The following is a 57,432-nucleotide window of genomic DNA, read 5'->3' as shown; positions in this document are numbered from 1 at the left end:
AACACCGCAACGCATTGAATTACGTGGTGGGCCCACCATCAATCGAAAAGCGAACCTATCCAACTGAATCTAAACAATATTAGACCAGGCCAACGTAAATGTTACTCACCACGTTACTCACACCAGAAAAACCAAACCAACTTCGAATCCAGTGCGCGGCGAAGGCTCTTTCTGCGCGGGAAGCAATGTTCCGTGCGGGCGCCCTTACCATCAAGACCCTCGCAACCCTAGCGCAGCCTATCATCCCCTAAGAGCTACCGGCAGCAGATCTTTCAACGGAATGCCGGTATCCGTTTCCACAAAAAATCTGCATACGCCCGGCTGGGCGACGCGCCCCACGCAGCACACCGACTTGGTGCTGCAAGCGCTGCTCGCTGCGGTGTGGAGGCGCAAACCCGTTTACACAGAAATCTGCACACGCTCGGTTGAGAAGGCGCTCGATGCAGAGATGACCGAGCACTTGGGGCATGAGAAGCACGAGCCGGTGGCCAACGGTGCTGGCAACACCCGCAACGGCCGCGGTCGAAAGACGCTCAAGGGTGAGTTTGGCGAGTTGCCTATGGTCAGGCACAGCTTGAAGTATGTGTCGTGGAAGCGGCGACTAGGAGTGGCGGCCGACCTCAAGCGCATCTACACCTGCGCCACCGCCGAGGAAGCTGAGCAACGGCTCACCGAGTTCGAGGCACACTGGGACATCTACAGCACCACCGCCCAGCCGACAATGGCAGCTAGCAGTACCACCAAAAATGGCGGTGCATGCGCAACGACCAGTAGCCCGAACGCAATCAGCGCCGTCGCGACATCCCATCGGTCATGGATCGCACTCGTCCACACAGGGTCGTACAACGCAGCCAGCAGGATTCCGACCACCCCGGCATTGATTCCTGAAACTGCCGCTTGCAGATCTTTCCGTTGACGCAAGGACTCCCAGAACGGCAGCGCACCCACAAGGACTAGAGCGGCAGGCAAGAAAATGACCACCAGCATCAACATACCACCTGCCCAGCCCCCCAACGGACCGTCGGCTATCGCCCCCAGATAAGCCGCAAAGGTGAAAAGAGGGCCTGGCACCGCCTGCGCCGCAGCGTACCCGGCTAACAGATCCGCGGTGCTCACGGTGCCGCTTTGGACAACAGCAGTCTGCAGCAACGGCAGGACGACGTGGCCGCCGCCAAAGACCAAGGCGCCAGCGCGGTACACACCCTCCAAAAGCACGGCCAGGGGGGAGCCGCTAGCCACTGCCCACACGGGCAGCAGAACAAGCGGCAGCACCAACAGCATCAGTGCCACCGCGCCGGTTCTTCGCGAGACGGGATAGCTGCAGGCTGACTGGCCGAGCGCCGGATCGATCTTCAGCGCCCAGCGACCGAGCAGCCCGCTGACGATGATCACCACTATCTGGCCCACGACCGAGGGCATTGCCAGCGTCAACACGGCGGCGGAAAGGGCCATCCCTGCCCGCAAACGGTCCGTGCACAGGGATCGGGCCATTCCCCATACTGCCTGCGCCACCACGGCAACTGCCACGATCTTGAGGCCATGTAGCCAGCCTGATTCAACGATGCCTTCGTATCCGGCAACGCCCAGGGCGAACAGGATCATCAGCACGGCCGATGGCAAGGTAAAGCCTGCCCAGGCGGCCAGCAGGCCAGGCCAGCCGGCGCGATGCAGGCCCAGCGCCATGCCTACCTGGCTGCTGGCCGGCCCTGGCAGTAATTGGCACAGGGCCACCAGATCGGAGTAGCTACGGTCCGTCAGCCAACGGCGACGTTCGACGAACTCGAGGCGGAAGTAGCTCAGGTGGGCGATCGGGCCGCCGAACGACGTCAGGCCCAGTCGCAGGAACACCAGGAAGACGCGCCAAGCGCTTTCGCTTGTTGTGGGTTCGAGCGGCGACACCAGGCATGGCCTCCTGTGGTTCCCAACGGCGGCCAGTTCAACCCGGCAAGGGCATCAGGGCATCGAAGTCCGGACGTGTCCGGTCACCAACTCCCCGTCTTCCTTACGGAATGGTCCGGGCAGCGACGGCAGAATCTCCAGCACCACTTCCGAAGGCCGGCACAGACGCGTACCTCCATCGGTTTGTACGAAAGGACGATTGATGAGTATCGGATGCGCCAGCATCGCATCAAGCAGCGCGTCGTCGCTCAGTGCCGCATCGCCCAGTTCCAGCTCGTCATAGGGCGTGCCCTTCTGCCGGATGGCATCGCGCACGCTTAAACCTGCGGCCTCGATGAGTTCGACCAGCCGCGCACGGCTAGGCGGGTGGGCCAGGTAGTCGATCACTTCTGGTTCGATCCCGGCGAAGCGCATCAGCGCCAGGGTGTTGCGGGAGGTACCGCACTTGGTGTTGTGGTAGATGACAGCGTTCACGCACTTTCCTCTTGGTTCAAGACGGTCTCCACCACGCCTGCAGCAACCGCCAGCGCCGCCGTTTCAACGGCGCCCTTGCGCTCGCTGTAGCGGTCCACCAGATAGTCGCTGCGCCCGCGCACCAGCAGGGTGAACTTGACCAGTTCCTCCATTACATCCACCACGCGATCGTAATACGCCGAAGGCCTCATTCGACCATCGTCGTCAAACTCCTGCCAGGCTTTGGCGACCGACGACTGGTTGGGGATCGTCACCATCCGCATCCAGCGGCCGAGCACGCGCAGCGCGTTGACCACGTTGAAGGACTGCGAGCCGCCGCAGACCTGCATCACTGCCAGCGTGCGGCCTTGGGTGGGTCGAACGCTGCCTTCTTCCAGCGGTAGCCAGTCGATCTGGTTCTTGAATACAGCGGTAAGGGTGCCGTGGCGTTCGGGGCTGACCCACACGTGGCCTTCCGACCACAGCGAGGCCTGGCGCAGCTCCTGCACCTTTGGGTGGGTAGCTGGCACCGAGTCAAGGATCGGTAGCTCATGTGGATCGAACAGGCGGGTTTCCGCCCCGAGCTGTTCCAGCAACCGCTGCGCCTCAAGCGCCAGCTTGCGGCTGAACGACTGAGGCCGCAGTGACCCATATAGGATCAGGATGCGTGGCCGGTGCGGTTGCGCAGTCGGGTCGTTGAGTTTGGCGGCCGTCGGAATGTCCAGGGCGCTTGGGACCACGTTGGGAATCTTATGCAACACGGAGGGTTGTCCTGCGGTATATATTCCATTATTCTAGAATCATGGAACATAAGAACGCAACCCACGCCCTCGCCGCCCTGGGCCACGCCACGCGCCTGTCCATCTTCCGGTTGCTGGTGCAGGCCGGCAGTGGTGGCAAGCTCGCCGGCGACATTGCTCAGGCGCTCTCGTTGCCCGGCGCAACCCTCTCCTTCCACCTGAAGGAACTGTTGGCAGCGGGCTTGATCAACGCAGAGCAGCGTGGCCGGACCATCTGCTACCGGGCCGAGTTTGTGGCGATGAACGAGCTGCTGGCCTACCTCACCGAAAACTGCTGTGCCGACGAACAGTCCTGCGAACGCCCCGCTGGCTGCTAACCAAGCCTACCTTAGAGATCGCTCAAATGACCCGTCGCGTCTTGTTCTTGTGTACCGGTAATTCCGCTCGGAGCGTGTTGGCCGAATCGACCCTGAAAAAATGGGGCGAAGGCCGCTACGAGTCCTTCAGCGCAGGCAGTCAGCCGGCCGGCCGCGTCAACCCGTTTGCCATTGCTCAGTTGCAGCGCGAGGGTTTCCCGGTGGACGGCCTGCGCAGCAAGTCTTGGGACGAGTTCGCCGAAGCTGATGCCGCTGCAATGGATCTGATCGTCACCGTGTGCGACAGCGCGGCGGTGGAGGCTTGCCCGGTGGTGTTCGGCGACTTTGTGCGGGTGCACTGGGGCCTGTTCGACCCAGCCGGCGTTGAAGGTTCGGACGAACAGAAGGCCGAAGCCTTCTATCGCGCGCATCAGATCATCAAGGCGCGCCTGAAGGCTTTCCTCGACGTCCCCGACAACGCATGGGACGACCGCGAGGCGCTCAAGGCTCAGCTCGAGCCGATCGCGCAGATCAACTGACCGTCTTTCCGGAAAATGCCATGACCACTGATACCTCCCGCCTGTCCTTCTTGGACCGGTACCTCACGCTCTGGATCTTCGCCGCCATGGCGCTCGGCGTCGGCCTGGGGGCGTTGTTCGAGGGAGTGCCCAGCGCGTTGAACAGCCTCTCCATAGGGTCGACCAACATCCCGATCGCGATCGGCCTGATTCTGATGATGTATCCGCCGCTGGCCAAGGTGAAGTACGAAGAACTGCCGCGGGTTTTCGCCGACAAGCGCGTGTTGATGCTCTCGCTGCTGCAGAACTGGATCGTCGGTCCGTTCCTGATGTTCGGCCTGGCCGTGCTGTTCCTGCGCGACTACCCCGAGTACATGACCGGTCTGATCCTGATCGGGCTGGCCCGCTGCATCGCGATGGTGCTGGTGTGGAACCAGCTCGCCCGCGGCGACGCCCAGTATGTTGCTGGACTGGTGGCATTCAACTCGATCTTCCAGATCGCGCTGTTCAGCGTCTACGCGTGGTTCTTCCTTTCCTGGTTGCCCCCGGTGTTCGGTCTGCAGAGCAGCATCATCGATGTTAGTTTCTGGACCATCGCCGAGGCTGTTCTGATCTACCTTGGCATCCCGTTCCTGGCGGGCTTCCTCACCAGTCGATGGCTGAAGGCGCGTAAGGGTGTGCGCTGGTATGAAGAGAAATTCCTGCCTGCAATCAGTCCGATAACCCTTGCCGCACTGCTGTTTACCATCGTGGCGATGTTCAGCCTGAAGGGCGGCGACGTGCTGCGGATTCCGATGGACGCGGTACGCATCGCGATCCCGCTGACGCTGTACTTCATCATCCAGTTCGTCATCAGTTTCTTCATGGGTAAGCTGATCGCCAAAGACTACCCCCGCACCACCGCGATCGCGTTCACTGCAGCAGGCAACAACTTCGAACTGGCGATCGCCGTGGCCATTGCCGCCTTCGGCCTGGCCTCGCCGGTCGCATTCGCCGCAGTCATAGGCCCGCTGGTGGAAGTGCCGGTGCTGATCCTGCTGGTCCATGTCGCCTTACGGCTGGGCAAACGCTACTTTCCTGCCGATGCACGGAGCCACTGAGCCATGAGCACCACCCGACACATTCCATTGCTGATCCTTGGTTCCGGCCCGGCCGGCTGGACCGCCGCCGTCTACGCCGCCCGCGCCAACCTCAAGCCGGTGGTCATCACCGGCCTGCAACAGGGCGGCCAGCTGATGACCACCACCGAAGTGGACAACTGGCCGGGTGATGCCCACGGGCTGATGGGCCCGGACCTGATGACGCGCATGCAGGCGCATGCCGAGCGCTTCAAGACCGAGGTCATCTTCGACCACATCCACACTGCCGACCTGTCCCAGCGCCCGTTCAGGCTGATCGGCGACAGCGCCGAGTACACCTGCGACGCGCTGATCATCGCCACTGGCGCCACCGCCAAGTACCTGGGCATTCCGACCGAAGGGGAATTCAAGGGCCGCGGCGTTTCCGCCTGCGCCACTTGTGACGGCTTCTTCTACCGTGACCAGGACGTGGTAGTGGTGGGCGGCGGCAACACCGCCGTGGAAGAAGCGCTGTACCTGTCCAACATCGCCCGCAAGGTCTACCTGATCCATCGCCGCGACACCCTGAAGGCGGAAAAGATCATGCAGGACAAGCTATTCGCCAAGGTTGAAGCCGGCAAGATCGAAACCGTCTGGCACCACCAGGTGGAGGAAGTGCTGGGCAACGAGGCCGGCGTGACCGGCGTGCGCGTGAAGTCGACCCTAGACGGCAGTACCCGCGACATCGATGCACACGGGTTCTTCGTGGCCATCGGCCACCACCCGAACACCCAGCTGTTCGACGGCCAGTTGGCGATGAACAACGGCTACCTGGACATCCGCTCGGGCCTTGGCGGCAATGCGACCCAGACCTCGGTGGAAGGCGTGTTCGCCGCCGGCGATGTGGCCGACCAGCACTACCGCCAAGCGATCACCTCGGCGGGGTTTGGCTGCATGGCAGCGCTGGACGCCGAGCGTTACTTGGATGCACTCAATGTCTCCGACCAGCAGCACAAGAACGCCGCCTGAGTGCTGCAGCGCGAGGAAGTCCAGATGGACAGCATCGATGTGGTGGTAATTGGAGGCGGTCAGGCCGGGCTGGCGGCCGGTTACTTCCTGCGTCGCAGCGGGCTGTCCTATGTGATTCTTGATGCCGAAACGTCTCCTGGCGGGGCGTGGCAGCATGCGTGGGAATCCTTGCATCTGTTCTCGCCGGCGGGCTGGAGCTCGATTCCCGGTTGGCCGATGCCTGCCACCCGGGAACCGTACCCTTCGCAGGCGGAAGTGCTCAACTACCTCGCGTGCTACGAGCACAAATATGCGCTGCCCGTCATCCGTCCCGTGCAGGTGGAACGCATCAGCCGCTCGGGGAACCGGCTGCTGGTGGAAGCAGATGACGGCCGGCAGTGGCACACACGTGCAGTGATCAGCGCTACAGGTACTTGGCGGCATCCCTACACGCCCGGATATGAAGGTTTGGACGCATTCGGCGGCGTGCAGTTGCACTCGGCCCACTGCCGAGCACCATCCTCAGCAAACGCCACGAAAGTACGGCTGCTCCCGCTGGCGTCACGTCATTCACGAGTCGGGACAATTCGAGTTGCGTCGATTCACGCACAACGGACAGTTCGGAGCGTGGTATCGGGAACGGCGCACCCCGACCGACCGCTAAACGAACGCTTCACGGCATTCGCTCAAGACTTGCCTGCGCGCTACGGGCGTCGGCTAAGGGTCGGGTGACGCCCAGAGTCCAATAAAGAGCGCGTACTCAGCGCCTGCACCCACGTGGCGGAGGTGATGCTGGCCTTGCCGGTCTGTGACAGGTGCCAACCCAACAGTTGCTGGGTATGGCAATCGATCACCAGCGCCATGCTGAGCGACCCGCCTTTCCCTCCCCATACACAGTACAGGTCTGTCACTCATCGCCAGCAGCTTATCCTGCGCCGCAAATTCCCAAAAGTCGCTGGTATCGTCAAAGGGATTGCAAGCATTTTCTCGTGCCAGAGCAGAATGGCATGAGATACCATCTCCCCTGGTAGAACTTCTCTCTCTCCATCGTACTCGTAAAAAAGCGGGTGCTCGGAAAATCTGGATCGTAAACGGCACCTAGGTTTTCCAAGGAGATTTTTTCTCGGACGTTTTCGCATTTTTCGTTCATTTTTCTGGAGTGGGTACATTGAGGAGAATATGACGCGAAGTCTCCCTAAGAGAGTAGAAGGCGCCTATCACCGCACTGATCTGCTGGAGCAGCGACGCCCAATGATGCAAGCATGGGCTGATTTCGCCCTTCCACTAGTAGTATGAGATAAGCAATGCTCTTCGCTCTCCATATCGAGGTTGCTCACAAGCTTGTGGGCATGGCCCCCGCTGCGTTCTTCGAGTACGCCACGGGTCTGAACCACATGAACTATCGACGTGGCCGTGGCTTCGCTGCCTTCATGGCCAAGCGCGAGCAAGTCGAAGCGTATTCGGACTCTCTACTGCTACGCATGCTTCAGAAACGCGGCGTCCCTGACGCCGAATTCCGTGGATTCAAGGAAAACATCCCCCAGGGGCACTCGGCGATCATGGTTTACGGGCTGGGTTTGCTCGACGATCACACAGCACCAGCGACCCGAGAGCTGGTCGCCATGTTCGATGCGTCAGACAAACGGCTTTGCCAGTTGTCGGACACAGACGTGTCTGGCTTTTTCGACGAGATAGGCCCGCAGTCCGAGCTTGGGCCTGCGTACTGCGCACCGTTGGCGGTGGCAGGTATCCGAGGTCCGACGCTGGAGCTGACCGCACCTGAGCGAGCCGCCTTCAATCTGGCCCTGAACCGACGCGCCCACATGGCGCTGTCATTCCTGGCAGCAGTCGACCACGAAATCGGGCATTGGATTGGACGGACCGGGGTGCCAGATGCCTTGGTTGGTCTCCCCAGATTTGCAGTGCTGTTGGCACCACCTGGACCAACCCATCGGCGTCGCCACACCCCGGCTGACCCTGCCGCGCGCCTCGTAGATTTCATCGGCGCCGTCGGCCACTATTTGCGCAAAGGCAGCTGGCCTGAGCGCCCGCTCTCTATCGCGGACATGGCCGCCCAAGCAGATCTATCAGGGACACGGCTTGGCGAGGGCGATCGGTTCGTTCGCGGCTTGAGAAGTGGCAAGGCCCCGCTGACTCGAAAGTCATTCAGGGCACTGGTCCACACCCAACTCTGGACCCTCAAAGCGAAAGCATCTGATCTCGATGACCAAGCGGACCTGCTTGAAACCTACCTGATGGCCGCACTCTTGTTGAGCCTGCTCCTGCCAGACCACCCAACCACCGCGGGCCACATGGACCGCACGGGCTGGCGGGAGGCCTATCTGGGATGGTGGGAGCGGCATAGACACCGCTACCCACCCCCGGCCCCGTCGACAGGCCCACTGCCCCCAGCTTGGCTGATCGATCCGTAATCAGCGCTTCGCAGGGGCGTTGGTGCGGTTGCCGCCAGACGGCATCCCAGGCTTGGTCGACGGCCACCCAGCGGGGCCTCGAGCGCCGCCAGCAGTCGAGCCGCCCTTCGAGCCACCACCGGCCTTCCCAGCCGATCCACCATTACCCTTTGCCATGTTCGTCTCCTTGTTAGCCCCACACGGGGCAAGGAAAGCTTGAACGTTGGCGCGCTCCGATTAAGCCCTGAAAGTTCACAGGTGGAAGTTGCGCTGGTGAGGCTGGCCAGCTTCACCAGGCTCAGAGCTCGGCATGGGTGAAGCTGTGATCAGTGGTCGCCAAGTACTCGGACAGCGGCGCGAGTCCCCGCCACAAGTGTCCACGCACCACCTGTACCAACCGGTTGTACCGTAAACATGCTCCTCACCGGAGGCGTATCGCAACCAACTGCACGTGGCACACAGGAAGTGACAATTGCTCCGCCCCGTTTGAATCGCCCAGGATTTCAAGTCCCAATCTGCTGGAAACACCAAGCCCATTTGTCCAGAATACAAGGGAGTAGAACCACAGAAGGAATTGTTAAGTTGAGTCGCTCAAAAGCCTCCTCCAGGCTTCCATCCTCGCCACTACGCTCATCAGAGCGCGCCCTGGTTACAACGGTCGTTGCGCCGCGCCGGCGCCCCAGCAGCAGATACAACAGCAGCCAAGACCTGCCCGATCTCAACTGCATGTTCGACCGATTGCTCAACCAGATCCATAGCAAGCACATCAATCGACAGAATGATCCACGCCCCTTCGAAGTCTTATGGAAGAAGACATGCGCAGAGCTTAGAGAACGAAAGAATGCAACTGCGTATGCACAGTGGAAGCAGCAGTCAATCATCAAGAATGCAAGCGACTACGAAGCACTTAGCAATGAACTCGCCCAGACGTGGGCGGACACTACGATCACACAGGACGAAGACGGTCATCAGACATGCATCTTCTCGTTTCCTGAACGTTTCGAAGAACTGAAACGTCAACACGAAGAACTGAAGCCACGCGCGAAGATCAAGATTGACGACATTCTTGAGGTCGCAATCGCCTATTGGATCGAGGCACGGAACGCGTTCAATCAACAAGACTCTCTCCGAGCTCTCCACGCGCTGCTGGAATGCAATTTCTACCTAGGAATGACCTACTCCCCGAAGACCGAGTCCGAGTCAAAGCGCGAAAGCGCCTCAAAGGCGCCTCTTTCCTGCAGGGATGCCCTTGAAGAAATCGCGTTTGAGGTGATGCGAAACTTCATCGTTCCCAACAAGTTAGAGAGCATGCATTTGGTCATCGAAGCGATCGTGAAGCAGATCCGAGTCCATCCCGGTGGCGCTGAGGCACTGCAGGCCTACGACGAGCACGTGCAAAAGCGAAAGCCAACTGATGAGCACATTGATAATCGCGTCGCCGATGCGTTAACAAAGTGGGGGAAGTCCGGGAAGCCCTATAAGCGAATGAAGCCTGTCTATGACCGGGTACGGGAAGAGTTCGAAGAGAAACAAGGAGCCGCCAAGCACAAAAATGTGAATATGTAAAGCCGTTAGCTAGCTATTGCTTAGACCGGCATACTACGCCTCAACGATCATCTCCTCCGCAGCAAGGCCGCCGGCCCTGCGCAGACAAGGAGATACTCGTGTCCCACAACGCATCATCAGCCTATTCCCGCCACACAACCCGTCGCCGCGCCTTGACCAACTCGGCAGGCGCTGCAAGCTCTCTCAGCGCCACTCCGCACGAGATCGACTCGAGCACCCTTGAGCGCCTGGAGGCCATCCTTCATTCGCTGCAGCGCGCCCCAGTCCAGGACCAAGCAATCCGCCTGCCTGAGGTGCTGTCCATTGTGGGCATCAGCAAGAGCACTTGGTATGCCCGCCTTAATCCGAGGCTGCCGTCCCATGACCCCCGAGTCCCCAAGCCTTTCAAGCTGGGCACGTCCGGCCGCTCCCCTTCAGTGTGGTGGCGGTCGGAAGTGATGGCCTATGTCCGCGCCTGCGCCAACGCGCACGCGGCGTACTAAGGAGGGCGACCATGAATATCTGCACTCCCCCGTCCAATGAACCTGATCGCAGCTTGCAGGACCAGGCAAACCGCTGCACCGATGCGCTGAAGGCATTGCAGCCCAAGCAACAGCATCGGAACACCCAACTGTTCGCCATGCTGTACCCAACCATCTTGGAGCTGTTGGATAGGCAAGTGACCCAGAAGGCCATCTTGGAAGTCCTTCAGGCACAAGGCCTGAAGTTGCATCCGGCGCGCTTCAAGGAACTGATGGATCTCCAGGCCAAAGCCATGGGGAAGACCGCTACCAGCAAGGACAGCAAATGAACAAGCACATCCCTACCTTCCCATTCCCGGCGAATCAGTTCTACGAAACCGTCGAGCGGGCCTTCGACGAGGTAATGGATGCCGTTCAATCACCGGATGCCATGATTGCCAGCTCGTTCCTGACTGCCATGTCCGTTGCCTGCCAGGCTGACATCGACATGATGTTGCCCATCGGCCAAACGACCCCATGCGCACTCTTCCTGGCCACCATTGGGGACTCGGGTGAGCGCAAAACGTCAACCGACAACCTTGTTTTGAAGCCGATCTATGAGTACGAACTTGCACAGACTGAAGCCTACAAAACTGCTTCGGAGAAGTACAAGGCGGAGCGTCGGTACTGGAACGCTACTCAGAAAGCACTAGATCGAATGATTGCCAAATCTGTTCTCGATGAGCCGCGTGAGTTGCGCGAACGCTACGATGCGTGCATGGCAGCGGAACCCTCCAAGCCCGCACTCAAGCGCATCGTGCTGAAGAACACTACGGAGCGCGCTTTGATCAATGCGATGCGAGGGCAGAGCAAGTCCATAGCACTTCTTTCAGATGAAGGCGAAACCTTCGTGAAAAGCGGTGCGGCCCGCGGTCTTGGCACGCTCAACAAGGTATGGGACGGCCCCGCTATCGCGACGCTTGATCTTGCGAAAGAGATCATCGAGGTCTACGCCCCTCGACTGACGCTCAGCTTCATGATCCAGGAAGGGCCTTTCAACGCATTTTTGGACAAGCCGAACAACATGGCACGAGCTTCCGGCTTTCTGGCCCGCTTCTTGCTGTGTCATCCCGAGTCAACGCAGGGTCACCGGGTGACCAAGAACCGTCGCGAAGACGGCAGCTCGCGCCACCCTGCGCTCGACGTTTTTCACAGCAGGATCACCGAGCTCCTCCACGAACGCGATACTCGCCATGCTACCGGTGATCGCAGCAAGAAGATTCTTCGCTTCTCCCCCGATGCAAGGGCAAGGTGGGTCGAGGCTCAGAACCTGATTGAGCTGCAGATCGGGAAGGGCGGTGCCTATGAGGAAATGCGCGACTTTGCCTCCAAGTCCGTAGAGATTGCCAGCAGGGTGGCTGGCATCCTCCATCACTTCGAGGGGCTTGAGGGCGATGTAGTCGAGCGAGCGACGCTGGAACGTGCGCTTTCCATCGTCGAGTTCTATTTCAGGGAGTTCAAGGAGAAGTTTGGTAGCCACAATGACCTTCCTGAAGACGAGAAGGACGCGTTGGCATTGAAGGATTACTTGTGCACGCGCTATTGGGAACGCAACTACAATCACGCACCTCGCAACGATGTCCGGAAGAATGGGCCAATCCGCCATCAGGGTCGGTTTTGCTCTGCCCTGGACTTGCTGGAGGCAGACGGGGTGATTCGAGTGGAGCGGGAGAACTACCTCCGACGCTCAGGCAGGCACTTGATCATACTTAACCCGGTCGTCTTCGGTGCCAGGGGTCATCTTTAAGCCTTCCAAGGTTTTCACTATGGCCGCCCTTCGGGGCGGCCTTTCTTTTTTGAAGCCAAGTACGACGTCCGAGCGCGCTCAACGTCTTTTGTGGGCCGACAACAGTGCACTCGATGCTACTTTGCCCCAATTGGGGCAAAGTAGCATCGAGTGCGAGATGCTTTGGGGGAATGGTCCAAGTCTTTCGGACCGCACCGGAGAGACAATCAAAGAAAGCCTTGGCCCTGAAATGCCCGCCTTCTATCGACGTACGCCAGCCTCTCCGTTACTGACATTGCCCTGATCCGCGCGGGCCCCAAGTGACGCTCAGGGCGACGTGCGACACCCTGCTGCTCCAAGGTCCTGTGGTCGAGCACCCCCTCATAGCCGTGCCGTTCCAGATGGCGATTTAGCACAGCAGCCACATTGCATCGCAATGCAATCAATCTGTCACGCAACTGCACACGGGTCATTCCGCCGCCATCTTTCCTACACCCACCTGCATCAGGCCGTACACCGTTGTATCGCCGGAACATCTGACGCTCATCCCGTTCGATATCGTCTGGCAACCGATCCGAAACCATCAGATGCATGTGCGTATTGACCCTGCCATCGAGTGAAGCCTGGGGCTCATGCACCGCGAACTGATATGGTTTGGATCCCGCCAGCAGTCTGACAAGGTCCTCCACCAAGTCGCGGAGACCCGCTGCACCGAGTTCATTTGGAAGCGCGACGATCATTTCTCGATACGCGCTTCCGTTCTCCCTCTCGTGCGCATCAGCAGCTTTCCATACCTTTACTGGATCGCCATCTGCCCAGAAAGGCAAGTTCCCGCTACCGGTCAGCACCAAATCGTCTCGTCCTCGAAACTTACCCTGTCTGGCTATGTAAAGGCTGTGCGGTGCCGCCCTGCCCTTCCCACCAGTCTTCACCTCGAAATGAAACGTCGCCATATGAAGCTTCTCTCTCTTAAAAAAAAGAAAAGGCCACCCACGCTAGCGGGTGACCTCTTTGGAGCGGCTCAAACATTGCCGCACCAGGTTGTTAGAGAGAAACGGTAAGTGCGCAGTCCCTTCTTTACCTCCCCTTCTATTGCACGTTAGGCATCTGAAGGAGGATTGATTGGCTTCTCACGTCTATCCGGCATCTCTCATACCTTATGCATGTTTGTGTAGAAATTCACAGAAAGCATCATGTTCTTCCATCAAAGAGCTTGAGCAGTGCCGTCATCCTCGGGATAGATCTCCAGCCACTTCCCATCTTTGAGCAGGTAGTCCACTTCGTACTCAGCCGTCGGGCAACACATGGCATCGCCTTCCCCCTGCCCTAGCTTCTTCATCTTCACCATTCCATCGCCGTAGGATATGCCCTGCACCTCCTCTCCGTAGCCCGACACCGGCGTGGAATAGATGAACTTCAACTTTCCGCTCTCACTGAGGAATGCAGCCAGGTGCGTGGAGTAGGCATTGCTTCCGCCTCCTCCCTCCAGTACGAAAAGCACAGCGCGGTCCTCGACACCATCACCGTTCAGATCACCCTTCACGATCTTGCGCGCACCAATATTCTCTTCGTCGTGCCCGTTCATCGCTGCCTGCGGAGCAAGCGCTTCATTGATTGCCGCTTCATTCTCTGCCTCTGACGCCACGGGAGCTTCTACGGGAGCGGTCGCAGAGACAGGTGTACAACGCACCGCCTGAACCTGTTCCGTTGTCAGTCCTGCAGGAACCTTGCATCCCGCCAGGTTGATATCGCCTTCGCGCGAAAGAGTCTCTGCCTTGGTGCAAGCCGACAGTGCTATGACTGAGAATGCTGCAGCAGCGAGCAATCCTTTGATTTTCATTGATGATCCTTCGAAGCCCGTGAGGGCATTGGTTGATATAACGTGAGATGCCTTTCAGCATCTGCACATCTGGTTGAAGCGACTCTGAAAGTTGATTAGCTCTCCAGGTAAGTACCGGGACCATGGACCCCCTGTACTTACCAGGAAGCTAAGCTCATCGACACTGACTGGCAGCAACCTGTACTTGCTCGGCAAAGCCCATTGGTGGATAGCCGCGCTCATCTATGGCGACCAATCCCTTTTCGCCGTAGTGCGCCTGCAACTTGTCTATCGCGCAGGAGCACTGGGCTTTCGGAGCACCACTACTCATGCAGCTATCGATAAACTCGCCACGGACTTTGTCCAGATCGCTCTTGCAACCACTGAGTGACACCACGAGTATTGACAGAAGCAACGTTCTTACCAGCATGCTTACCGCCTCCTTACGAGCGCCAGTACGGCGATGATCACAACGATCCAGATCACGCCACTGACCAGCTTCCCGATTGACGGAAACATGACAGCGGGCCAGACCAATGCTTGGCCTAGGTTGTAGAAGAACCCCTTGTACGCGTAGCGGCCCCAGATATCGAAGCAGATCGCAGCGATGAGTACGGTCACGCCGTACACGCCTATCAAGTACCTCATGTGTTTCCTCGTTGGTTGGAGTTAGTGGATTTGTTTCAGATGCTCACTGACGGCCTCGAACAGCAGTCGCAGGTCATCTGGGTTGGGGATGCTCAAGCTGATGAACGGCTCGCCATGGATCCGTACGTGGGCGCCGTGGGCCGTGATCTGGGCTAGGCAGCCCAGCAGGCGGATATCCACCGATTCGAACTTGGCCTTGCCCCGGATCTGGGCCTCGGTGATCAGCACGCCTTCCCTGGCACCACCGAATACCGTGTCGTCGATGAGCACGACTATGTCTTGGGCTCGCAGTCCTTCCCCGTAGCTGTCCAGAGCGCCCAGGAGCTTCTTCCTGGGGATGTGGGGAGCCACGAACACGCGCTCGAAGGGCTCGTTACTAAACTCGAGCCCTTCTAGTGCCTCTCGAAGTGAGCTAAGCGGCGGAGGCTCTGGGGCCCTGGCTCGCTCCGTTCGGGGACTCGGATCAGCTGGCCTCGCCGACGCTTGGGTACGGTCGAAGCGCTCGCGTTGGTCCGGGTCCTTTAGGACGGCGTAGGCCTTGTTGACGGCCTGCATCTTGGCCGTTGCCCATGCCACGGACGCCTCGTCCCCCGCAGCGTAGCGGTCAGGGTGGTACTGGCTTCGTCGGCCCTTGTATGCCAGTTCTATTTCCCAGAGCGGTGCCTCGGGGCGTACCCCAAGGACTTCGTAGTGGTTTTCCTCGCTCATTCCCCTGCTCCATGTCCGTAGGGCTTCTCGGCATTGATCCTCAATGGAGATAGACCTATAACTGTTAGTTAAAGTCTGCCACAGGAACGGAGCTTCCGTCATGCTCGATAACCGCCTCAGATCTGTTCCTCTCGGTGCCCAAGTCCAAAATCCACGCCTTTTTTGCTGCCAGGCTTATCCAAGCCCGTCAGATGCGTGGTTTCAGTCAACGCTCCTTGGGCGACAGGATGGGCATGGGGAAGGAACGAGGCGCGGTGCGTATTAATCGCTACGAGCATCAAGTAACTGCGATCGGCTTCGAAAGCCTTGAAACAATGGCCGAAGTGCTAGAGGTGCCTGCGTCTTACCTGCTCGCTGAAAGCGCGCGAATGGCTGACGCGATCCTGGCACTCTCGCAAGCTGACGAGAGTCAGCTCAATACCCTAGCGGACCTGATTCCTGCACTAGTGAGCAACCCTGAGCTTTTGGAAAAGCTTCAGGAGGTGATGAACCTCCCGAAGACAGAACAAGCCAAGTCGTTGAACGCCCTTAAAAGCAGCAGCGACTAAGGGGCATCTCACTCCCGAATGCAGGGTGGCGAAAAATAGGCGCTGTTAATTCGGCACGCCTATGTTTCATCGCCGAGCTCCATTCGTCGCGCTTTAACTAAATACTCCCCCGCTTTCATACGAAGCCTGCAAGCTACCTCTCTCACTTTGGCTCGCTGACGCCAGCCTGTCGAGTACGCCGTTCTTTCGATTTCCCGGGCCTGTCGGTCCAGGTCAGCTGCTTTGGCACGAGCTATTGCCGCCCTCGCCGATGACCAGGACGTCTCCGTTTCCTTCATGCTGTTCTCCTAGTATCCGGGCCTTATATCTGTCCGAGCTGAGCCATCGAGGTACCTTGGCTGGCCGACACCACAAGATGGTCGACGACCCTCACCTCCACCATCGCCAGTACTTCCTTCAATCGCCCGGTGATGGCTCGATCCGCTTCTGACGGCACGCAATGCCCACTTGGGTGGTTGTGAGCTAGCAGGACCGCCGCCGCATTCAGTGCCAAGGCACGTTGGACGACAATCCGCGGATGGATCTCAGCCCCGTCTATGGAACCTGAGAACAACCGTTCTACGGCGATCAGGCGGTTACGCGCATCGAGGAACGCCACCTCGAAGTGCTCGCGGATTTCATTGCCTAGACGCAGACGGAAGAACCTGCCGGCAACATCCGGATCTCCCAATAGAAGGCCACTGACCATTGCTCTGCTCTCTAGGATTTCCAATGCCTGAGAGAGGACGGAGCTGTCACGTTCGTTCAAGCCGCCAGGTAGCTCTTCCAGGCGTTGCTTCTGCAGCAAGACGTTCATGCGGCTTCCCCTAACAATTCCTTCCAAGCCTTCTGCTTTAGCAATGCCCCTTGGCCGAACCAGGCCGCATCCAAGCGGTTCTCCGTACTCTGCGCCCGCCGATGATGGTCCACGAACTCGGTGATGCTGTTGAGCAAGCCGAACGCGGTGCCCTTGCTGGTCTTCAAGCTAGCACCCCTACCCTGCCCGTCATACAGCGCCCGCACCTTGGCAACAGCCTGCTCATTCACGACTGCCTTCCCATTCTGAGCAGCCGGATACGTGAGCAAATTCCGCAGAACCCAATCGACCGAATCAGGGTTCACAGGTGTCTCACAGAGGATCCGCATCCGCTCCACGAAGCCATGCCAGCCCTCAACGGCGATACCCAACTGGCTTTTGACCCTGTCAGCATCGAAGGCACTGCGGTGCGGGACCTTGATGGCTCCGGTTCGATCCCCAACAGCGATCTGCAGGGTGTTGTTACACACCACGCGAACTGAGGTGAGCTGGGCGGTGGTAGCCAGCGTTCCGTCACAGGCCGTAGCCAGAAGAAGGTAGCCATTGACCTGATCCTGGCCCTTCAGGGCCACACCCTGTCCAGTACGGGCCAATGCCCAGAACTTCCGTCCGCCGCGAAGAACCCCAGCGGTTTCCAGCTCAAAGCCGCTGTGCCGTGTCAGGTCGCGGTAGAACTCCAGGATCTCCCGCGGCTGGACTACCTGATAGCGCTTGGACACCACGGCCAACGGTCGCTTGGTGTCAGAGCGATAAAGCACCTTCTGCCCGGGGAACGCCCGAACGAGATACTGATCTTCGGCCGCGGCGGCGAATCGCACTTCGGCTTCCTCCAAGGACCAGTTCATGCCGGCGCGCTCGCGCCATACTTCAATGGACTGCCCTGGAGCCAGCTGACTTCCGATGCCATGCCATGGGACTTGGCCTGCATAGGCCATGGTTTCAACGTGATGCATCTCGATCTCCTTTCTTAGACGGCATAGCGCACAAGGCCCGGACAATGCCGGGCCTTGCGGGTCTATCTAGATTGTTGATTTAGTCGTAGGAATCGCGACCGAACTGGTCGGGGCGGGTGAACGAACAACGGGCTACCGCCGACAAGATGGCCGCGGCCACAATGAAGACGCAGTAGAGGAACTCGGATTTATCTTTCATACCTAATACTCGGAGCGATACGCCAATGCGCGGCGCACACGCAAAGCAGGGGGATCCTGCTTCATCGTAGTACTAAGGGTCTGAAATAAGTTCCAATCAATGCGACACCTCGAAACAATCCCCAAGAGGAAAAAACACGCCTCGTAACCTCCTGAATCTTCCTGATCCCGACCCGAGCACAAGATCACTAACGCACGGCCAGCACCGGACTGCCTGACAATAATTGACGCGATTGAGCGGAGCATTAGAATCGATCTGTATCTCCGTAAAGCGATGAGCACAGTGTCCGCGGAGTTGAGAATCCTCGACTCCAAGAGCGAATTCTTCATAATGGAAGCGCAATGAAAGAAGGAAATACAGGTACAGCAAACGGTCCGACGCTGATCAAGATTGAGAGCGTGGCTACCTTCGTTAAACAGGTCCAGGCGCTAGTTCAGCGCGAAGATGGTCCCGTCTGGATGCGAGGCCAATCTCAGGCAGCCCACAGGCTATTGCCATCTGTCTTGCGGGATACAATCCCATTGATTGGAGCGCGGGGTGAGCCACTAGCTGGCAACGAGATCCTCCGAGCTAGGGGTGTCGTCGACACGGGGCCGAGCCCAGAACGAATGCTTGAAGATTTCAAGCGTAGAGCAATACCATTCCTTTCAACCACGCCTCGTAACGACTTCGAGTGGCTGTTCCTTATGCAGCACCATGGAGTCCCTACTCGCCTACTCGATTGGACCTCAAATGCTCTGGTTGCTTTGTACTTCGCAGTCGACGGCGTGCTTAGCGGAGCACCGAATCAACCGGTTCCAGACGGTCCCGACGACCCAATTCAAGAGTTTGCACCTAACTCTGCCGCTGTGTTCCTAATGAATCCCGAGAAGATCAATGCAGTATTACATGAGGGCGTAACTACACCCGTGGACGTCGCGCAGAACTACGAGACTTGGCGACCATACACCAGGCCCATGAATGCTTCAGACGAGATCAGCACATACGCCCCAATCTGTATTTTTTCACCTCAGATCTCACCAAGAATCCGCGCCCAAGCCGGTCTTTTCTCGCTACATGGGACAAACTTGGATCCGCTCGACTACTACCAATGCACCCGACCATTGATCACCAAGATAATTATCCCCAATGATGCGGCGATCAGAATCCGCCAAGAACTTCATGTCTTGGGCGTCACCCCGTCCTTTGTATTTCCTGACCTCGACGGCGTCGCACGCGAGGTGAAGGAGAACGAGCTTCGGGCCTTCGGCAGAGAGCGCAGAGTCTATCTGGCGGGCCAGACCAAGCTCGCCAAAGAAGCTCGGAACGTGCAGCGGAAGCGGAAGCGAAGCGGGCAATGAGATTATCCAAGGAGCGACTAACACCCGACAGGCTCCTTGCTGAAGATGCCTTGCGACGGTTCCGCATTATCTAGTACATCTCCATATCAATGCACGGGGACCAAACCTGCGTCGCCAACTCTAGCCAGGGTTGGCTGGGCTCAGCACAGAAGAGCGGAGTCCCTTACCGTCCAAAAGATTCGTCCTATGCGCCCAAAAGAAAGTAAATCCAACCAGAAGCCATCCACCTCTAAATGGGCGACTATCATGATGGGAAGCATAGGCGACGACCTTGCATCTCTGAACAAAGCAGACAGGCACACGAGCCGCTCTGAATTTTTCGCAGACTCGTAGCGACCCAATGCGGAAGGGCACTTGAGCGTGGAGAGAAAATCAGCAGAGTCCTAATCGTTCTGAATCCGCTGCTGATCGCAGCCAGCTATCAGCAGAGTGGAAAGCTTCCGAATCGACGAAAGCGGCTACGCAGGCGTTCCGGCTGTACGCGGTGGTGCCTGCGCTGCTCGAGCCAAGGCGCTCTCGACCGCCTGCTTACAAGTCTCCAGTGTGCGGTGAAAGGGGAGAGCCCAGCGGCACTCACCGACCTGGCCCGGACCGCGCGCACCTCGCGCCGGCAAAATTTGCCAGAAGCGCCGGGACTCCTCGCGCATTTCGCAGCCTCCAAGTGCCTACAAGCGCTCGCCACACCGAGCATCAGCAAGGATGCTGCCTTGGGCTACACTGAGGCGTCAGTTAACGTTTGCGAAGCCCCGCAGGGGAGCATGGGATCATTTTTTTCGAGAAGAACTTGGTTCTGCGCAACCTGGCCGTTTGACCTAAGTGGCGTTTCGACTATGCTCTGAGCAACCTTGCCGCTACTGGCCAATTGCGATCAATCAGAACCAGAGGCAGAAGACCTCCATCCGCCTTGTCATTACTTTTGACAACTTGCAGCGTGAGCCCCTCCTCAAGACTGGCCCCACAAGGATTGACTTTTCTCTGTGCCCGACAATCTGGTGGGAAGGGCGAAAAGAGGGTAGTTCCATCCCATCGCGGCGGAACTTCACGGCAAACAGCCACTTATTGGAGCCTCGGAGCATTTACCTGAGCTTAGAGATTTGAGAATATCGATCGCCCCATACCGATACCCAACACAAGAATCCGAAGATGGCTCTGTCAATACAAGACCTGAAGGAGATGACCAGCGGCTTCGCCTCCGAGGGATACAAGTGCATCATGCAACCTGGAGCACCGCAAAATCCGGTCAGATTCGAATGGAAAGATAACGATGGCACGGTCAGAAAATTTCGACTCTGGGTATACGAGGTAACCCACGGAGGCGGCTTCCGAGCTGACGAAGAATATCGAATCCAGATCACAAACGCCCCATCCAAAGCCGAAGGCATGGACTACGACGGAGCCACTGACCTCATCTTGGGTTACTCCCCTGGACGTCGGGTTCTCGTAGCTTATGACCGGCGCTGGCTCGAAAAGCGAATGGAGAAGGGCGAAGGCTCGCCCTCTGTGCAACTCAAGGAAAAGGATATCCAAGCAGCTCTCGTTGAGGGGATGCACCACCTCACAAAGAGCAGCGCGTTTGGGACCGCCGACATCGTTACTCTAAAACCAGAGCTATTCCCGGAGTACCTTAGATATCATCAAGCCCTGCTCAAAGGCTCGATGAAAACTGCCGCCATGACTACGACCGCCGAAAGCACCAATGATTCTCTTTGGCGGTTCTGCTTGAACCGAGGCTTCTATTTCGACCCCGACCTGCTTGCCAGGTATGTCGCATCGCTGGCAGCGAAACCCTTTGTCATCCTTGCTGGCGTAAGCGGCACCGGCAAATCAAAAATGGCTGAACTCGTAGCAGAGTTCTATTCGACAACCAGTGCTGAAGCGAAGGCCACTACATCGGCGACACAAGATGTTCCTTCAGGCCACGCCTTTGCCTTTGTCCCCAGCAAAGGCGCACCGGATCCTTCCCGATTCGCTTTGGTGCCCGTACGGCCTGATTGGATAGATAACCAGTCCATCATGGGCTTCGTGAACCCGATCACCGGCAAGTACGAATCGACTCAAGCTCTCGACCTCATGCTGCGTGCATCCAGAGTCCTGGAAGAAGCCACCAATAAGGTCGCAGCGGATCGCTTCTTCATGCTGCTCGATGAAATGAATCTTGCTCGTATCGAGCACTATTTCAGCGACTGGCTTGCCTGTGCTGAAAGCCGACGCTACCAGCCGGATGGGAGCATCAGTCAGCAGCCGATCTCGTTGCATCGGCAACCCGCCGCCACCGCAACCATCATCGGCCCAGGTGATACCGCTACGGAAGTGAGCGTTCCCAGTTCTTTAGAGATCCCCATAAATTTCATCGTTACCGGCACGGTCAATGTGGATGAAACAACCTTCGGGTTTAGCCCTAAGGTGCTCGATCGCTCAATGGTGATCGAGTTCAACGACGTAGACCTGGAAGGCGTCCGAAACGGTGTCGCTTCTGGAGCAACACCCGCCTACCGCTACCCCACCACACTTCCCGCATTCAGCCTTGCGACGACTGCCAACTTCAAAGCACTTCCTCAAGACACTCACGATCATCTGGTAGCTATCAACAGGATTCTCGAAAGGGCTCAACTCCACTTTGGCTACCGCTCCGCCGCCGAGATCAGCCTCTTCATGCAGATCTACAACAGCATTCTTCCGGAAGATGCCAATGACACGGCCATGCTGAGAGCTTTGGATGGCGCACTCCTGCAGAAGGTACTCCCGCGCATTCAGGGCAATCGTGCTCGTCTGGAAGGAACCCTTTGTTCGCTGCTGTGGTACTTCCGTGAACTTACACAACCAAGCCCCGGTCAAGATGTCCAAGCGATCAAGTCCAACGATGCTGCGAAATTGCCCATGTCATACAAGCGTGGTTTCGAGATGCTCGACAGGCTGCGGGGTTTCGGCTTCGTAAGTTTCTTCAAGTGACCAAGGTTGCTTTCCACTACCGCGCCAAGCGCGACATCGAGGCACGCGCGGCTTGCGTAGGCGACTTATTAAGTCTTGATGAGAACGTGGAATACGTCATTGAACTAGCGCATCCTCCATCGCCTGCTGAGATTGGCGATCTGGTAGAGGTCGGCTACGAACCCATTAGCGAAAGAATTGGCGTCTTGGCCTTTAAGAACTTCGTCGGAATGGCCCGCCTAGCCGGTGTACGACTGCAAGTAGCTTCGACTAAGTTGGGCGATGACGGAATTTCGGGACTCTTAGAACAGGTTTCGCAGCTTTCCTCCAGTTTGGTCTTCGGCTGGCGATCCCCTACATGGTTTGCGGCTAATGCCTCCGGGGAGCAACGCTCCCCAATCCCTTACCATCAGCTACAGTTTCTGCGCGAGGCCATCCTCCGACTGCCTCCCGGAGAGCGATTGCAAGACTACTTCGAAGCTGTGGAACGGAACCCGACGCGGCATTTTGTACTGGAACGCCCCGTCGTCCCCGTAGAGAGAGCACGCAACTTCGACGCGCGGTCGGTGACCAACATATTCAATCATCCTGAGAGGCTAGTCACGGTCCATAGCCATGATGCGATGAATGGAAATCCGCTGGCAGTGGCCCTTGGGATTGGGCATCCTCCGGTGGAGCACTTCCCGACCCAAGTTTCAGTGCCATCTCGGCGATTATCCTACGACACCCCCGAGAACCGCTTTATCAAGCACTTCTTGGCGGACTGCCTGACTGTCGTATACAGATTTTTGGATGAGAAAGCCCTTCATTGGCAGATGCGGGCTGACTGCAGGGAGATGGCAACGATCCTCGAGTCCGCCAGCAGAGCGCTGTTTCTTTCTGATGTGGGTATTCTTTCATCCTTTGCGGGACCTACCCAAGCGCTCGCTAAAGCGGAGGGATACAAGGACCTTCTCGGAGTTTGGATAGCATTGGGAGCCCATCAATCTTTACCAACGTCCGAAAGAGCAATACAGCGGCTGTTGCAAGGCAAGGATGTTGCCCTGCTGTATGAGTACTGGGTATTTCTCAAAGTGCTTCAGTCGGTCTCTGCAGCATCTGGGCTCATGAACGGCCCGGTCTCGATATCTCGCAATGACATGGGTGAAGGATTAGACCGCGGCTTACAGGTCCAACTATCACCAAGCATCGCTGTCGCATTCAACCCGTCGTATACACGAACAGCAGGTACTGCCTATTCGACCCCACTCAGACCTGACGTTGTCGTCACATTGGGTAGTCTTCGTCATGCGTTTGACGCGAAGTATCGACTGAATTGGCTAAGCTCGCTGGAAGACACCCAAGATGATGAAGCAACATTCGTCCGTGCGGATATATACAAAATGCACACCTATCGAGACGCGATATCGAATATGCAATCTTCATTTGTAGTTTACCCAGGCACCGAGTTCGTCTTCTTCGAACGCGATAAGGAGCGAAGAAACTCGCCTGACGAGATCGAGACGTTTGACGGAGTCGGCGCCATTCCGGCGAGGCCGGATGGCGCAGAGTCTTTGATTCTCACGGACCTAATGCGATCACTACTCGATAAGAGCAACCTTCTTTGAAGCGCGCTTTTTCTTCGATACATTTTCCAGCACATCTCGCACCTGTGAAAAATCCACAAATACACTCGCGGCAGTCGAAGCCAAACGACGCATAACTTCTGCGTGTATCCCTTGCACGCCACGGACAGCAAATCTTTTGTCAGCCGCAAGCTCTGAGACCATAGCTTGCAGATCGAAATCCTTAATAGCTTTTGAAGTGACGACCTTTGCTTTCTCCGGCTTGCGAAGGTTCATCACCACGTCAAAATGAGCAACATCCTCCTGCCCATTGCGCCCTTTATATCCCTTGTGACTCTGCTGCTTTCGATCTAATGAGGCGGCTTCATGGAACTCAAATCCAGCCTCCTTTGCTGCGCTCTGAAGAGCAGCCCAGACCCGGCCATCTGTGTTGTGGAATACCACAGTAGCCCATCCTCCTGGCTTTAAGACTCGCGCAATCTCTCGCATGGCGGCGGTCATCAATGACTCGTAACGATCAAGGGTTTTTCCGCCCGCAGATACCGTCAGCGATTTGTTTACCACTGCCTCGCTCGTCGGATCGGTAATGCGACCCAACCAAGATTCCCAAATGAGATTACAGTCCGCATAGAAGAGATTTGAGCCAAAAGGCGGATCAGTGAAAACGTAATCAATGCTGCTATTTTGTATCTTCGAAAGATCAGTCGCGCTTCCGTTCAGGACGAAGGGCATTTTTTCAGCCTTCGGCTGGTAGGCTGTGTAGTATTTCTTCAGCTGGGCAATCTTGTTTCGCATAACCTCTAGAACGTTGCACTCTGACGATAGCTGCGGAATGTACAACGTCCCGGTGAGTGGCCGCTGCCCACCACGTGCATTGTAGCGTCGCATGCGCGTGCCATGCCAGGCGGTATTCGTGAAAGCAAAAGCCATCGCCAAACGCTTGCGTTTATCGCCTATCTCGCTGATGGCCCTCCAAATTAACGACAGCGCCAGCAGATTTCTGTCAGTGTAGAAATCTGCCACTTCACCAATATTCTTGTTCTGGAGAGCGCAGCGGATATACATTTCACGGTCGGGACCGATATGGACGTCCGGAAACCAGTCGCAAATATCCGCTCGCGAGAACGCTAACGCCTTAGTGACGTCTTTTTTCTCAGCCCTACGTTCGAAGCGCTTGCCATCTGCCGTTTCATAAGCAAGCCACACAGGCACTGAATCAATAGTTGGGAGATTTCTCCTCGAGATCTCATCCCCACAGAGGGGGCAAGCAATGGACGCGCCCATTCGCCCCTCTGAATGATCGACTGCATCCCAAAGCGCAAACTTCTTGCCGCAGTGCGGACATTTGTGCCGGGTACTCCACATGGTCCAGTGCAATACAGCCGGATTTCTATTGACATCCTCCGTCCCGTAGATATCAAGCATTCGCCGACCGACCTTTTCCTCAATCTCGGCAAAGGCATTTTCCAAATCGACTGGCTTGCACGGATGCGTGTGATTCCATGCCATGTGCACAGCAGCAGGTGACAGATCATTTAGGATGGCCATTCGTCCTGACAGTGCAGCGGCAACTCCCGTCATGCCCGAGCCACAGAACGGATCAAGGATTAAATCCCCTGGCTTGGTGAAATGCTCGATGAACGGAATGATCGCCTCTGGAGGAACCTTAGTGTGGTAACTATGCGCCGTGTACAGCGCACTGTTGCGCCCTCCGGGCACTAACGGCGTAGTCGGCGGTCTCTTTGGTGCGACGCTCAACTTCGCCATCGGCAAACTGTTTTTGCCTGATAGATACTCTTTAACGGTATCCCGCTTGCCCCTAGCTTCCAAGGTTTCCAAACTCCACTTACCCTTTACTAATTTGGCGCCAAGCCGGGAGCACCGTTCGGCAATTTTTGGCATAGTCACGCCCGACAAGCTGTACTTCCTGGCCAAAAGCGTCTGAATGACCGAGGAATAAATATCATCGATACGCCTACCACCGCTACTCAATGCTGCCTTTACCGTGCCATCAATGAAGGCTGACGTCGCGATATCGCCTGCACCCAGCTTAGAGGGCCTCGCGGGGCTTCGCATTGTGATCAGTAGATCAAGCGTCGTGACGTTCTCTTTCCCAGTCAAGCCTTTGACGCCTTTTATTGACGGCTGCCCCTTGTCAAGGATGTGCACACTTTCAGTTTCTAGCTTAGATGCAGCCATCGCCTTCTGAACCTCAATCCAAACCTGATCATCTGAGTTCGAGAAAGCTAGCACAGCATATCCGCCTGGCTTCAAAACTCGGGCCACTTCTGCAAAAGCCCTCGACATCAACTGGCCATAATCGTCCAGCGTCTTTCCACCACCCACCCGGCCTCGACTACGGTTAATAACGATCTCTTCGGTGTTGTCTGTCAGATCACCGAGCCATGACTCCCACAGCAAGGAACTGTCGGCATAGAAAATGTTGGACCCAAATGGAGGATCCATGAAGACCATAGAAACCGAACCATCCTGTAAACAGGAGAGGTCTGTCGCAGATCTATTCATTACCTGCACGGTCGCACTGGCAGCCGGAAAGCGTTCGAAGTATCGCCGGACGTCGGCCGCTTTACGGCGGAACAAGCTCCACACATTCCACTCGTATCGCAATGAGGAGATGTAAAGCGTGCCCGACATTACGTTTGTCGGCCGCTTTGCGTTCCATTGATAGCGCCGCGATGCGCGATTCACACATGCAGTAAAGGCAAACATGAGGGCTTCCCTCAGGCGCCCTTCGGATGTGGAAACAATTGCGTGCCGTAGTGCTGCGAGTGCATGCAGATTGCGACGCGTGAAAAAGTTACTAACGTCATTGATTCCCATGGAGGCATGCGATGCACGCCACATCTCTCGGTCTGGCCCGAATGGAACCTGTGGTATCCAGTATGGGATCGGGGCCGCGTTGGCCTCCTCAATCAGTTCGAGTTCATCCTGTGTCGGTTCGTGCGTAGAAATGCGGGTTCCGCCCGTCGAGTAGTGGGTCCGCACCGGCTGTTCACTCAGCCAAAGCAGATCAGCCTTGCGCAAATAAGATTCGCAATGCGGGCACGTTAGGCCCTGCGCGTCAGTTCCACCTGCGATATGCACCACGTCCCAGTAAAGAATGTCCTTCTGACACTCACTGCACTGAAATACGTCACTCCAAGTCGTGTACTCAACGGTATTTTCAGGTTGTTTTATAGGGCGATAGAGCCAACGCATCGTCGGCTCAACTTGCCTGGCGACAGCCTCTAAGGCACGCTCAAACTCCTTGGGATCACACCGCTTTGTGTAGTTCCGGGAGATGTGGACAGCTGCGGGCGACAGATCGGAAAGAATCGCGTTCCGCCCTTCTGCGAGCGCCGCGACACCGGTCATTCCTGATCCAGAGAACGGGTCCAGAATCCAGTCACCTGGCTTCGTGAGGGCCCTGATAAAGGGCTTGATCGCCTCCGGTGGAACTTTGGTGTGGTAGCTATGCGCTCGGTATTCCGCCGTGCTCTTGCTTACTTCCACGCGGTCTGGGATACCCGCCAGGGAGAACACCCCTTCCTCGTGGAGTGAAACAGGGGGTAGCGCCTGAAGAGGCCGGTCGGGGTAAAAGAGAGCGCGCTGCTCGTATCGCTGCCGCACAGAAGCCGTGACCTCAGCCGCGTCTGCGGAAATAGCCCGCCTTACGTCAAGCGGCAGACGCCCGGAACTTAGCAGCAACAAGTCGACTGGAAGCCCTAGGACGGGAGAGAGCGCCTCTGCCTGCTCCTCGGTTAGAGGGCGCTCATCCGATTCAACGTAGCTCATAAAGGACTTAGTAACCCCAAGTCGATCGCCAAGATCGTCTAAGGAAAGACCAAGGGACTTACGCCGCGCTTTGATCGCCGCTCCAGCAGACCAGGAATTCATAGTTGCTCTTCGGCACCTTAAGATAGATACAAGCAGGAATGTTAACAATTATTGTCAACCACTTCTAGTGGCCGCTGGTCGGGGGACGGGCAGAGGGCTCATTGCATGATGACTGGAAAGCACGAGCCAAACGCCGAGCCAAGATCTAGCCAATTCGTCACGGCTTTCAGTCCAGGCACAGCCTCCTAGCATCAAGGCGACGCGGGGACACTGGAAGCCCACGATCGAGCACTAATCGACATGGATCCATGATCGGGCCTGTCCTAGATTTTGTGTAAACAGGTCACCAGCAGGAAACTGCCATCTGACCTGAAGACACCACGAGTTCACGCAAACATGAAGTACCCAACGATCTGCTGAGCAGTTTGTTGGCTATGCTTGCTACAGGTCTCACCACGTTCGCGCAAATCCTGCAGCACCCTCGGGGCACCCTAGATCCCGTGGCTGGCAATGAACGATGCGCGTATGAGACGCAGAAGACGCGCGTCTTCGCGGGCTCGGTCAGACACTAGATGATTGAGCCAAGCGTAGTAGCCTGCACGAGCAACACCCAGAAGTCGCTAATGTGGGATCGCTGGCAGCAGAGCGAGTCCTTGCACCAGATCGCGTCTCTGTTTGACCGTCATCACAGATCAGTGCGGAATATTCTGGCCGAGCATGGCGGCGTTCGTCCGCCGGTGCGGCGACGATCTCCGCGGGCGCTGAGCCTGGCCGAACGCGAGGAAATCTCCTGCGGTCTGGCGGCAGGGGCGTCGATCCGTGCCATCGCCACATCGCTGGGGCTGGAGCCTTCTACGATCAGTCGCGAGATCGGACGTAACGAAGGCAGAGAAGGCTACCGTGCCAGCCAAGCCGACCATGCCACCTGGGACCGGGCGCAACGCCCCAAGCCCTGTAAGCTGGCGTTGCATCGAGCCTTGGCCGCGCGCGTGGCAGAGAAGATCCAGCGGCAGTGGTCGCCCGAGCATGCGGCCGGCTGGCTCAAACGCACCTATCGCAACTTCACCGTCGGCAAGATCAAGGGGCGCCGGAAGCAACTGGAGGACAGCGTTGCCCGCTATCTAGCCGAACTGGACCGTGCAGATCGCGACCCGGCCTTGCTGCCGGAGGGCCGCGTGCCGCACCTGAAGGACAAGCTGGCCAAGCTGCATGCTCAGGTGGAGAAGTTGGACAGCATCGAGAAAGAGCTTGAGGTCTCTCCAGACCGCCAGATCTCGATGACGGATCCGGACGCGAGGTCAATGACCTCAAGCGGGCGCGCAACCGGCACCGTGGGCTACAACGTGCAAGCGGCCGTCGACGCCAAGCACCACCTGATCGTTGCATACGACGTGACGAATGACGGTCACGACCGTTCGCAGATCTCACGCATGGCGATCAAAGCCAAGGATGCCCTTGGCGCCGAACACATGACGGCGCTTGCGGATCGCGGTTACTTCAGCGCCCCGGAGATCCCGGCGTGCGAGGAGGCAGGCGTCATCCCGCTGGTACCCAAGCCGCTTACATCCAACGCCAAGGCCAAAGGTCGGTTCGACAAACGCGACTTCGTCTACGACGCAGCCGCCGATGAGTACGAATGCCCGGCGGGCGAACGGGCGATCCACCGCTTCACAACAGAGGAGAAGGGGCTGATCTTGCATAAGTACTGGTCATCCGCCTGCCCCCGTTGCCCGATCCGGAAGAAGTGCACGACTGCCAGCTACAGGCGTATCGGACGATGGGAGCACGAGCATGTGCTCGAGCGAATGCAGATGCTGCTGGATGCCAGGCCAGAAGCTGCCGTGGCACGAAGGCAGACGGTGGAGCATGTCTTCGGTACGCTCAAATCGTGGCTTGGCACGACGCCATTGCTGACCAAGACGCTATCGAAGGTCAAAACGGAGATCAGCTTGGCTGTTCTGGCCTACAACATGAAGCGGATGATCAAGATCATGGGCACCGAGGGCATGGTGCGGGCCATCGCAGCCTGAGCATCACGTTCTTTTGCTGCAGTGCTGGTTGCTCAAACTGGCTGCATCGTCGTCGCCAGCACCGCGCCCGGGAGTTTTTACACAGCCTCGGCCAGGAACGGACATGCTCCCGAATGATGGCCGGCTTCAAATCGAGGTGATTCCAAGTTCCGTTTACACAAAAACCTACACATGCTCGTTTGACGAGAGCTTCGTCGCTCGGATCCGCGCCGCGGTGCTTGCTTAGTGTTCGCACCCTCACATTCACCGACTCGATTGCGTTAGTCGTATAGATGGCCTGAAGGATCTCAGGCCTCTAGTCAGCTTTCCGATCTCGCAGCTTATCCAGGTAGTCAGCCCATCCCTGCATCATCTTCCTACGCTCTTTTAGGTGCGTCGTACGGTTGTACGCTCGCCCAAGAGGGTCTCGAACGGCATGGGCAAGCTGATGCTCAATGAAGTCTGGCCGAAACCCCAGAACCTCGTCTAACAACGTTCGAGCCATGGCTCGGAAACCGTGAGCAGTCATCATCGTGCCATCGAAACCTAGGTTTCGCAGGGCCGCATTGATCGTGTTCTCACTGATCGACTTCGAAATGCTCCGAACACTGGGAAGCACGTACTCACTGCGCCTCGAATGCGGGCGAACCTCCTTCAGAACGTCAGTGACCTGAAGTGCCAGAGGGACGATGTGCGCCGTATGGGTCTTACTGGTGGTGTAGCGCCACTCTGCAGCTTGCAGATCGATGTCCGACCAACGCGCTGCTCGGAGCTCCCCCGGGCGAACAAACAGGAGCGCGGATAGCTTCAAGGCCGCAGAAACAATAGGGGATCCCTGGTAGCCATAAATAGCCTTGAGCAACTTGGCAACCTCTTCAGGCTCGGTCAGGCTCGAGAAATGCGTCGTCTTCGTTGGAGACAAAGCACCCACAAGGCTAAGGGCAGGGTTGTTCTCGGCGCGCCCCGTAGCAATGGCATAACGGAAAACGAGGCCAGCGGCGGCCCTGGTTCGATGCGCGGTCTCCACCGCTCCGCGCGCTTCAATCTTCCTGAGCGCCTTTAACAACATCGGCGCAGTGATACTGCGGATCGGCAACTCGGCGATACCGCCCAGATCTCTCTCAAGCATCCGACGCTCGCGAACAACCGAGCCAGCACTGAGGGTCTTCGCACGCTGGAGCATCAACTCTTCGGCAAGGCTACCGAAGGTGTTACCCGCCTCTTCTTGCTTAGCAGCGCGCTCCACTTTCGCCACCAGACTCGGATCCACACCTTTTTTTACCAGTGCTCGGGCCCGATCACGCTCAGCGCGCGCCTCCGCCAGAGAGACAAGCGGATACTCCCCGATAGTCAGCATGTTGGCCTTGTCGCCGAATCGGTAGCGGTAGCGCCAGATCTTGGCGCCCGTCGTCCGCACTTCGATGCAAAGCCCATTGGCATCTGCGAGTCGAAAAACCTTGTTCTGAGGCTTGAGACTACGGAGCTTGGTGTCAGTCAGCATGTGTGTGAGTAACGCAATTGTGAGTAACGGAGGCCAGCCCCGCAATCTTACTCACACCGTTACTCACAATCCAATCGGATGTCGCCGGACGACATCGAACTAGATCGGATGAAAAACCCCTATAAAACCCTTCATTTCAGTCACTTTCCGGACTTCACTGGACTTCGCCGGACTATGAAATGGTGGGCCCACCAGGATTCGAACCTGGAACCAAAGGATTATGAGTCCTCTGCTCTAACCGTTGAGCTATAGGCCCGTAGCGACGACACAGTGTAGTGGAGCTTGCAGCGTGCGACTACTTCCCTGTGTCTGCTTTTGATGTGCGCGTATTGCGCACAGCGCAACGCCCGCGCATGGCGGCACTACTGGCCAGGTCCTGGCGGTGGTTGCAACCCGATCCACCGCCATCCGCGCAAAGAAAAACCCCGCCAAGGCGGGGTTTTTCATTCCAGCGCTTACGCGCCAGCAATCACTTGCAAGCCACCACTCACTCGATGTCGAGGAAGCTGCGCAGCTGCTCCGAACGGCTCGGGTGACGCAGCTTGCGCAGCGCCTTGGCCTCGATCTGACGGATACGCTCGCGGGTGACGTCGAACTGCTTGCCCACTTCTTCCAGCGTGTGATCGGTGTTCATGTCGATGCCGAAGCGCATGCGCAGCACCTTGGCTTCCCTCGGGGTGAGGCCAGCCAGCACGTCACGCACGGTTTCAGACAAGTTGATGTTGGTGGTGTTCTCGATCGGGGACTCCACGTTGGTGTCCTCGATGAAGTCGCCCAGATGCGAATCCTCGTCGTCGCCGATCGGGGTTTCCATCGAGATCGGCTCCTTGGCGATCTTCATCACCTTGCGGATCTTGTCTTCCGGCATGTCCATTTCCTTGGCCAGCTCCTCCGGCGTGGCCTCGCGGCCGTACTGCTGGAGCATCTGGCGGGAAATGCGGTTCAACTTGTTGATCGTCTCGATCATGTGCACCGGAATACGGATGGTGCGGGCCTGGTCGGCGATCGAACGGGTGATCGCCTGGCGGATCCACCAGGTGGCATAGGTCGAGAACTTGTAACCACGACGGTACTCGAACTTGTCGACGGCCTTCATCAGGCCGATGTTGCCCTCCTGGATCAGATCCAGGAACTGCAGGCCGCGGTTGGTGTACTTCTTGGCGATGGAGATGACAAGGCGCAGGTTGGCCTCGACCATTTCCTTCTTGGCCTTGCGCGCCTTGGCTTCGCCGTAGGCCATGACGCGGCTGATTTCCTTCAGCTCGTCCAGGCTCAGCTGGGTGTCCTTCTCAAGGTCGATGGTGGCCTGCTGTTCGGCAACGATCTGGTCCTTGACGTCACGCAGGGCCGACGACCACTTCTGCTTACGCTTGATGGCGTCTTCCACCCACTCCAGATTCGTCTGGTTGCCTTCCCACGAGCGGATGAAATCCTTACGCGGCATACGGGCAGTGATGGTGGCCAGGTGCAGCACGCGGCGCTCCTGCGACTTGACCTGGGCCATGGTGTCGCGCAGCAGGCGCACCAGCACGTCGGTCAGCGGCAGCGGCAGCTTCAGGGTCACGAACGTGGCCGAGATCTCCTCGCGCAGCTTGGCCTGGGCCTTGACGTCGCCCTTGGCGTGGGCCTTCTTGAACTTGGCCATGTCGGCGGCCAGCTGCTCCATGCGGGCAGCCACTTCCACCGGGTCCGGACCGGTCGGGCCGGCTTCTTCCTCGACGTCGTCGCCGTCATCATCTTCGTCGCCGTCTGCGTCAGCGTCGTCGCTGGTGTCTTCGGCAACGGCCGGTGCCGGCGCTTCCTCGACCAGGTCGTTGAAGCCGACGATCACTTCGGCCAGGCGCTTCTTGCCTTCCTTGTGCAGTTCGTAATCGGCCAGCACCGACTCAACGGCCAGCGGGAAGGTGCCCAGTGCAGCCTGCACCTGGCCCAGGCCTTCTTCGATGCGCTTGGCGATGGCGATTTCGCCTTCGCGGGTCAGCAGCTCGACCGTACCCATTTCGCGCATGTACATGCGCACCGGGTCGGTGGTGCGGCCACCTTCGGTGTCGAGTGCGGTAAGTGCAGCAGCAGCTTCTTCAGCGGCGGTATCATCGACTTCACGGTTGCCGGTGTTGCCGTCGCTGAGCATCAGCGTGTCGGCGTCGGGGGCAACTTCGTGGACATCGATGCCCATGCCGGTGATCAGGCCGATGATGTCTTCGATCTGCTCCGGATCGACCATGTCGTCGGGCAGATGATCGTTAACTTCGGCGTAGGTCAGGTAGCCCTGTTCCAGGCCCTTGCTGATCAGAAGCTTGATGTCGTTTTGCTGGGCAGGACGTTCGTTGGCCATGTAATGCTCGCGCCACCGGCGATTGTGAAGATGGGAACCTAGCATTATACCAGCGCAGCATAGCGCTTGCCGGGGCGGTGGGTTCGCGGCGCGCTACGGTCTGAGCAGAAAGGTTACGGGCCCATCGTTGATCAGGCTGACAACCATATGGGCACCAAAGCGGCCAATTTCCACCCCTGGGCTGTGTTTTTCACGGCAGATAGCCACCAATCGGTTGAAAAGCCGTTCAGCCTCGGCCGGCGGCGCGGCGCTGGTGAAGCTCGGACGCATGCCTGAACGGGTATCGGCGGCCAGGGTGAACTGGCTGACCAGCAGCAGCCCACCACCGGTATCGCGCAAGGAACGGTTCATCTTGCCGGCATCGTCGGCGAAAACCCGGTAACCGAGCAGCCTGTCCGCCATCCGCGACAGCATCGCCTCATCGTCGCCCGGCTCCACCCCCACCAGGGCAAGCAGGCCCGGGCCGATCTGCCCGACCACGGCATCGTCGACGGTGACCGAGGCCTGGGTGACACGTTGGATCAGGCAAAGCATTGGCAGCTCCTGCTGTGGGGCCGGGCACCATAGCACCGGGCGCCAGCGGCTAAACTTGCGGGAATGAAACCGCAATCCACCGCCAAGCTCTATTACCGCCTCGCCCGTGCCCTGACCCACCTGCCCTGGTCCTGGCAGCGGACCCTGGCCGACACGGTGGCCTGGCTGTGGCGCAGCATCAATGCCCGCGAAAGCCGGGTGACCCGCCGCAACCTGGAGCTGGTCTACCCGGAACTGGACCCCGCCCAGCGCGCGCGCCTGCACCGCGAGGTGCTGCGCACCACCGCCCGCCAGGCACTGGAAACCCTGTACCTGTGGACCCACGACCCTGCGCAGAACCTGTCCCGGCACCTGCGCGAACGCCACGGCCAACACCTGTATGACGCCGCGCTGGCGTCGGGCAAGGGGGTGATCGTGATTGCCCCGCACTACGGCAACTGGGAGCTGTTGAACCAGTGGCTGGCCTCACGCGGGCCGATCGCCATCGTCTATGCACCGCCGGAGAACCCGGTCGGCGATGAATTCCTGCAGCTATGCCGCGGCGGCGACAACGTGCGCCAGGTTCGCGCCGAAGGCCCGGCCGTGCGCCAGTTGTTCAAGGTACTCAAGGAAGGCGGCGCCACCGGCATCCTGCCCGACCAGCAACCCAAGAACGGCGACGGTGTGTTCGTGCCGTTCTTCGGCATGCAGGCGCTGACCATGACCCTGGTCAATCGCCTGGCCGAACGTACCGGCGCCACCCTCCTGTACGGCTGGTGCGAACGCACCGGACCCAACCTGGATTTCGCCCTGCACATCGAACCGGCCGAAGCCCAGATCGCCGACCCGGATCTGCAACTGGCCGCCGCTACCCTCAATGCCGGCATCGAACGCATCGCCCGCCGCGATCCTGCGCAGTACCAGTGGACCTACAAGCGCTACACACTGCGGCCGCCGGGCAGCGGCGAGCACGACCCTTACGCCACTGCCCGTCACCCGCACTGAACCTGCTGCTGCAACACTGCGTCACCCGTGCCGCTCGATTGATTCGACAGCCAACGGCCCCCATAAGGTTTCAAATGAACAGCCCCGTTTCTGCCAGCCCGTCCTACTTCGGCCAGACCGCCGCCATCCGCTGCGAGCGTGCCGCCGCCGAACTCCGTGCGGGCCGCCCGGTAGTGATCAGCGATGGCCGGCAACGGCTGGCCAGCATTGCCCTGGACAGCAGCTCGCCGGAAGGCTACGCCGCCTTCGCCGAGGCCGCGCAAGGCCGCCACTACCTGTTCCTGAGCGCAGCGCGCGCGCAGACCCTGGGCATCAACGCTGCCAACGGCATCCATCTGCCATTGGCTGATCGCGCGTTTGCCGAACTGCCTGCACTGGCCTACCTGCGCGATGCGGTCGCGCCGGCTGATGCGCAAGCCAATGGCAATGCGCTGGATGCAGCCACGGTGGAAGTGGCGCGTTTGGGCTTGCTGTTGCCGGCCATGATCTCGGTGGAACTGGACGCGGCAGGCAGCCCGTTCGATGACTGCCTGCAGCTGGACACCACCGCCCTGTACGAAGGTGCTGGCCAGGCCGGCCAGGACTACGAACTGGTGACGCGCTCGCCGGTGCCACTGCGTGACGTTGGCATGAGCGAATTCGCCGTGTTCCGTGGCGGTGTGGCGCAGCGCGACCAGGTTGCGGTGATCGTCGGCAATCCGGACATGAGCGGCATCGTGCCGGTACGCGTGCATTCGTCCTGCCTCACCGGCGACCTGTTCGGCTCGCTCAAATGCGATTGCGGTGACCAGCTGCGACGCGGCCTGCGCACGCTGAAAGAACTGGGCGGCGGCATTCTGCTGTATCTGGACCAGGAAGGCCGCGGCACCGGCATCGCCGCCAAGATGCGTGCCTACGGCTACCAGCACGAAGGTCTGGACACCATCGACGCCGATGCCCAACTGGGCTTCGGTGCCGACGAGCGACGTTATGGCAGCGCGGTGGCCATGCTGCGCGCGCTGGGCGTGCAGCGCATCCAGCTGCTGACCAACAACCCCACCAAGGTGCAGCACCTGCGCAAGGCCGGCATCGAAGTCGTTGGCTGCGTGCCGGTGACCGGCGAGATCACCCACGAAAACGAGCAGTACCTGCGCACCAAGGCCGCACGTGCCGGCCACCACCTGGATGTAGATGCGCTGATCATGGCAGCGCAGTAAGCGTTTTGGTTTTCTGTAGGAGCGGCGTCAGCCGCGAAGCTGCCGAGGCTGCAGGCCACCGAAAGGCCTGCACTCGCAGTTTCAAGGTGGGGCGTTATTGTGGGCGCCGGATGTATCTTTGGCTTCGCGGCTGACGCCGCTCCTACAACAACCAGCGGCATCGCACCTACCGCTGTACGGTCCCGGCGTTATATCGTCTGCGCATGACTGAACCTCCTGCCTTCGATACGCCGCTGCCGGACGACATCCAGTGGCAACCATTGCCACCGCGCGGCGCGCTGTTCGCCGCCACCGGTTCGGCACTGAGCATGGCCCTGCTGTTTGGCGCCGCCAGCGTGGTGCTGGTGTTGGCTACCGACCAATCGAGCTGGTTGCTGATTCCCCTGGCTGCAGCCGCAGTGGGTGCACTGCTTGGCGCATGGTTCGGCTGGCGCCGGCATCGACTGACCTTCTGGCGGCTGGACGCGCAATCGCTCGGTGTACGCCGTGGCCATATGTGGCAGAGCGAAAGCCACGTGCCGGTATCGCGCGTGCAGCACCTGGACCTGCGTCGCGGCCCGCTGGAACGCATGGCAGGCCTGGCGACCCTGATCGTGCATACCGCCGGCACCCGCATGAACACCGTCGCCGTGGCCGGACTGGCGCACGCCGATGCAGAACGCCTGCGTGATCGCCTGGCGCGGCAGCTCGACCACGACGACGCGCTGTGAGCGAACTCCCGCCCCCCGTGCCCAGCGACGAGCAACGGCTGCATCCGTGGTCGTGGCTGTTCGCCCTGCAGCAGCAGGTGCAGCAGTTCCTGCTGCCGCTGGTTGCCTTGCTGGTGTTCGGCAGCCGCCGCGATGACGACCTGCCTTACCACCACTGGATCAGTGGCGCGATCGTGGTGGCGCTGGTCGCCAGCGCGGTGCTGCAATACCTGAGTTACCGCTACCGCATCGGCAACGATGCGCTCAGCATCCGTAGTGGCATCTTCGAGCGCACCCGTCGCGAGATTCCGTTCGCGCGCATCCACAATGTGGTCGTGCACCAGAACCTGCTGCACCGCCTGTTCGGCGTGGCCGAGCTGCGACTGGAATCGGCTGGCGGCGACAAGCCCGAAGCGGAAATGCGCGTGCTCAAGCTGGCACAGGCGCTGGAGCTGGAGCGGCTGATCCGCCAGGGCGGCAGCGAAGCAGCGCCAACCGGCGACCAAGCGGACACTCCCACCGATGGTGTACTGCTGAGCCTGTCGCTGTCCGAACTGGTGCGGCAGGGGCTTATTTCCAACCGCGCAATGGTCGTTGTGGCGGCGGCAATCGGTGCGGCCTACCAACTGTTCCCGCGCCGGACCACCTCCGATTTCATCGAAGAACAGGGCCGCCACGCCTTCGGCTATGCCAGCCAGCTGCAGCTGGGCACGCTGACCATGGTCGCTACCGGCCTGCTGCTGCTCGCCTTCGCGCTGGTCCTGATGCGGCTGCTCTCGGTGGGCTTGGCCATCGTGCAGTACTACGGCTTTCGCCTGAGCGAGGCCGACCGCCGCCTCACCGTCGAACGCGGTCTGTTCACCCGTGTGCGCAGCAGCGTGGCGCGCCGTCGCATCCAGGCCTGGACATTGCGCGAAGGCGCGTTGCATCGGCTGTTCAAGCGCCGCCAGCTACGCGTGGACATCGCCAGTGGCGGCCAGCAGCAGGAACAGGACGGGCGCGCGCTGAAGGAACTGGCACCGCTGGCAACGCCCGCTGCCTGCGACGGCCTGTTGCAGCACCTGCTACCGCAGCTGCAATGGCCGCCCACCCAATGGCTGCCGGTAAGCACCCGCGGCTGGTGGCGCTTGTGCCTGCCGGCGCTGCTATTGATGAGCCTGCTGTCTGCACTGCTGGTATACGAAACCGGCAGTGCATGGGGCCTGCTGCCGCTGCTCTGGCTGCCATGGTCGGCGCTGAAGGCGCACCGCCAGGTAAGCCGCATCGGCTACAACATCGACGCGCAGCGCGTGGCCATTCGTGGCGGCTGGTGGAACCGCTGGTGGCGGGTAGCCGAGCTGGACAAGTTGCAGGCCCTGCGACTGGATCGCTCACCGCTGGACCGGCGATTCGGCACCGCGACACTGACGCTGGATACCGCTGGCGCAGGTGGCGCGCCGGCCTTGCAGCTGCGCTTTCTGGAAGAAGCGCAGGCGCGTGCGCTGATGGCGCAGCTTGAGCGGGAGATGGTGCGGCGCAAGTTGCGCTGGTGATGGCAACGCGTTTTCCTCTCCCGCAAGAGAAGAGGGGCTTGGAGCAGCCCCGTAGCCCGGGTAAGCGCAGCGCACCCGGGAAGCGGGAGGCGCGCCAAAGTCTGGCAACGGAAAACCAGCTTCTCCAGAACCAGCATCAGGCGTGAAGCCGAATCACCGAATTGAGTCCTCTTCCCGGGTGCGCTGCGCTTACCCGGGCTACACCCATGTCGCTGCAACCTGACTTCACCCCCGGCATCGTGGCCAGGCGAAACTGCTGATCCTCAAACCCGCGCCGGGCCCCAATAGCCAATGCGCTTGCGCAGCTTGATCTTGCGCCACCAGTTGCGCGGCTTGGGCTTGCGGTTGCGGCCGCCCTTGGCGATGAAATCATCGATCGCCTGCAGGATGCGCTCGCTGGACTGGCCATCGCGATAAGGGTGCAGCTGATCGGCAAACTGGCGCACCGCGGCCATCAACTCCGGCGGCCGCGACAAGGCGGTACGGATCGCACCCTCGAACTGTGCAGGGTCATCGATGTCCAGCAGCTGCGGCCCGGGCCGGCGGTTCTTGAAGGTCACCACCGGCTTGTAGGTCAGCAGGAACTCATTGAGCGCCGAGGACGTGTCCGAGCACATCATGTCCACCTGCGGGAACAGGTCCAGGATGTTGTCGTCGTCTGCGAAGCGCAGATACGGGCCTTCCAGCGCGCGGTACTTGGCGGTGATTTCCGGGTCCATCTTCGGATGGAAGGTGACGATCCAGCGCCATTCGCCAGTCTGCGACAGCCGCTTGATCTCGTCGTACAGGATGCCGGCAGCGCTCCAGGACGGTGAGAAGGTGGAGTGGTACAGGATCACCGGTGGCTCGCGCACGGGATCGGGCTCGTCCTTGAGCTGGCTCATGAACGGGTCGATCTTCGGGAAGCCGGTTTCCACCACCGAAAAATGTCCGGTCTTTTGTGCCAGTTCGGAGAACGCGGCGGTATCACGCGGGCCGGTGGTGCAGTACAGGTCGAAGAAGCCACGGATATAGATGTGGCGCGGCTTGCCCGCGTCAAAGCCATGGAAGGTCTCGACCTTCACCCCGGGGAAGAAGTGCGGCACCGCGTTGGACGAGGTGATCACAGCACAGGGGTTCCACGCACGCACCTGCTCTACCGTCAACAAGGTCTCGTCGGCGGTCAGATCACTGGCGCCGGGGCCATCGAAGAACCATGCCGCCTCATCACCACGTGCGCGGATCGCCGCCTGCAGCGGGCGGAGGATGGCCAGCGCATAGCGCTCGGACCCGTACAGCAGATAGTGGCGTGGCACGGTGGGGAACTCCTGAATATCCCGGATATGCCGAAATTATCGCATCGCCAGTGGAAGCCGTCGCTGCTAGGCTTTGCCCGATCCCCCGTGCCAGACCCCGCATGCCCAGCCCAAGCACCACCCTGCCCGCCCAGCGCCCGCGCCTGTCGGCCTGCATCATCGCCTTCAACGAAGCCGACCGCATTGGCGACTGCCTGGCCTCGCTGGCGTTCTGCGACGAAATCGTGGTGGTCGACTCCTTCTCAAGCGACGCCACCGTCGCCGTGGCCGAAGCCGCTGGCGCCCGCGTGGTGCAACGTGCGTTCACCGGCTTCCGTAGCCAGAAGGCGTTCTGCGTGGAACAGGCCAGCCACGACTGGGTGCTGTGCCTGGACGCCGATGAGCGGGTAAACCCGGAACTGCGCGCGGCCATCGAGGCCGAGCGTGACGCAGGCTTCCCCCGTGCGGTCGGCTACCGTTTCGCACGCTGCTCGGAGTACTTCGGCCGTTTCCTGCGCCATGGCACCGCCTATCCGGACCGGGTACTGCGCCTGTTCGACCGCCGCCACGGCGGCTGGCGCGGCGATCGCGAAATCCACGAAGCCGTCTCGCTGGACGGCCCGGCCGCCCTGCTCAAGGGCGACCTGCTGCACCACCCCTACCGCAGCTTCCTGCAACTACTGGACAAGAAGCAGAAGTACGCGCGGATGATGGCCGAGCATGAGTTCGCCAAGGGCAAGCACGCCAGCCTGGGCAAGCTGATCATCGCCCCGAGCTGGCGCTTCATCCGCAGCTACGTGGTCAAGCGCGGCTTCCTGGATGGCTGGCCGGGCCTGATCGAAGCCTTCGTCAGCGCCAACTACGTGCGGCAGAAGACCATCATGCTGTGGCTGCTGCAGAACGGGCAGCCGTTGGTGACGACATCAGCCAACACCGGCGTCGACAAACCGCTTGACTGAACGACTGCCTGCCTTGCTGAACGTGCAACAGCATGCACCATGAACACGTGATTGGGTTCGTTGAAGATGCAGGTTGGCACCGCTAGAATTCATCGTTCTACCGACTGGAAATCAGACTGGTTGCCCGGTGGCCGTTCTGCTGTCACTGCCACTTTCCCAGCGGCGTATCCACGCCCAACCGGTGTGATCCATCACGTGAATCAGTTGTCTGCGGTCCAATCTCCCCCGCTGTTACAGGCACTGCGCAGCCGGCTGCTGACGGTTGGCCAATGGTGCGCGGTGCTTACGCTGTTCGCTGCCCCCCTCAACAAGCCCGCCACCAACATCCTGCTGGGCTTGAGCCTGTTGTGTTCACTGGCTGGTACGGACCTGCTTGCACGCTCGCGCGCCGCGCTACGTGAGCCAGTGGTCCTCGGCTTCCTGGTCTGGTTCAGCGTTTTGTTCGCCAGCGCGCTGCATGCATGGATTGGCTCAGATGCCCCTGCGTTTGGCGAAGCCTCGATGTGGGGCTGCCTGTACCCGTTGCTCATTGCCAGCCTGCTGCGCGATTCACGCTGGCGCTGGCGTGCATTGGCAGCATTTGCTGTCGCCGCCGGGCTGGTGGTGCTGATCTCCTACCTGATGCAGTTCGGCCTGGTACCACAGCGTGCGGTGGCTGAAATCCAGCCGTCAATGCGCAATACCGTGTTCAAGGAATACACCCAGCAAGGGTTGGCCAGCCTGATCCTGATGTCGATGCTGGTGGCTGTGGCCTTCAACAGCAACGAGCGGGGTTTACGCATCGCTGCACTGATCGCAGCCGCTGTCGTACTGTGCAATGCGGTGCTGTTGATCCAGAGCCGCACCACCTACATCGTCCTGCTGCCACTGCTCGGCTATTGGATCTACCGACTGGTTGCGCACCGCTTCAGCGGCTGGCGCACGTTGATCATCAGTACCGGCCTGGTCGTCGTCACCATCGGCGCACTGTGGTCCACACCCAGCATCCGCGAACGCATGCTGAGCTCGATCACCGAGGAAGTGGACAGCTATCTGGTCGCCCAGGAGCCTACGTCCAGCGGCATCCGCCTGTGGCTGTGGCAGCAAACCCTGCCGATCATCGCCGATGCCCCGGTGTTCGGACACGGCCTGAACCAGTGGGAATCCATCTACGTGGAACAGATGCGTCTCATCCCGGGCTCGGCACCGTTCATCACCGGTCACCCGCACCAGGAAGCCCTGCTCATCCTGGCCGAGGAAGGCGTGGCTGGCCTGCTGGTATTCGCGGCGCTGCTGCTGGCCTTTGCCGTTCATGTCAGCAAGCTGCGCGATCCGCAAAAGGGTATCTTTGCCAGCATCCTCATCATCTATGTGGCCGCCGGCCTGGCCAATGGGCTCTGGAGCAACTTCACCCACCGCCATGTTTTCATGCTGCTGATGGCCAGCATCCCGCTGGGCAGCTTCCCTTGGCATGGCATCGGTAGAGCGCGCGAATCCACGCCATGAGCCGCAGTCCGCCGTTTGATGAGGTGACCATTGTCTGCGTCACCTACAACAGCTCGGCTCATCTGGAGGCGATGGCAAGCACGCTCGCCCCGTTCCCGCATGTGGTCATCGTCGACAACGGCAGCTGCGATGGCACTGCCACCCGGATCGCGGCACGCATTCCACATGCACGGCTGATCACCCGTACCAGCAACGCCGGTTTTGGCGCCGCCAACAACCAGGCAATGGCGACCGTGCAGACGCCGTTCGCCCTGTTGCTCAACCCGGATTGCGTCATCGCCCCGGCCGACCTGCAATGCCTGCTGGACTGCATGCGCGACCACCCCCAGGCCGGCGTGGTTGGCCCCCAGAACTGGCGCAGCGAAACCGTTCCACAGATCTCGCACCGCCAGGCATTCTTCAGGCCGGGCACGAACAGTACGTTCACGGTGCCTGACAAGCTCACCGCCGCCGAGTGGATTCACGGTTGTTGCCAATTGCAGAGGACCAGTGCATTCCGGGAGATCGGCGGCTTCGACGAAGCCTTCTTCCTTTACTACGAAGACGATGACCTGTGCCTGCGGATGGCCAACGCCGGCCATCAATGCCTGCTGCAGCCGGCTGCACGCGCCTTCCACAAGGGCGGCGCTTCTTCGGCACCCAGCGTGCGCACCGACTTCATCAAGCGCTTCCACTATGCACGCTCACGCCAGATCGCCATACGCCGCTACATGGGCACTGGCGCAGGGCGGATGCATCTGGCCAAGCTGATGGCAGCTGCAGTGCCAGCGGTGCTGGTTTACAGCCTGCTGCTGCGTCGGCGCGATGTGATCAAGTGGGCCGCATGGGGAACGGCGGCATTTTCTGCTGCCTTGGGGTTGGACCTGGTGCCAGGGTGCGGCAAGCCCGCCACGCGTCCGATCAGCGACTAGCACCTTTTCCACGCCAATACATCCCAACCAAGGGCACAGATCGTGGCAGAATGTGTTGCCAGCTGGGCATTGAACGCCCATGCCCGCCTATCCTTCATCTTTTCGAGAGTTTTTCATGCAACGCGTCCTGGTCACAGGTGGTGCGGGGTTTCTTGGTTCCCATTTATGCGATCGACTGATCCAGCAGGGGCATGATGTCCTGTGCGTGGACAACTACTTCACCGGCAGCAAGCGCAATATCGCGCACCTGCTGAACCTGCCCAATTTCGAGCTAATGCGCCACGACGTCACCTTCCCCCTGTATGTGGAAGTGCAACGCATCTTCAATCTGGCCTGCCCGGCCTCTCCCGTGCATTACCAGCATGATCCGGTACAGACCACCAAGACCTCGGTACACGGCGCAATCAACATGCTGGGCCTGGCCAAGCGTGTGAATGCACGCATCCTGCAGGCGTCCACCAGCGAAGTCTATGGCGACCCCGAAGTACACCCGCAGCAGGAAGGCTACTGGGGCCGGGTCAATCCGATCGGCATCCGCAGCTGCTATGACGAAGGCAAGCGCTGCGCCGAAACGCTGTTCTTCGACTACCACCGGCAGCACGCGCTGGACATCAAGGTCGTGCGTATCTTCAACACCTATGGCCCGCGCATGCATCCCAACGATGGCCGCGTGGTGAGCAACTTCATCGTGCAGGCCTTGCGCGGCGAAGACATCACCATTTTCGGCGATGGCAGCCAGACCCGTAGTTTCTGCTACGTGGATGATCTGATTGAAGCGATGCTGCGGACGATGGACACCGAGCGCGGCTTCACCGGGCCCATCAACATCGGCAATCCCGGCGAGTTCACCATGCTGGAGCTGGCCGAAATGGTCCTGCGCCTGGTCGGCGGTCGCTCGCGCCTGGTGTATCGACCGCTGCCTTCGGATGATCCGCGCCAGCGCCAGCCGGACATCTCGCTGGCCCGTGAAAAACTGGGATGGGAACCGAAGGTCGCATTGGAAGATGGCCTGAAGGAAACCATCGCCTACTTCCGCAAGCTGCTGGCCGAGGATAAGGCGTGACCACGTTCGCCGTCGTCATCACCAACTACAACTACGCCAATTTCGTCTGCGAGACGATCGACAGCGCGCTGGCCCAGACCCGGGCCGCCGCACAGATCCTGGTGGTGGACGACGGTTCAAGCGATGGCTCGCCGGAACTGCTGCGCCAGCGCTACGGTGACGATGCCCGGGTGACGCTGCTGTTTGGCGAGAACGAAGGCCAACTGGCCGCGTTTCAACGCGGCGTGGCCGCTGCCAACGCCGATGTGATCTGCTTCCTGGACGCCGATGACCGCTGGAAGCCGGAATACCTGGAAAAGATCGGCGCGGTATATGACGCCCGCCGCGATATCGACTTCGTTTTCAGCGACCTGCAGACCTTCGGCATCGACAACCTGGACATCCGCTACGAAGACAGCCAGGAGCCCATCGACCTGGGCTATACCGCAATAAGCACCTACTTCCTGGTGCCCTGGTATGGCGCCCCCACTTCGGCGCTGAGCCTGCGCCGGGCCTGGGCCGAAAACGTACTCGACCTGCCGCACAGCTTCCGCCGCCAGTGGAAGCTCTGCGCCGATGCGTGCGTGGTGCACGGTGCCAGCATCCTCGGCGCCCGCAAGTACTACCTGCCCACCACCTGCGTGGAGTACCGCACCCATGGCAACAACGGCTGGTGGGCAACCCGCCGTGAGCCGACCAGCCTGTACCGCAACGCGCTGCGCAACTACGGCATCGTCCGGGTGTACGCAGCACGCAGCGGCCTGGACGACGGCTGCTGCAGCTTGGGCAAACAGGAGTACCGCACCAAACCCAAGCCCAGCCGCAAGGAACGGCACCGCTACGCCAGCATCGCATTGCGCGGTGAAGCGCCCTGGTGGAAGCGCTATGAAAGAGCCATCAGCATCCTGTCCGGACGCCAGTCACGTCGCCGCTGAACAGCGGCGCCATGGCAACGGATCCCGCGTATCAACCGTTGTCCGCAGGTGTACGCCCGCGCAACCGCGAAGCGAGATTGTAGGCAAACCAGCGCACGCTGAGGCCTGCCCGATAAACCTCGCGGCTCAGCCAACCCAACGGCCCAACAGCAGGCTTGGCCTTGCGCCCGGCCTGGATCACCGAAGCGAACAGATGACCGCTGCGCACGACGCCGGGCTTGAGGCCAAGGCATTCCACCCCGTGCAGCCAGGCCAGGTCCATATAGTCATCAACCGGCAGCACCCAGTGCTCGGCGTGACGCAGGAATTTTGCAGCCGCCTCTGGCGTCAGGTAGTAGCCAAACGCGCACAGTGGGCTGCGCCAGTAGCGGTGCAGGACTGAGTCGCCGAACCTTATCCAGGCCGAGCTGGGCCGGTCCGCAGCATGCAGGCGGAAGTAGCCCACCGACTCCGGCAGTGACGGCAGGTCACGCAATACGTCCAGAAACCGCGGGTCGATGGTAATGTCGTCTTCAAACACCATCATCGGCCGACCACTGTCCACGCACTGCTGCCACAACAGATAGTGACTGGCCCAGCAGCCGATCTCGCCGGGGCGGAAAGGGCGGCCCTTGCAGGCCAGACGCCGCTTTTCATCGACCTTGGCAAACAAGGGATGCGGAATGCTGCCATTGACCGCCTCCCACATCGTCACCTCGATGCCCAGAGCTTCTGCCTGCCGCTGGATCGAGGCACGACGATCCGCCGATGCCGGCAGGTTGATCACATAAAGGGGCAAATCAGCAGACGGTCGAGTCATTGCGCGACGCAATCCTGGAAAAGAATCCACACGGGCTCCCCGCTTTCCGGAAGCCATCCTGGACACAACAACGAGTCATGATAGTACCTGATCAACAATTGCCTGCCTCCCTGCCATGGCGCCCGCAAGCAAAGCGGGGCCCGCACTTGATTTCACCGCCAACGCTGGCGCCAGCTTGATCCGAGGAACGGAGAACGTCCGCTCAGTCCTGCGCCGCTTTCACCAGCCGCGCATAGAAGAAGCCATCGCCACCCTGCTCACCCGGCAGTCGCTGGCGGTTGCCGGCAACCTCGTGACCGAATGCGTCAGGCAATGCCTGCACCTGTGCATCCGGCGTACGCACGAGGAAGTCCGCTACCTGCTGGCCGTTTTCCTGGCGCAGGATCGAACAGGTCGAGTACAGCAGCACGCCACCCGGGCGCAGCACCGTCCACAGTGCATCCAACAAGCGCGCCTGCAAGGCCGCCAACGCAACGATGTCCTCGGCACGGCGGTGCAGCAGCACGTCGGGCTGACGGCGGATGATGCCGGTCGCCGAGCACGGCGCGTCCAGCAGCACCGCGTCAAACGGCTTGCCGTCCCACCACACGGTGGTATCGGTGGCATCGACCGCCAGCACCTGCGCCTGTGCGCCGACGCCGGTACGGGCGAAGGTTTCGCGGATGCGCTGCAGACGCCGTGCATCGACGTCCAGCGCCAGCAACTGCAGGGATGGGTCGCGCTCCAACAGATGCGCGGACTTGCCTCCCGGCGCGGCGCAGGCGTCCAGCACCCGCGCGCCGAGTGGCGCCTGCAGCGCATCGGCGACCTGTTGCGCCGACAGATCCTGCACCGACACCGCCCCCTGCGCGAAGCCGGGCAAGCTGTTCACGGGCACCGCAACCGGCAGGCGCACCGCATCGGCCGACAAGGGCTCGGCAATGGCTTCAATGCCGGCCTCGGCCAACAAACCCAGATACGCTTCGCGCGAATGCTGCTGACGGTTCACCCGCAGCCACATCGGCGCCGGCTGCAGACTCTGCGCGATGATTTCTGCGGCCTGCCCTGGCCAGTCGTGCTGCACCTGGGCCAGCAGCCATTGCGGCCACGCATCTTCAGCGCGCGCCTCGGCAAAGCCTTCGCGCTGTGCGCGACGCAGCAATGCGTTGACCATGCCAGCTTGACGCTCACGGCCCAGCGCACGCGCTGCCTCCACCGTCGCTGACAACGCGGCATGGGCAGGCAGCTGCAGTACATCCAGCTGCGCGAAACCGGCCATCAGCAGTGCGCGCAGATCACCATCGCGCGCGCCCAACGGCTTCTGCAGCCATTGCCGCAGTGCCTGGTCGTAGACCACCCGGCGACGTAGCGCGGCAAAGCAGATGGCTTCCAGCAGCGCGCGGTCGCGGCTGTCGTCGAGCTTGGGCAGGGCTGCGCCGAGCTCGGCTTTCAACGAGCGGCCCTTGCCGATCACCGCCGCCAGCACCTTGGCCGCCAGCGCACGGGTCTGCACGCCGGGCTGTGCCGCCGCGGACCTGCCCCACGGCGAGGAAGTAGCAGCCGTCATCCGCTCAGCCCTCGACCCGCAGATCGCGGCGTGCGTTCAGATAATCGGCAGCGGTAATCGCCTTGCCGCCTTCGCGCTGCACCACGCGCAGACGCAATGCGCCCTGCCCGCAGGCGATGTCGATGCCTTCACGGGCGGCGCCGATCACCGTGCCCGGTGACTGGCCGCGATTGTCCTCAATGGCTACCGCACCGTGGATGCGCACGCGCTCGCCAGCCAACATGGCCTCGGCTACCGGCCACGGATTGAAGGCGCGCACACGGCGCGCCAGCGCGGCCGCTGGCTCGGCCCAATCGAGCCGGGCTTCAGCCTTGTCCAGCTTGTGTGCATAGGTGACACCGGCTTCCGGCTGCCGCTGCGGCACCGGCTTCAAGCCGGCGCGCAACAAGCCGAGGCCATCGGACAGCACCTGCGCGCCCAGCTGTGCCAGGCGGTCATGCAGTTGGCCACCGGTATCGGCATCGCTGATCGGGGTGTGCTGGCGCAACAGCACCGGGCCGGTATCCAGGCCCGCCTCCATCTGCATCAGGCAGACGCCGGTTTCGGCATCGCCCGCCTCGATCGCGCGCTGGATCGGCGCAGCGCCGCGCCAGCGCGGCAGCAGCGAGGCGTGCACGTTCCAGCAGCCATGGGTCGGGATGGCCAGTACTGCCTTGGGCAGGATCAGGCCGTAGGCCACCACGATCATCAGATCCGGCTGCAGTTCGCGCAGCTGCTGCTGGGCTTCGGGCGTCTTCAGGCTTTCCGGCTGGAATACCGGAATGCCACGCGCAATCGCATCAAGCTTCACCGGCGAGGGCATCAAGCCACGACCACGGCCCGCGGGACGATCCGGCTGGGTATAGACCGCCACCACCTCATGCTGCCGCGCGGCGGCGGCCAAGGAAGCAACGGCGAATTCCGGCGTACCGGCGAAGATGATTTTCATTGGGCGGGGATTCGGGATTCGGGATCCGGAATTGGCAAAAGCAGCGCAGCGGCGGCTACCAATCGCGAATCGAAAGAAAGAGCGTGCAGATCAGGGATGCAGGACAGAACGCCGGGACTGGAAGAAACGCAGCAATTCATGCCCTTTCCAATCCCGGGTCCCCGATCCCGGCCTCAAATCAAGCTACGTGCTTGCGCGACTTGGCCAGCTTCTTGCGCACCATCTCGCGCTTGAGCGGCGACAGATAGTCGATGAACAGCTTGCCGTCCAGATGATCCATCTCATGCTGGATGCAGGTCGCCAGCAGCTCATCGGCCGCCAGTTCCTGCTGCTTGCCTTCGCGGTCAAGGTAGCGCACCACGATGGAATCAGCGCGGGTGACATCGGCATAGATGCCCGGCACCGACAGGCAGCCTTCCTGATAGACGCGGCCGCCTTCGCTGGCGCTGACGATCTGCGGGTTGATGAACACCTGCGGCGCGTTGTGCTCTTCGCTGACGTCGATGACCATGAAGCGCTTATGGACGTCCACCTGGCTGGCAGCAAGGCCGATGCCCGGGGCGTCATACATGGTCTGCAGCATGTCATCGAGCAGCTGCTGGAAGGCCGGCGTGGTCACCTCGGCCGCTTCAACAAGGGCCGCCTTGGTGCGCAGGCGCGGGTCTGGAAACTCAAGAATGGGCAGGAGAGCCATGGCAGTACCAATCCGGGATGCCGCATATTTCGGCAAGATGTCCCAATTCTACCGCTTGCGCTTGCCCGGCGCCCCCGTTTCTGCAATATAGTGCGACAACCTGTTGGGGAATCAGGCAGATCGCAACCATGTTGAAACAATTACGTACGGTCGCCGCCGTGGCGATGCTGACCGTCACGACCTATGCCGTGGCCGTCGAAATGAACGGCACCCACCCTGACACCTACGTGGTGCGCAAGGGCGATACTTTGTGGGATATATCGGCACGTTTCCTGAAAAAGCCGTGGCTTTGGCCGGAGATCTGGCAGGCCAACCCGCAGGTAAAGAACCCGCACCTGATCTACCCGGGCGACGTTCTGAGCCTGGCCTATCTGGACCGGGTGACCGCCCAGGCAGGCCCGCGCCAGGAAGCACCGATCACCGGCGTACCGCTGGCGGACGTTGAGCCCTTCCTTAAGAACCTGAACGTGGTCGACAGCTTCGAGGACCTGCCCTATGTGGTTGGCCTGGAAGACAACCGCCTGCGCGCTACCCTGGGGCAGAAAGCCTATGTCCTCGGCCTGGAGGGCGCGCAGCCTGGCCAACGCTACATGGTGGTGCGCCTAACCGTGCGCTTCAGCCAACCCAAGCACACCGATGATCTGGACAACCGCGGCCGGGCCATCCCGGGCAGCGGCAACGTGTGGGCGAGCTACGTAGCCGCCAATGACCGCAACGAGTTCCTGGGCTACGAGCTGGCAGAGGTGAATGCCGGCACCCTGACCCAGGTAGCCAGCGGTAGCGTCGAGGCGTCCACCTTGCAGCTGCAGGACAGCGGCAGGGAAGTACGCGCCGGCGACCGTCTGGTGCCGGTGCAGACCACCCCGTACGACCTGCAGTTCGTCCCGCATGCCCCGGCCAACGCCTCGGCACCGGGTCAGCTGCGCGTGCTTGCAGTGACCGACACCTTCACCAGCGGCGGCCCGCGCGATGTGATCGCCATCTCCGGCGGCGCACGTGAGGGCATCGACAACGGCACGGTGTTCTCGATCTGGCGCAGTGGCAGCCACGTCGCCCACCGCATGCAGCATCCCGACTCTTCGCGCATGGACGATGCACTGAAGACCGGCGCAGGCCGCGTCACCCTGCCTGACGAATATGCTGGCCATGCAATGGTGTTCCGCACCTTCGACAAGGTCAGCTATGCCTTGATCATGGAAGGTACCAAGCCGACCCGCGTAGGCTATGAGCTGAAACATCCGGACGCGCAGTAAGCGCCTGCGGCCTAGCCTTACGATGCAGCACAACGGCGCCCGAGGGCGCCGTTGTTGTTTGTGGCGGCAGGCTGGGCCATGCCTCGATCAGCCTTCGCCAATCTACCCTCCCCACCCTGTTGCCCGGCCCTGCTGACCCTGGCGCTGGCTGGCGGCCCCCGGCAGACACTGCGTCGCCTGCTCGATCAACATGGCGGCAGCGCCGACGCATTGGCCGCCGGCCCCGCCGGCTGGCAGGCGGCCGGCTGCACCCCAGCGCAGCGCCAGACATTGGCAAAACCCGATGCAGACGCCTGGGCGCGCACCGTCACCTGGCTGGACGCCGATGGCCATCAGCTGATTGGCTGGGGTGATCCGGACTATCCACCGCTACTGCGCGACAGCCCGAATCCACCACTGGCACTGTTCATCGCCGGCGACCCGATGCGTCCATGGCAGCCGGCAATCGCAATCGTAGGGAGCCGCATCCCCACCGCCGGCGGGCGCGATATCGCCCGCGACTTCTCCACCACACTGGCTGGCTGCGGCCTCACCATCGCCAGCGGGCTGGCCGCCGGCATCGATGCGGCTGCGCACCGGGCGGCGCTGGCCTGCAGCGGCAGCACGTATGCAGTGATCGGGACGGGGCCGGACCTGGTCTACCCGCGCCACCATCGCCAGCTGCAGGCACAGATCGCCGCCGAAGGCGCGGTGATCAGCGAATACCCGCCAGGCACAGCACCGCGCAGCGGCCAGTTCCCCGCCCGCAACCGCCTGTTGGCGGCGCTTGCCCTGGGCACCGTGGTCATCGAGGCCGCCGAACGCTCCGGCGCACTGATCACCGCGCGGCTGGCCAGCGAGGCCGGCCGCGAGGTCTTTGCCGTGCCCGGCTCCATCCACAATCCGATGGCGCGCGGCTGCCACCGGCTGATACGTGAAGGTGCAACATTGGTGACACACAGCGCCGACATTCTTGAAGGCGTGGCCAATCTGGCCGGCGAACTGGCCTGCGCCTTGCAAACCCGGCTTCAGACCCCCATCTCCCCTGTACCGTCCGGCCAGCACCCGGCCGTCACGCCACCGGACCCAGACTACCAGCGATTGTGGGACGCCTTGGGTTATGACCCAACCGGTATGGATTTACTGATCGAGCGCACTGGATTGACGGCCGCCAGCCTGTCCTCCATGCTGCTGCTCATGGAATTGGAAGGGAAGGTTTCGTCGGCGCACGGCCGCTATACCCGCACCTGAAGGTTTCTTCACCTCCACAGCGCCAATGGCGCAGGCCGAGGGGCAATGAAAGAGAGCATCCTGGACGTCCTGCTGTACCTGTTTGAACATTATTTCAGCGAAGATGCTGATCTCATCCGAGACCGCGACTCGCTACAGAACGGCCTGATCCAGGCCGGTTTCAGTCCCGCCGAAATCAACAAGGCCTTCGATTGGCTCGATGCCTTGGCCGAACAACGTCCAGCCGTGGCCCAGCCGCGCGTTGACGGGCCGGTTCGCGTGTTCCACGGCCCCGAGCTCGACAAGCTGGACGTGGAGAGCCGCGGTTTCCTGCTGTTCCTGGAACAACAACGCGTGCTCGACGCCGACCAGCGCGAACTGGTGCTGGACCGCGCCATGGCGCTGGACCAGGACGAACTGGACCTGGACGACCTGAAGTGGGTGGTGCTGATGGTGCTGTTCAACCAGCCCGGCGCCGAAGCCGCCTATGCCTGGATGGAAACCCAGATGTTTGTCGACGAACCCGAACCCCTGCACTGAGCCCGACACCGGCGTGCAGGGATGCATAAGGACAATACCTACGTGAGCCAATGGTTCTACGCCGAGGGTAACCGCGAACGCCGCGGCCCGATCAGTGACGAAGACATCACCCAGCTTTTCCAGTCCCGGCGCATCGACGAAGACACCCTGGTCTGGCGCGAAGGTGCCGGTGACTGGCGGCCGTTGCGCGAGTTCGCCGGCGAGCTTGGGCTCGACCTGCAAAACCCGGTATCGGCAAGCGCACCGCCAGTACCGCCGTCGCTGCCTCCGGGGCTACAAACCATCCACACGACATCCGCTGCAGCTCCCCGCCAGGGCCTGTCCGGCTGCGCGATCGCCGGCATCATCGCTGCGGTCGTCGGCGTGATCCTGATTGCCATCCTCGCCATCCTGGCGGCCATCGCCATGCCGGCCTACCAGCAGTATGTGATGCGCTCCAAGACAACGATGGTTTCAGGGCAACTGCTGGTCCTGAAGCATCAGGTGGCCGAGTTCGTCGCCGCCAACCAGCGCTGCCCGATCAATGATGACGACGGCTTCGGCACCCCGGAAAGCTATGCCAGCGGCGACGTCGCCCAGGTCCATGTAGGCCGTTTTGAAGAGGGGCATTGCGGGCTGGAAGCCTTCCTGCGGGTTCCATCGCATTCGCAACTTGACGGCAAAAGCATCTGGCTCGACTACGATATGCAGGCCGACAGCTGGGAATGCAGTTCCGATGTCGACGACAACTACCTGCCGATCGACTGTCGCGGCTGATTGGTAGCGTTCAGAACTTTTACGGGGAAAAAGATGAGCCAGTGGTACTACGCTGATGCCCAGCGCGAGCGGCATGGTCCGATTGAAGCGGATGCCCTCCGCGAAAAATTCCGCGCAGGCGAGATCGACCTGGGCACCCTGGTGTGGCGCGAAGGCATGCAGCAGTGGCAACCGCTCTCGGCCATCGCCGACGAACTGCAGCTGATCACCCAGGCCAACACCGGCATCGACCTGCGTCAGGACTATGCGGCCATCGAGAACGGCACCGCGGCCGAACCCGCAATTGTGCGAGCTGCGACTGCACACTCCCCATACTCCGCGCCGGGCAGCATGCCCGTCGACCAGAATCATGTGGTGACCGGCGGCGCCATCGTCCAAGCAGGCTTCCTGCGACGCTTTGCTGCCTCGGTGATCGACAGCATCGTCACCGGCGTGGTCTCCGCGGTGTTGCTGATCCCGATCGCGCTTGTGATGGGGGTGAGCCTGGCAGGCATGGCCGGGTCGGAACTGGCCAACGCGGGCGCCATGCTCGCCTTCTACGGCATCTATATGGGCATCTGCATCCTGGTGCCGGCCACCTATTTCGGCTGGATGCACTCGTCCAACAACCTGGCCAGCCTCGGCAAAATGGCGGTGGGCGCCAAGGTCGTGCGCAGCAATGGCGAACGCATCAGCTTCTGGCGCGCGTTCCTGCGTTACATCGCCATGATCGGGCTTGCAGTGATCTCCTGCTACATCTCCCTGCTGGTGTCGGCGATCATGGTCGGCGTCACCGAGCGCAAGCAGAGCTTGCACGACATGATCTGCGACACCGTGGTAGTCGACAAATGGGCCTTCACCGAACATCCGGAGCGCCAGAGCCGTGAGCTGGGCCCGGTGACACTCGTCATCGTCGGTTTGGCGGCACTGTTGATCCTTGGTTACCTGGCCTTGATCGCATTTGGCTTTTTCATGGCCATCGCGCAATCCTGAGCCCTCTGACGGCCCTCCGCCAGAGGGCTTTGCCTGATCGGGCTGGTGGTGCTTCCCGGCGTTGCGGCAGCACCCTTCAACTGACAAATTGCCGGGGGCGGCTTGACACAGGGCCCTCTGGCATGATTCCTCTAATAAGGAACCAAGCTGAACGCCCGGGCCGCAACCCGGGCGTCGGCTTATGCACAACCCCAATATCAGCTTCACTATCGTCCCGGTTTAAGCCACCCTAGCGCCCCCACCGGGCGTTCCGCCCCAAGAATGTACTGACATGCCCAAGCACCTGCTCATCGTCGAATCACCGGCCAAGGCCAAGACGATCAATAAATACCTCGGCAAGGACTACACGGTCCTGGCCTCGTATGGGCATGTGCGTGACCTGGTTCCCAAGGAAGGCGCGGTCGACCCCGAGAACGGGTTCGCCATGCGTTACGACCTGATCGAGAAGAACGAGAAGCACGTCGAAGCCATCGCCAAAGCCGCAAAGGGCGCCGATGACATCCTGCTGGCGACCGACCCGGATCGCGAGGGTGAGGCAATCAGCTGGCATATCGCCGAGATCCTGAAGCAGCGCGGCCTGTCCGATGGCAAGCCGATGCAGCGCGTGGTGTTCACCGAAATCACCCCACGCGCGATCAAGGAGGCGATTGCCCAGCCGCGTGAAATCGCCTCGGACCTGGTCGATGCCCAGCAGGCACGCCGCGCGCTGGACTACCTGGTCGGCTTCAACCTGTCGCCGGTGCTGTGGCGCAAGGTACAGCGCGGCCTGTCTGCCGGCCGCGTGCAGAGCCCGGCCCTGCGCATGATCGTCGAGCGCGAGGAAGAGATCGAAGCCTTCATCTCGCGCGAATACTGGAGCATCGAGGCTGCCTGCGCGCATCCCTCGCAACACTTCAATGCGCGCCTGATCAAGCTGGACGGGCAGAAGTTCGAGCAGTTCACGGTCACCGACGGCGACACCGCCGAGGCCGCACGCCTGCGCATCCAGCAGGCCGCGCAGGGCTCGCTGCACGTCACCGACGTCGCCAGCAAGGAGCGCAAGCGCCGCCCGGCGGCGCCGTTCACCACCTCCACGCTGCAGCAGGAAGCCTCGCGCAAGCTCGGCTTCACCACCCGCAAGACCATGCAGGTGGCGCAGAAGCTCTATGAAGGCGTGAACATCGGCGATGAGGGCACGGTCGGCCTGATCACGTATATGCGTACCGACTCGGTGAGCCTGTCGCAGGATGCGCTGGCCGAGATCCGCGACGTGATTGCCCGCGATTACGGCATCAGTTCGCTGCCGGACAAGCCCAATACCTACACCACCAAATCCAAGAACGCGCAGGAAGCCCACGAAGCCGTGCGCCCGACCTCCGCGTTGCGCACCCCGGCACAGGTGGGCAAGTACCTCACCGACGACGAGCGCAAGCTGTACGAGCTGATCTGGAAGCGCGCCGTCGCCTGCCAGATGATCCCGGCCACCTTGAACACCGTCAGCGTCGACCTGTCGGCCGGCAGCGAGCACGTGTTCCGCGCCAGCGGCACCACCGTGGTGGTGCCCGGCTTCCTTGCCGTGTACGAGGAAGGCAAGGACAGCAAGAGCGCCGAGGATGAGGACGAGGGCCGCAAGCTGCCGCTGATGAAACCCGGCGACCGCGTGCCGCTGGACCGCATCGTCGCCGACCAGCACTTCACCCAGCCGCCGCCGCGCTACACCGAAGCGGCGCTGGTCAAGGCGCTCGAGGAATACGGCATCGGCCGTCCGTCCACCTATGCCTCGATCATCCAGACCCTGCTGTTCCGCAAGTACACCGAGATGGAAGGCCGCAGCTTCAAGCCGACCGACGTCGGCCGCGCGGTCAGCAAGTTCCTGTCCAGTCACTTCACCCAGTACGTCGATTACGACTTCACCGCCAAGCTCGAGGACGAGCTGGATGCGGTGTCGCGCGGCGAGGAAGAGTGGGTGCCGCTGATGGAACGCTTCTGGGGCCCGTTCAAGGAGCTGGTCACCGACAAGAGCGAATCACTGGACCGCACCGATGCCGGCAGCGCGCGCGTGCTGGGCCCCGACCCGGTCAGCGGCAAGGATGTCACCGCACGTATCGGCCGCTTCGGCCCGATGGTGCAGATCGGCACCGTCGAAGACGAAGAGAAGCCCAAGTTCGCCTCGCTGCAGCCGGGCCAAAGCATCTACTCGATCTCGCTGGACGAGGCACTGAAGCTGTTCGACATGCCGCGCAAGCTTGGCGCCGACGCCAATGGCGAGGAAGTCACCGTCGGCATCGGCCGCTTCGGTCCGTTCGCCAAGCGCGGCAGCACCTATGCCTCGCTGACCAAGGAAGACGACCCCTACAAGATCGACCTGGCCCGCGCCGTGTTCCTGATCGAAGAGAAGGAAGAGATCGCGCGCAACCGCATCATCAAGGAGTTCGAGGGCTCGGACATCCAGGTGTTGAACGGTCGCTTCGGCCCCTACATCAGCGACGGCAAGATGAACGGCAAGATCCCCAAGGACCGCGAGCCCGCTTCGCTGACCCTGGCTGAAGTCGAGCAGCTGATGGCCGACACCGGCAAGCCGGTGCGCAAGGGCTTCGGCAAGAAGGCCGCCAAGAAGACCACGGTCAAGAAGGAAGCCGCACCGAAGAAGGCCGCTGCAAAGAAAGCCCCGGCCAAGAAGGCGGCAACCAAGAAGGCAGCGACCAAGAAGACCGCAGCGAAGAAGGCCACCAAGAAAACCGTCGCCAAGAAGGCAGTGAAGAAGTCGACCGCCGACGACGCACCGCCGTTCTGATTAGAGCAATGCCGCGAGCTCTCCCTTCTCCCGCACGCGGGAGAAGGTGCCCGGAGAGCCTGCCCCCGCGAAGGCGGGGGGCGGATGAGGGTAGGCTTTGCTCCTGAAGCCGGTTGAATGCAGCTTCCGCTTTCCAACCATCCCCTCCCCCGCCAACAAGCGGATAATCGGCACCACCCGCAGCAGGCCGCCCACCGGGCGGCCTTTGCTTTGCGTCCTTTCGCCGACCAGCGCCAACGAACGCACTGGCCCTCCAACGGTGCTGACCATGCTCGAACTCGACCTGCACAACGTCGTCCCCACCCTCAAGGCCGGCGGCGTGATCGCCTATCCGACCGAAGCGGTCTGGGGCCTGGGCTGTGATCCTTCCAACGAAACCGCGGTGATGAAACTGCTGGCGCTGAAACAGCGCCCGGTCGAGAAAGGCATGATCCTGATCGTCGCCAGCCCGGCGCAGTTGGAAGGCTGGGTGCAGTTGGACGCCTTGGCAGACGACCGCCGGCAGGCAGTGCTGGACAGCTGGCCCGGCGCCAACACCTGGATCGTGCCGGCCGGCCCACGCGCCCCACGCTGGATCACCGGCGAACACACCGGCATCGCCGTGCGGGTCACTGCGCATCCACTGGTACAGGCCCTGTGCGAGGCCTGGGGCGGCCCGCTGGTATCGACCAGTGCCAACCTCGCCGGCGAGCCGCCAGCGCGCTCCCGTGAGCAGCTGGACCCTGCCCTGCTGGCCTTGCTGGATGGCCTGCTGGATGGCGCCACCGGCGGCCTGGCCCAACCTACCCGCATCCGCGTGGCAGCTACCGGCGCAGTCCTGCGCGACTGAAAAGCCGAAAAGCCAACCCCTCCCCAACCCTCCCCTTGGCTTCGCCAAAGGGAGGGGGCAACGGCGTAGTGGCGCGCCCAGCACCGCCCGGGCGTAACACCAAAAACCCCCCCCCCGCCAAGCAACGCCCGACACGCAGCGACCCCCCAAAAAATATGGCGGCACGGTAAC

50 protein-coding genes, 1 tRNA gene and 2 pseudogenes are annotated in these 57,432 nt (G+C 60.7%); 33 read left to right on the top strand and 20 right to left on the bottom strand.

Translation table 11 applies throughout. From position 1 onward, the window contains the following. Positions 1-418: 418 nt before the first annotated feature. Positions 419-562: pseudogene (locus ACVOLI_RS04540) on the top strand (transposase); the annotation flags it as partial. A gap of 134 nt (positions 563-696) precedes the next feature. Here the strand turns inward: ACVOLI_RS04540 and chrA are convergent. From chrA to arsH, 3 genes are read right to left on the bottom strand one after another with little or no spacing between them, the layout of a single operon-like run. Beyond that, the gene (gene chrA, locus ACVOLI_RS04535) at positions 697-1,899 is read right to left on the bottom strand and encodes a chromate efflux transporter (RefSeq protein WP_481533699.1); all 1,203 of its coding nucleotides are present in this window, start codon (positions 1,897-1,899) and stop codon (positions 697-699) included. A 54-nt stretch (positions 1,900-1,953) separates the two neighbouring features. After that, the gene (arsC, locus tag ACVOLI_RS04530; RefSeq protein WP_481533698.1) at positions 1,954-2,373 is read right to left on the bottom strand and encodes an arsenate reductase (glutaredoxin); all 420 of its coding nucleotides are present in this window, start codon (positions 2,371-2,373) and stop codon (positions 1,954-1,956) included. Next, a complete protein-coding gene (gene arsH / locus ACVOLI_RS04525; protein WP_481533709.1) occupies positions 2,370-3,110 on the bottom strand; it encodes an arsenical resistance protein ArsH in 741 nt (246 codons plus the stop codon). Before arsH ends, arsC begins: the two co-directional genes overlap by 4 nt. 44 nt (positions 3,111-3,154) lie before the next feature. Between arsH and ACVOLI_RS04520 the strand changes: the two genes are divergently transcribed. The 10 genes from ACVOLI_RS04520 to ACVOLI_RS04475 all read left to right on the top strand — a co-directional run bounded on the left by ACVOLI_RS04520 (position 3,155) and on the right by ACVOLI_RS04475 (position 12,256). Further along, on the top strand, positions 3,155-3,469 hold the full coding sequence (locus ACVOLI_RS04520; protein WP_312917353.1) for an ArsR/SmtB family transcription factor: 315 nt from the start codon (positions 3,155-3,157) through the stop codon (positions 3,467-3,469). Positions 3,470-3,495: 26 nt separating this feature from the next. Then, on the top strand, positions 3,496-3,987 hold the full coding sequence (locus tag ACVOLI_RS04515) for an arsenate reductase ArsC (RefSeq protein WP_312917350.1): 492 nt from the start codon (positions 3,496-3,498) through the stop codon (positions 3,985-3,987). Positions 3,988-4,007: 20 nt separating this feature from the next. Further along, entirely contained in the window at positions 4,008-5,066 is a 1,059-nt protein-coding gene (gene arsB / locus ACVOLI_RS04510) for an ACR3 family arsenite efflux transporter (protein WP_481533697.1), read from the top strand. Between the two features lie 3 nt (positions 5,067-5,069). Beyond that, positions 5,070-6,053: a thioredoxin-disulfide reductase gene (gene trxB / locus ACVOLI_RS04505; RefSeq protein WP_481533696.1), complete on the top strand. Its 984-nt coding sequence runs from the start codon at positions 5,070-5,072 to the stop codon at positions 6,051-6,053. Between the two features lie 24 nt (positions 6,054-6,077). Beyond that, the gene (locus ACVOLI_RS04500; protein WP_481533695.1) at positions 6,078-6,764 is read left to right on the top strand and encodes an FAD-dependent oxidoreductase; all 687 of its coding nucleotides are present in this window, start codon (positions 6,078-6,080) and stop codon (positions 6,762-6,764) included. Between the two features lie 572 nt (positions 6,765-7,336). Then, the gene (locus ACVOLI_RS04495; protein WP_481533694.1) at positions 7,337-8,464 is read left to right on the top strand and encodes a hypothetical protein; all 1,128 of its coding nucleotides are present in this window, start codon (positions 7,337-7,339) and stop codon (positions 8,462-8,464) included. Between the two features lie 561 nt (positions 8,465-9,025). Next, a complete protein-coding gene (locus tag ACVOLI_RS04490) occupies positions 9,026-10,009 on the top strand; it encodes a hypothetical protein (RefSeq protein ID WP_481533693.1) in 984 nt (327 codons plus the stop codon). Between the two features lie 98 nt (positions 10,010-10,107). After that, a complete protein-coding gene (locus tag ACVOLI_RS04485) occupies positions 10,108-10,491 on the top strand; it encodes a helix-turn-helix transcriptional regulator (protein ID WP_481533692.1) in 384 nt (127 codons plus the stop codon). 11 nt (positions 10,492-10,502) lie between these two features. Next, positions 10,503-10,799 (top strand): hypothetical protein, encoded by a 297-nt coding sequence (locus ACVOLI_RS04480; protein WP_481533691.1) that lies wholly within the window; start codon positions 10,503-10,505, stop codon positions 10,797-10,799. Then, the gene (locus ACVOLI_RS04475) at positions 10,796-12,256 is read left to right on the top strand and encodes a YfjI family protein (RefSeq protein WP_481533690.1); all 1,461 of its coding nucleotides are present in this window, start codon (positions 10,796-10,798) and stop codon (positions 12,254-12,256) included. The genes ACVOLI_RS04480 and ACVOLI_RS04475 overlap by 4 nt, the downstream gene beginning before the upstream one ends. 206 nt (positions 12,257-12,462) lie before the next feature. Here the strand turns inward: ACVOLI_RS04475 and ACVOLI_RS04470 are convergent, their stop codons facing one another. The 5 genes from ACVOLI_RS04470 to ACVOLI_RS04450 all read right to left on the bottom strand — a co-directional run bounded on the left by ACVOLI_RS04470 (position 12,463) and on the right by ACVOLI_RS04450 (position 15,410). Then, positions 12,463-13,188 (bottom strand): MobA/MobL family protein, encoded by a 726-nt coding sequence (locus ACVOLI_RS04470; protein ID WP_481533689.1) that lies wholly within the window; start codon positions 13,186-13,188, stop codon positions 12,463-12,465. Positions 13,189-13,439: 251 nt separating this feature from the next. Next, the gene (locus ACVOLI_RS04465; protein WP_481533688.1) at positions 13,440-14,075 is read right to left on the bottom strand and encodes a hypothetical protein; all 636 of its coding nucleotides are present in this window, start codon (positions 14,073-14,075) and stop codon (positions 13,440-13,442) included. Positions 14,076-14,229: 154 nt separating this feature from the next. Then, complete coding sequence (locus tag ACVOLI_RS04460; protein WP_481533687.1) at positions 14,230-14,484, bottom strand: hypothetical protein; 255 nt, start codon at positions 14,482-14,484, stop codon at positions 14,230-14,232. A gap of 2 nt (positions 14,485-14,486) precedes the next feature. Continuing rightward, positions 14,487-14,675, bottom strand: a complete 189-nt coding sequence (locus ACVOLI_RS04455; RefSeq protein WP_481533686.1) for a hypothetical protein — start codon at positions 14,673-14,675, stop codon at positions 14,487-14,489. Between the two features lie 48 nt (positions 14,676-14,723). After that, positions 14,724-15,410, bottom strand: coding sequence for a J domain-containing protein (locus ACVOLI_RS04450; protein WP_481533685.1), 687 nt, complete (start codon positions 15,408-15,410; stop codon positions 14,724-14,726). Positions 15,411-15,544: 134 nt separating this feature from the next. Here ACVOLI_RS04450 and ACVOLI_RS04445 point away from each other — a divergent pair, with 134 nt between their 5' ends. Further along, positions 15,545-15,958 (top strand): helix-turn-helix domain-containing protein, encoded by a 414-nt coding sequence (locus ACVOLI_RS04445; protein WP_481533684.1) that lies wholly within the window; start codon positions 15,545-15,547, stop codon positions 15,956-15,958. Positions 15,959-16,259: 301 nt separating this feature from the next. On the opposite strand, the gene ACVOLI_RS04440 is transcribed toward ACVOLI_RS04445, so the two are convergent. Next, positions 16,260-16,754, bottom strand: coding sequence for a JAB domain-containing protein (locus ACVOLI_RS04440; RefSeq protein WP_481533683.1), 495 nt, complete (start codon positions 16,752-16,754; stop codon positions 16,260-16,262). After that, entirely contained in the window at positions 16,751-17,707 is a 957-nt protein-coding gene (locus ACVOLI_RS04435; RefSeq protein ID WP_481533682.1) for a DUF932 domain-containing protein, read from the bottom strand. The genes ACVOLI_RS04440 and ACVOLI_RS04435 overlap by 4 nt, the downstream gene beginning before the upstream one ends. A 540-nt stretch (positions 17,708-18,247) precedes the next feature. On the opposite strand from ACVOLI_RS04435, the gene ACVOLI_RS04430 reads away from it, so the two are divergent. The 3 genes from ACVOLI_RS04430 (at position 18,248) to ACVOLI_RS04420 (ending at position 23,781) form a co-directional block, all read left to right on the top strand. Continuing rightward, positions 18,248-19,246 carry an FRG domain-containing protein gene (locus ACVOLI_RS04430; RefSeq protein WP_481533681.1) on the top strand — a complete coding sequence of 333 codons (999 nt, stop codon included), beginning with the start codon at positions 18,248-18,250 and terminating at the stop codon, positions 19,244-19,246. Positions 19,247-20,389: 1,143 nt separating this feature from the next. After that, positions 20,390-22,195: a hypothetical protein gene (locus tag ACVOLI_RS04425; RefSeq protein WP_481533680.1), complete on the top strand. Its 1,806-nt coding sequence runs from the start codon at positions 20,390-20,392 to the stop codon at positions 22,193-22,195. After that, a complete protein-coding gene (locus tag ACVOLI_RS04420; protein WP_481533679.1) occupies positions 22,192-23,781 on the top strand; it encodes a DUF2357 domain-containing protein in 1,590 nt (529 codons plus the stop codon). The genes ACVOLI_RS04425 and ACVOLI_RS04420 overlap by 4 nt, the downstream gene beginning before the upstream one ends. Here ACVOLI_RS04420 and ACVOLI_RS04415 read toward each other — a convergent pair. Continuing rightward, on the bottom strand, positions 23,755-27,636 hold the full coding sequence (locus ACVOLI_RS04415) for a DNA methyltransferase (protein ID WP_481533678.1): 3,882 nt from the start codon (positions 27,634-27,636) through the stop codon (positions 23,755-23,757). The two genes, ACVOLI_RS04420 and ACVOLI_RS04415, sit on opposite strands and share 27 nt — an antisense overlap. Before the next feature lie 512 nt (positions 27,637-28,148). On the opposite strand from ACVOLI_RS04415, the pseudogene ACVOLI_RS04410 reads away from it, so the two are divergent. Both ACVOLI_RS04410 and ACVOLI_RS04405 read left to right on the top strand, forming a co-directional pair. Beyond that, positions 28,149-28,631, top strand: a pseudogene (locus ACVOLI_RS04410) (transposase); the annotation flags it as partial. A gap of 222 nt (positions 28,632-28,853) precedes the next feature. Then, positions 28,854-29,606 (top strand): transposase, encoded by a 753-nt coding sequence (locus ACVOLI_RS04405; RefSeq protein WP_481533708.1) that lies wholly within the window; start codon positions 28,854-28,856, stop codon positions 29,604-29,606. 295 nt (positions 29,607-29,901) lie between these two features. On the opposite strand, the gene ACVOLI_RS04400 is transcribed toward ACVOLI_RS04405, so the two are convergent. From ACVOLI_RS04400 to dtd, 4 genes are all read right to left on the bottom strand, one after another. Beyond that, positions 29,902-31,086: a tyrosine-type recombinase/integrase gene (locus ACVOLI_RS04400; protein ID WP_481533677.1), complete on the bottom strand. Its 1,185-nt coding sequence runs from the start codon at positions 31,084-31,086 to the stop codon at positions 29,902-29,904. Between the two features lie 180 nt (positions 31,087-31,266). Further along, positions 31,267-31,342 (bottom strand) — tRNA-Ile (locus ACVOLI_RS04395). 231 nt (positions 31,343-31,573) lie between these two features. Beyond that, entirely contained in the window at positions 31,574-33,421 is a 1,848-nt protein-coding gene (rpoD, locus tag ACVOLI_RS04390; protein ID WP_303747752.1) for an RNA polymerase sigma factor RpoD, read from the bottom strand. A 93-nt stretch (positions 33,422-33,514) separates the two neighbouring features. Continuing rightward, complete coding sequence (dtd, locus tag ACVOLI_RS04385; RefSeq protein WP_282268068.1) at positions 33,515-33,955, bottom strand: D-aminoacyl-tRNA deacylase; 441 nt, start codon at positions 33,953-33,955, stop codon at positions 33,515-33,517. Positions 33,956-34,018: 63 nt separating this feature from the next. On the opposite strand from dtd, the gene ACVOLI_RS04380 reads away from it, so the two are divergent. The 4 genes from ACVOLI_RS04380 (at position 34,019) to ACVOLI_RS04365 (ending at position 38,356) form a co-directional block, all read left to right on the top strand. Next, a complete protein-coding gene (locus ACVOLI_RS04380; protein ID WP_481533676.1) occupies positions 34,019-34,939 on the top strand; it encodes a lauroyl acyltransferase in 921 nt (306 codons plus the stop codon). A 74-nt stretch (positions 34,940-35,013) separates the two neighbouring features. Continuing rightward, positions 35,014-36,135 (top strand): GTP cyclohydrolase II RibA, encoded by a 1,122-nt coding sequence (gene ribA, locus ACVOLI_RS04375; RefSeq protein ID WP_481533675.1) that lies wholly within the window; start codon positions 35,014-35,016, stop codon positions 36,133-36,135. A 203-nt stretch (positions 36,136-36,338) separates the two neighbouring features. After that, positions 36,339-36,845 (top strand): PH domain-containing protein, encoded by a 507-nt coding sequence (locus ACVOLI_RS04370; RefSeq protein WP_481533674.1) that lies wholly within the window; start codon positions 36,339-36,341, stop codon positions 36,843-36,845. Beyond that, entirely contained in the window at positions 36,842-38,356 is a 1,515-nt protein-coding gene (locus ACVOLI_RS04365) for a PH domain-containing protein (RefSeq protein ID WP_481533673.1), read from the top strand. Before ACVOLI_RS04370 ends, ACVOLI_RS04365 begins: the two co-directional genes overlap by 4 nt. A gap of 263 nt (positions 38,357-38,619) precedes the next feature. On the opposite strand, the gene ACVOLI_RS04360 is transcribed toward ACVOLI_RS04365, so the two are convergent. Next, positions 38,620-39,651, bottom strand: a complete 1,032-nt coding sequence (locus ACVOLI_RS04360; protein WP_282268078.1) for a CDP-glycerol glycerophosphotransferase family protein — start codon at positions 39,649-39,651, stop codon at positions 38,620-38,622. A gap of 101 nt (positions 39,652-39,752) precedes the next feature. Here ACVOLI_RS04360 and ACVOLI_RS04355 point away from each other — a divergent pair, with 101 nt between their 5' ends. The 5 genes from ACVOLI_RS04355 to ACVOLI_RS04335 all read left to right on the top strand — a co-directional run bounded on the left by ACVOLI_RS04355 (position 39,753) and on the right by ACVOLI_RS04335 (position 44,962). Then, the gene (locus ACVOLI_RS04355; protein WP_481533672.1) at positions 39,753-40,589 is read left to right on the top strand and encodes a glycosyltransferase family 2 protein; all 837 of its coding nucleotides are present in this window, start codon (positions 39,753-39,755) and stop codon (positions 40,587-40,589) included. Positions 40,590-40,784: 195 nt separating this feature from the next. Then, on the top strand, positions 40,785-42,074 hold the full coding sequence (locus ACVOLI_RS04350) for an O-antigen ligase family protein (protein ID WP_481533671.1): 1,290 nt from the start codon (positions 40,785-40,787) through the stop codon (positions 42,072-42,074). Then, complete coding sequence (locus ACVOLI_RS04345; RefSeq protein ID WP_481533670.1) at positions 42,071-42,985, top strand: glycosyltransferase family 2 protein; 915 nt, start codon at positions 42,071-42,073, stop codon at positions 42,983-42,985. Before ACVOLI_RS04350 ends, ACVOLI_RS04345 begins: the two co-directional genes overlap by 4 nt. A 115-nt stretch (positions 42,986-43,100) precedes the next feature. Beyond that, the gene (locus ACVOLI_RS04340; RefSeq protein WP_296248604.1) at positions 43,101-44,048 is read left to right on the top strand and encodes a UDP-glucuronic acid decarboxylase family protein; all 948 of its coding nucleotides are present in this window, start codon (positions 43,101-43,103) and stop codon (positions 44,046-44,048) included. Further along, positions 44,045-44,962 (top strand): glycosyltransferase family 2 protein, encoded by a 918-nt coding sequence (locus ACVOLI_RS04335; RefSeq protein ID WP_481533669.1) that lies wholly within the window; start codon positions 44,045-44,047, stop codon positions 44,960-44,962. Before ACVOLI_RS04340 ends, ACVOLI_RS04335 begins: the two co-directional genes overlap by 4 nt. A gap of 31 nt (positions 44,963-44,993) precedes the next feature. On the opposite strand, the gene ACVOLI_RS04330 is transcribed toward ACVOLI_RS04335, so the two are convergent. The 4 genes from ACVOLI_RS04330 to def form a co-directional block, all read right to left on the bottom strand. Next, positions 44,994-45,761, bottom strand: coding sequence for a glycosyltransferase family 25 protein (locus ACVOLI_RS04330; RefSeq protein WP_481533668.1), 768 nt, complete (start codon positions 45,759-45,761; stop codon positions 44,994-44,996). 202 nt (positions 45,762-45,963) lie between these two features. After that, positions 45,964-47,307 carry a 16S rRNA (cytosine(967)-C(5))-methyltransferase RsmB gene (rsmB, locus tag ACVOLI_RS04325; protein WP_481533667.1) on the bottom strand — a complete coding sequence of 448 codons (1,344 nt, stop codon included), beginning with the start codon at positions 47,305-47,307 and terminating at the stop codon, positions 45,964-45,966. Positions 47,308-47,311: 4 nt separating this feature from the next. Continuing rightward, positions 47,312-48,235 carry a methionyl-tRNA formyltransferase gene (fmt, locus tag ACVOLI_RS04320; RefSeq protein ID WP_296248612.1) on the bottom strand — a complete coding sequence of 308 codons (924 nt, stop codon included), beginning with the start codon at positions 48,233-48,235 and terminating at the stop codon, positions 47,312-47,314. A gap of 178 nt (positions 48,236-48,413) precedes the next feature. Next, positions 48,414-48,929, bottom strand: a complete 516-nt coding sequence (gene def, locus ACVOLI_RS04315) for a peptide deformylase (RefSeq protein ID WP_282268094.1) — start codon at positions 48,927-48,929, stop codon at positions 48,414-48,416. 128 nt (positions 48,930-49,057) lie between these two features. Between def and ACVOLI_RS04310 the strand changes: the two genes are divergently transcribed. From ACVOLI_RS04310 to tsaC, 7 genes are all read left to right on the top strand, one after another. Beyond that, entirely contained in the window at positions 49,058-50,182 is a 1,125-nt protein-coding gene (locus ACVOLI_RS04310; RefSeq protein ID WP_481533666.1) for a LysM peptidoglycan-binding domain-containing protein, read from the top strand. A 78-nt stretch (positions 50,183-50,260) separates the two neighbouring features. Further along, complete coding sequence (gene dprA / locus ACVOLI_RS04305) at positions 50,261-51,412, top strand: DNA-processing protein DprA (protein ID WP_481533665.1); 1,152 nt, start codon at positions 50,261-50,263, stop codon at positions 51,410-51,412. A gap of 45 nt (positions 51,413-51,457) precedes the next feature. Then, entirely contained in the window at positions 51,458-51,931 is a 474-nt protein-coding gene (locus tag ACVOLI_RS04300; protein ID WP_282268100.1) for a DUF494 family protein, read from the top strand. A gap of 21 nt (positions 51,932-51,952) precedes the next feature. Then, positions 51,953-52,687 (top strand): GYF domain-containing protein, encoded by a 735-nt coding sequence (locus ACVOLI_RS04295; protein WP_481533664.1) that lies wholly within the window; start codon positions 51,953-51,955, stop codon positions 52,685-52,687. A gap of 33 nt (positions 52,688-52,720) precedes the next feature. After that, positions 52,721-53,659, top strand: coding sequence for an RDD family protein (locus tag ACVOLI_RS04290; protein ID WP_481533663.1), 939 nt, complete (start codon positions 52,721-52,723; stop codon positions 53,657-53,659). A gap of 271 nt (positions 53,660-53,930) precedes the next feature. Beyond that, positions 53,931-56,432 (top strand): DNA topoisomerase I, encoded by a 2,502-nt coding sequence (locus ACVOLI_RS04285; protein ID WP_481533662.1) that lies wholly within the window; start codon positions 53,931-53,933, stop codon positions 56,430-56,432. Positions 56,433-56,700: 268 nt separating this feature from the next. Continuing rightward, a complete protein-coding gene (gene tsaC / locus ACVOLI_RS04280) occupies positions 56,701-57,261 on the top strand; it encodes an L-threonylcarbamoyladenylate synthase type 1 TsaC (RefSeq protein WP_481533661.1) in 561 nt (186 codons plus the stop codon). The last annotated feature ends 171 nt before the right edge of the window (positions 57,262-57,432 follow it).

The sequence above is a fragment of the Stenotrophomonas sp. STEN029 genome (assembly GCF_056760015.1).
The sequence above is the reverse complement of the archived record's forward strand: the minus strand, read 5'-3'. Positions and strand labels throughout refer to the sequence as shown.

What these genes read in the sequence shown, in the direction of transcription:
- ACVOLI_RS04520 (WP_312917353.1), top strand. Translation starts at nt 3,155, where the DNA reads ATGGAACATAAGAACGCAACCCACGCCCTCGCCGCCCTGGGCCACGCC.
- ACVOLI_RS04515 (WP_312917350.1), top strand. Translation starts at nt 3,496, where the DNA reads ATGACCCGTCGCGTCTTGTTCTTGTGTACCGGTAATTCCGCTCGGAGC.
- arsB (WP_481533697.1), top strand. Translation starts at nt 4,008, where the DNA reads ATGACCACTGATACCTCCCGCCTGTCCTTCTTGGACCGGTACCTCACG.
- trxB (WP_481533696.1), top strand. Translation starts at nt 5,070, where the DNA reads ATGAGCACCACCCGACACATTCCATTGCTGATCCTTGGTTCCGGCCCG.
- ACVOLI_RS04500 (WP_481533695.1), top strand. Translation starts at nt 6,078, where the DNA reads ATGGACAGCATCGATGTGGTGGTAATTGGAGGCGGTCAGGCCGGGCTG.
- ACVOLI_RS04495 (WP_481533694.1), top strand. Translation starts at nt 7,337, where the DNA reads ATGCTCTTCGCTCTCCATATCGAGGTTGCTCACAAGCTTGTGGGCATG.
- ACVOLI_RS04480 (WP_481533691.1), top strand. Translation starts at nt 10,503, where the DNA reads ATGAATATCTGCACTCCCCCGTCCAATGAACCTGATCGCAGCTTGCAG.
- ACVOLI_RS04475 (WP_481533690.1), top strand. Translation starts at nt 10,796, where the DNA reads ATGAACAAGCACATCCCTACCTTCCCATTCCCGGCGAATCAGTTCTAC.
- ACVOLI_RS04470 (WP_481533689.1), bottom strand. Translation starts at nt 13,188, where the DNA reads ATGGCGACGTTTCATTTCGAGGTGAAGACTGGTGGGAAGGGCAGGGCG.
- ACVOLI_RS04465 (WP_481533688.1), bottom strand. Translation starts at nt 14,075, where the DNA reads ATGAAAATCAAAGGATTGCTCGCTGCTGCAGCATTCTCAGTCATAGCA.
- ACVOLI_RS04460 (WP_481533687.1), bottom strand. Translation starts at nt 14,484, where the DNA reads ATGCTGGTAAGAACGTTGCTTCTGTCAATACTCGTGGTGTCACTCAGT.
- ACVOLI_RS04450 (WP_481533685.1), bottom strand. Translation starts at nt 15,410, where the DNA reads ATGAGCGAGGAAAACCACTACGAAGTCCTTGGGGTACGCCCCGAGGCA.
- ACVOLI_RS04440 (WP_481533683.1), bottom strand. Translation starts at nt 16,754, where the DNA reads ATGAACGTCTTGCTGCAGAAGCAACGCCTGGAAGAGCTACCTGGCGGC.
- ACVOLI_RS04435 (WP_481533682.1), bottom strand. Translation starts at nt 17,707, where the DNA reads ATGCATCACGTTGAAACCATGGCCTATGCAGGCCAAGTCCCATGGCAT.
- ACVOLI_RS04430 (WP_481533681.1), top strand. Translation starts at nt 18,248, where the DNA reads ATGAAAGAAGGAAATACAGGTACAGCAAACGGTCCGACGCTGATCAAG.
- ACVOLI_RS04425 (WP_481533680.1), top strand. Translation starts at nt 20,390, where the DNA reads ATGGCTCTGTCAATACAAGACCTGAAGGAGATGACCAGCGGCTTCGCC.
- ACVOLI_RS04415 (WP_481533678.1), bottom strand. Translation starts at nt 27,636, where the DNA reads ATGAATTCCTGGTCTGCTGGAGCGGCGATCAAAGCGCGGCGTAAGTCC.
- ACVOLI_RS04405 (WP_481533708.1), top strand. Translation starts at nt 28,854, where the DNA reads ATGACGGATCCGGACGCGAGGTCAATGACCTCAAGCGGGCGCGCAACC.
- ACVOLI_RS04400 (WP_481533677.1), bottom strand. Translation starts at nt 31,086, where the DNA reads ATGCTGACTGACACCAAGCTCCGTAGTCTCAAGCCTCAGAACAAGGTT.
- rpoD (WP_303747752.1), bottom strand. Translation starts at nt 33,421, where the DNA reads ATGGCCAACGAACGTCCTGCCCAGCAAAACGACATCAAGCTTCTGATC.
- dtd (WP_282268068.1), bottom strand. Translation starts at nt 33,955, where the DNA reads ATGCTTTGCCTGATCCAACGTGTCACCCAGGCCTCGGTCACCGTCGAC.
- ACVOLI_RS04380 (WP_481533676.1), top strand. Translation starts at nt 34,019, where the DNA reads ATGAAACCGCAATCCACCGCCAAGCTCTATTACCGCCTCGCCCGTGCC.
- ribA (WP_481533675.1), top strand. Translation starts at nt 35,014, where the DNA reads ATGAACAGCCCCGTTTCTGCCAGCCCGTCCTACTTCGGCCAGACCGCC.
- ACVOLI_RS04370 (WP_481533674.1), top strand. Translation starts at nt 36,339, where the DNA reads ATGACTGAACCTCCTGCCTTCGATACGCCGCTGCCGGACGACATCCAG.
- ACVOLI_RS04355 (WP_481533672.1), top strand. Translation starts at nt 39,753, where the DNA reads ATGCCCAGCCCAAGCACCACCCTGCCCGCCCAGCGCCCGCGCCTGTCG.
- ACVOLI_RS04345 (WP_481533670.1), top strand. Translation starts at nt 42,071, where the DNA reads ATGAGCCGCAGTCCGCCGTTTGATGAGGTGACCATTGTCTGCGTCACC.
- ACVOLI_RS04340 (WP_296248604.1), top strand. Translation starts at nt 43,101, where the DNA reads ATGCAACGCGTCCTGGTCACAGGTGGTGCGGGGTTTCTTGGTTCCCAT.
- ACVOLI_RS04330 (WP_481533668.1), bottom strand. Translation starts at nt 45,761, where the DNA reads ATGACTCGACCGTCTGCTGATTTGCCCCTTTATGTGATCAACCTGCCG.
- rsmB (WP_481533667.1), bottom strand. Translation starts at nt 47,307, where the DNA reads ATGACGGCTGCTACTTCCTCGCCGTGGGGCAGGTCCGCGGCGGCACAG.
- fmt (WP_296248612.1), bottom strand. Translation starts at nt 48,235, where the DNA reads ATGAAAATCATCTTCGCCGGTACGCCGGAATTCGCCGTTGCTTCCTTG.
- def (WP_282268094.1), bottom strand. Translation starts at nt 48,929, where the DNA reads ATGGCTCTCCTGCCCATTCTTGAGTTTCCAGACCCGCGCCTGCGCACC.
- ACVOLI_RS04310 (WP_481533666.1), top strand. Translation starts at nt 49,058, where the DNA reads ATGTTGAAACAATTACGTACGGTCGCCGCCGTGGCGATGCTGACCGTC.
- dprA (WP_481533665.1), top strand. Translation starts at nt 50,261, where the DNA reads ATGCCTCGATCAGCCTTCGCCAATCTACCCTCCCCACCCTGTTGCCCG.
- ACVOLI_RS04300 (WP_282268100.1), top strand. Translation starts at nt 51,458, where the DNA reads ATGAAAGAGAGCATCCTGGACGTCCTGCTGTACCTGTTTGAACATTAT.
- ACVOLI_RS04295 (WP_481533664.1), top strand. Translation starts at nt 51,953, where the DNA reads ATGCATAAGGACAATACCTACGTGAGCCAATGGTTCTACGCCGAGGGT.
- ACVOLI_RS04290 (WP_481533663.1), top strand. Translation starts at nt 52,721, where the DNA reads ATGAGCCAGTGGTACTACGCTGATGCCCAGCGCGAGCGGCATGGTCCG.
- ACVOLI_RS04285 (WP_481533662.1), top strand. Translation starts at nt 53,931, where the DNA reads ATGCCCAAGCACCTGCTCATCGTCGAATCACCGGCCAAGGCCAAGACG.
- tsaC (WP_481533661.1), top strand. Translation starts at nt 56,701, where the DNA reads ATGCTCGAACTCGACCTGCACAACGTCGTCCCCACCCTCAAGGCCGGC.